The following is a 57671-nucleotide window of genomic DNA, read 5'->3' on the forward strand; positions in this document are numbered from 1 at the left end:
GGGCAAAAGTCTCTTAAAGTCCCCCAATCAGTTCAGGGATGATTAAGCATTTCCCCCTACTTAAAAAGGGGGGCAAAAGTCTCTTAAAGTCCCCCTTATTAAGGGGGATTTAGGGGGATCTCCAACGATTTTGGATTTGTACAAAGATGTGTGTACACCGTAGCCTTTATAAGGGGAGGGTTAGGGTGGGGTAACGCGGATCGTGATGGTAAGCGAACTCAATATCCAGTTTTTACAAGGGTTTCACATTAAGTTGACACCAATGGCAAGATGCCCACCCCACAAAATTGGGTAATTTATTTGTTGGAAGTCTCTTATGCCAATGCATCGAGCTGTTATGTCAATACATCGACTCGTTATGCCAATACATCGACTCGTTATGCCAATACATCGACTCGTTATGCCAATGCATCGACCTGTTATGCCAATACATCGACTCGTTATGCCAATACATCGACCTGTTATGCAATAATTTTGCGATCGCACTCTAATTTACATGCCTTTACCTCAATCAACCTCCGCAGCATCAAACAGTGGTTGTCTGGAGAACGGGAGACTTAACCTGACGTTGACTTTTGATAATCATCTGGATAGGACGATCTGGCCCTGTCACCAAACCACGGCGTTTAGGTCGAATTTCACCATTGTCAACTAGTTCTAATTCCACGCTAGAAAGGATTTTGGCAAGTGCTAACTTCATTTCCAACTGGGCAAAAGCTAGGCCAATACAACGCCTTGCACCACCGCCAAAGGGCAAAAATTCATAAGGAGAAAATTGCCGTTCTAAAAAGCGTTCTGGCTTAAACTGCTTAGGTTCTGGATAAATATCTTCGCGGTGGTGGGTTAAATAAATGGAACCAAGTAGGACTGTCCCCGGTTCTAGTTCGTAACCGCCTAACGAAATTGGTGTTTTTACTACCCTGGGAAAAGTTAGTATAGCTACTGGGCAAATCCGTAATGTTTCTGAGCAAACAGCGTTGAGATAAGGTAACTTTAAAACGGCGCTGGGGTCTGGATTATCACCCAAGCTATCTAATTCTTGCAGTAGCTTTTGGCGCACTGATGGTACTTTGTGAATCCAGTAAAAAGCCCATGCTAAGGCTGTTGCTGTGGTTTCGTGACCGGCGGCTAAAAGAGTCATCAATTCATCGCGCAACTCTTGATCAGTCATGGGTTGATCTGCTTCATCCCTAGCAGCCATGAGTAAGCTAAGAATATCTGTGCGTGAGGAATCTGGTTGTTTTCGACGTTCCCGAATTTCTTCATAGATGAGTTCGTCAGTTTCTTGTTGATGGCGCATCTGCTTTCCCCAGAAATTAATCGGGCCAAAATCCCTTTGTAAAGCTGGGAAATAAAGCAAAGCTACAATTAACCGAGAACTAGCCTTTTCTAAAAGTTCACCCAAAAATTGCTGTAGTTTTTCGGCGCGAGTTCCTTCATGTAGCCCAAACACAGCTTGCATAATCACCCGCATGGTAATAGCTTGGGTAGCAGACCGAATATTAAAGGGTTTGCCTATCTGGTATTGGCTGATAACGTTTTGGGTAACATCGGTAATCACCTGGCTATAGTTTCGCATTCTTTCGCCATGAAAGGGAGGCATTAATAACTGCCGTTGGCGCTGATGTTCTGCGCCGCTAATAGTAATCACAGAATTCTTACCCAGTAAAAATTCAAACGTCCGATTCAGTTCGCCAGGCGCTTCTAATTCCTTGGTATCATTTGTCAAAATTTGCTGTATTGCTTGGGGATTGCTGACAATCACCAAAGGAGAAGAATTTGTGTCTAAGCTGATAGAAAAAGTTTCCCCATAAGTTTTGGCGCAAGCTTCCATAAATGACATCGGATTAGCAATCCAGCGCATCATTTGTAAAAGGACTGGGATTTTCGGCCCATTTGGTAATTTCATAAATTTTTTGCTACTTAAATATCTTTTTGTTACTTAAACTAACTGAAATTTTGGTTGCGTAACCATTTAAAGTACTTATTCTAACGTTGCAAAAAAGCAATAAACTGTTACAGCCTCAAAGATGTAAAATTTTTGTTAAATTCAACGAGCTTCTACAGTTTCATCTCATCGTCATAAGGTACTCAGCATGACTGCAATCTCCCCAAAGGCATCTTCAGTGCTTCCCAATTTTTCTGAAGGAATTCAATATTTTGGTGAAGCGTTACCAGATTTTGAAACTTATGGTGCAACACCTGCTATCGAGTCGGGCAAAGTAGCGATCGCATCTCCCACTGATAAAGCAGCTGTATATCAAACTTTACTCGCTGCCGATGCCTTACGCTACCTGACTTTGCAAGTTACCGCGAGTAAAGCTTCTGGGCATCCCGGCGGATTCGCCAGCCAAGCAGAAGTTTACGCATCTCTTGTCATGCTGGGATACAAGAACATTCTCACGGAAGTGGGACACCACGCCCCCGGATTTTATAGTGCCATGTTCTTGGATCGTTCACTAGAAGACATGGGAATTTTTACAGTCCAACAATTGCGCGATCGCTTCCGAGAAAAGCATGGACTTTTAGGACACCTTTCTGGTTTCATTCCCGGTATTCTCGCACCTGCGGGGCCTTTGGGACAAGGGCAACACTTTGCAATGGCAGCTGCACTGTTACACAAAGATAAGTTGTTCCCCTTTACAGTTGGTGATGGTGGATTGGGTGAGCCTTATATTGTAAGTGCGATCGCACATTTCCATACTGCTTATCCTGCTGTCACCAACTTCTTACCAGTGTTAGTGTGGAACGGTTACAGCCAAGAACATCACAGCATGGTTTCACTCAAAACCAACGAACAGATGCAAGCATATTGGCAAGGTAACGGTTTTGATAAAGTCGTATTAGTTGATGCCAAAGATTTCGACGATCGAGATCAACCAGGGAATTACGTTGATAGCACCGCCTTTTCCTTCGAGAAACGCCTAGCATTTACGCAAGCAGTCCTTTCTGGTGTAGATAAAGCAGCGCGATCGGCATTGGGTGGTAAGCTTACCGTCTTCATTATTAAACAACTCAAAGGTTCAGGAGTCCACGCGCGGGGTGCAAAATCTCACAACTTGTATCCTAAAGATACGCTAGATGCGCCCCATATTATCAGTGCATTGCAAACCCGTGCATTGTCTGCGGAAGCTTGGCAATTAGTCAGAACAAATGCCGAACGCGCAGGTGGTGGCCCAGCAGCGAAAACTGTGGTGACAGAATTTGAATTTCCATTAGCAGATTTAGGCGAATTACCTTTAGAAGAATATGCAGTTGGAGGTGAAGCTAAAGTTTCCACAACCGCAATGGGACGATTAGTCGGAATAGTTGGAAATAAAGATAAAAATTTCCTTGTCACCAACGCTGATGGTAACGAAGCATCTGGAATTGCCAACATCAACCAAGCATTAAAGATTATCCACCCCACAACCGACGATTTATATAATCAAGCACCAAACGGACAAGTTTATGAACCATTGAGTGAAGATGCTTGTGCCGGTTTAGCGGCGGGTTTGGCGTTAATGGGTGCGAGAACTTTGTGGTGTTCTTACGAATCTTTTGCCATCAACGGATTACCAATTTGGCAAACTGTAACCCAATCAATGGCAGAATTGCGCCGTCAAACTCCCTCAACTATTACTTTATTCACAGCAGGGGCATTAGAGCAAGGGCGTAACGGTTGGACTCACCAACGTCCAGAAATTGAAGCTTACTTTGCTTCATTGATGCGAAATGGAAATGTTTTCCCGTTATTTCCGCCTGATGCTAATAGTATTCAAGCTTGTTATGACTGGGCGTTGAAAACTAAGAATAAGGGAATTGTAATTACCGCAAGTAAAACGCCGTTACCAATTCGGACAACTTTAGAACAAACTCGTCAGGCGTTGCGCGATGGTGCGGTGCTACTGCATGAAATCGCTGGTGATAAACAAGTTGTATTTGCTGTAATTGGCGATTTAACATTAATCCCAGTATTTGAAGCTGCGGCTTTTTTAGAAACTGAAGGTATTGGTGTCAAGATAGTTTCTATCATCAATCCTCGGCAATTGTACCGTAGCCATGATACTGCTTGGGATACTTGTTCTGAACCCGAAGGCGGTTTCTTGGATGATGCCAAATTTGCCGAATTATTTGATGGTGATGCGCTAATTGCGGTGACAGGTGGCGCTGCGGCGATGTTAGAACCAATTCTGTTGCGGACTACAGCCAAGCGCGACACCTTCGCATGGAAGCGTGGAGAGACTACAGCCAGTGCTGGCGAGTTGATGGCATTTAATGGATTAACTGCTGAAGCGTTGACGAAACGTGCGATCGCATTAGTGCATTAAAACTGCGTAGGCGTAGCCAGCCGTAGGCATCGTCTTTTATTTTATCGCAAATATACGTATGGTAATGCTGAAAAATTGCGTTTAATGCGTATATTTGCGTTTTTTTATGAGAACTTCTAAGAGGATGTCTGAGAAGTATTACAGCAGTTTTTTATCAAACCCGCCACAAAAATTAATTCTAAAACAAAGCCCAGCATTGATTTTAGTACTTTTATCTGTGGTGCGTTTGATTGCGATTTGCTGTAAATATTTCGCTTGATCCCCCCTAGCCCCCCTTAAAAAGGGGGGAACCGGAATCAAAGTCCCCCTTTTTAAGGGGGATTTAGGGGGATCTACAAGTCTCGAATACAACACCAAAAAGTTTTCAGACATCCTCTAAGGCATTGAGATTAGTTTATAAATAAATGTGGTTAGATTTGCTGAAATTCTTTAACATTAACAGGTTTTCAAGTCACAAAAGCTGCTTTTCAAGTCACAAAAGTTACTTTTCAAGTCACAAATGCTGCTTTTCAAGTCGCAAAAGCTACTTTTCAAGTTGCAAAAGCTAGTTTTCAAGTCACAAAAGCTGGTTTACGAGTCACAAAAGTTAGTTTACGAATCGCAAAAGCTACTTTTCAAGTCACAAAAGCTAGTTTACGAGTTCAAAACTTGATTTATTTACAAGCCAGGACAAAGCGCGATACATTTTATTATGGAAAACATGGCATTGAATGGATTCACTGTGGAGGCTTGACAAAAGGTGCGATCGCTTTAGTGCATTAAGTATAGAGATATTACCCCCATTTGAATATTTGATAAGATGGGGGTATTATGATTGTTTTTACGCAGAGGCTAAGAGAGACACAGAAATAATTGTTTAATAGTTAGCATCATTCTGCTCATTTTTTGGATTAAAGCACAGTCACCTTTATTTTCTTGTAATATTCCCGCTAATGAGTAATGGTGAATTCGGTGCAGTCGATTTAAATTCTAAAAAATCGTCTCCTAATCGCTTAATTTTTATTGTTGCATTACCAGCACAACTTCCAATAGTGATAGTCTCCAATAACTCAATAGAATTTTGGTTTGCACTCCGAAGAACTAATACTCCGTGACAATAACGGCTGCTGTAATCCGTTGTAGCAACTTTTGAGCCGACATTCCCAGTTTGAAATACTATTTCGACGTTGACTTGTGTGGATGAGTTATCTGTAGAATTCTTTTGATTAAGATTACCTATCCAGCTTCCCACATATTTATTTGGAAGTGTACTTGTAGAAGAGGATGAGGAAACTAAAGGCGTTGAAGATCCACTGTTATTTGGTGGCTCTTGAGGTGAAGATGTCGAAGATGATAGAGATTCTTCACGCTCTATATAAAATGTTCTAGTTGTCTTTGGGTCAGTCTGCAAATTTACTAAATAAGTCTCTGAGTTATAACCTTTTTTCTTTAAGATAATCGTTACAGTTTTTCTTGTTGGTATTTCAATTTCAAGATACCCATTAGAATCAGTTTTTTTTGAAGTTGGTGGCCCATCAGAAAGAATTTGAACATCTACATTAGAGATAAGGTTAGGGGCAAGTTTTTCCTGTACAGTGAAGTTAATTTTTTGCAGTTCAGAATCTACAGGTTTAGGAGATTCAGGAAGTAATTTTTGAGCTTCCTTATCAACAAGAGGTTTAAGACCTACATACCCCCCGATACCAGCCACGCCAGAAGCAGTTAGTATTAAAAATAACTTGACCCAACTAAGTAAATTTTTAAATATTTGCACAGCATTACTACAGGTAAAAATTAATTAAATTTTATATACCATAGATTCAATATAGTTATCAATAACAGTGTAAAAATCGTTGCAATCTTCCTCTTCCGTTTTAAAGCAAGTTTTTTTAGAAACCTTTGAAAGTTGAGAGGACACACTAACTGCAAAAGAGATTATTGATAATATAATATATATTCGAGTCTTACTATAAGCGATGCCTACGGCTGGCTACGCCTACGAAATTATAGCTTGTGAACAACAAGATCCGCGACTTATTTGAGAAGTCGAACTTATTTTGAGTGAAAAGCTAAGTTCAGAATTAGAAGGTAAAACTATACAAATTATGATTCTCGAACCAAGCAAATCTACTGAACTAATAGATTCTAAAGAATCAAAGCTTCAGCAATTTTTAGAGCGAGTTAATAACTACTCTTTCCCACTTCCACCAGACTATAAATTTAATCGAGAAGAAATCTATGACCGATAAGATTTTTATCGATACCAATCTCTGGATTTATCTCTATGCCAAAAACCCATCAGAAAAATACCAGTAAGTTGAGGAGGTTATCAAAAATACTTCGTCATTGCTTCTAGTTAGCACTCAGGTTGTGGGTGAATTATTTCATGTTTTAACCAGAAAAAAATTTACTTCAAAACCAGATGCGATGAGAATTATATTAGATATAGTTAATACTTTTTCTAGACAGTCAATTAATACAATAGAAGTGATAGAAGCACTGGAAATAAATGCAAAATATAACTACTATTATTGGGATAGCCTGATTATAGCTACAGCTTTACTAAGTGAATGTTCCATCATTTACTCAGAAGATATGCAACACAATCAGTTAATAGATAAAAAAGTAAGAATCCTCAATCCATTTGTTTGAATCCACCACAAGCTTTGTTAGAAACCTTTGGAAGTTGGGAGGACACACGCACAGCAGAAGAAATTATTGATGATATATATTCAAGTGGGAGTGTAAGCGATGCCTACGCAATGATTGATTATGAACTATTTTACTCGGCAAGATTTTAGTCGTAGTCCATTGTATACATCGTACTGTTGACATTAATTTATCAGGCGCGATCGGGCAATTTCTCTTCTACCAATGGGACGCACTTGTACGCTGTGAAGTGAAACAATTGCCACAGTCTCGCCATCCAATGTGACAAATTCGACCTCATATCCTTTGCCACCCTGATGTACTAAAACAACTGTACCTATATCACCCTCTTCTAAACTATATTCTGGGATATTACTAGTCAGAATAACTCTATCAAGTTCTTGAATCATTATTCTCTCCGTTTCAGTGGGTATGAAGTAACAAACTTAGGAATAGTTTCCTCTATTTCAATAAACCAAGCCGAACGAATCAAAGGGTTTCTACCATCCGGTGAAAGCAGTGTACCTTCTACAGCATATCGAGTTCCAAATGGTGAATCTTCAATCTTTGTAACATCGTTATCAGCAACATGATTTAGTAATGCTTTAGCAAGAGTTTCCCAATCCTCTACTGAAAAACCAAACGCAGTAAAAAATTTTTCCTTGCTGCGTCCATCGGGGTGAGTTGGCGACAACAGATACTCAGTAATTTTTCGCTGTGGCACAACTGCTAGTTCATAATTCGGCAGTTTCAACCCGCCTCTCCTACATTCTTATTTTCTTTAGCATCTCGCATAAACTATAGAAAAATTTAAACTTGAATATTTCCATGAAAATGCCAAAAGCAATGCACTTTAGCGAAAAACATATTTAGAATGATTGACTTTAAGTATTGATTACTTTATCCGCAGCACCAGTTAAGATTTCATCCATCCAAGCATTTATGCTTTTGCCAGCCTTTTTAGCAGCAATAAATATTTTGCGGTGGTGTTCTGGAGTTGTGCGGAATGGAAGTTTACCAGAGAATGGTTTATCAGGCTCCTCTCCTAGTTCTTCACAGAAAGTAAGATAATCATCAATAGAAATCTGAAATTCTTGACGCGCTTCGTCTACAGTTTTTGCCTTAAAGGTAATTACGTCATTAATATCTAGGACTTGGCCAAAAAGTATTCCCGCTTCTACATCTACTTCTAGACTAGCTGTGTATCCTTTATAAGTCATCATATTTCAATTCCTGCCTTAATTAAAAATTCTCTAACAGATTTGACTGCTCCTTTATCTGTCTCATTTTGAGGATGCGGTTCGTGAAAAACAGCTTTCACATCATTTAATTTCACACGAACCCGCGAACCTCTACCTTGAGTAATATCAGCACCAAGAGCTATAAATAAACTTTCAATATCTTTCCAAAGAATATTAGATAGTACAGGATTTGTAAAAATTAACTATAAAATATGACGTTGTTTGTTATTTAGATCCATTTAATCAATACAATTACAACCATCTTACAGTTAAATTGAATATAGCCACAGATTTAATGATATCATATTATGATATCGTTGAAAATATAGGAGCGTAGCGGCTTGTCGTTAGACATCGCTTGTTGTGGAAGAGAGGTGCGACACCGAATAGCCCGTCGTAGACATCGCCTTGTTTAGGCATTCAATCATCAATTTTGTGAGGTTGCCAATACTATTGCTGACTCCTATCACAACCCCAACCAATACCGCAAAGATTGCTCTAAAAGTTCAGCATCAGCATCAGCTAACTTGCCAATCACTTTGACAACTAAGCTTTTATGCACTGTGTATAAACCTCTCTTGACTGCTGTAGCCACGTTTAGCCCTGCGGCTCCTCATTCAGACAAGACAAACTCACCTTCTAGCAATGCTCCAGTTTTGCTCGTCAAGGGTGTAATTAGGATGTCTTGAGAAACGTGTGGCGCACTTACAACAACAGCATATCTAACTTTTGAACTGGACAAATCTGAAAAGGGATACTGAACCAAAATGATGTCATTTTTAGAGTAGTTGGGCATAGACATCATCCTCAGTGTTATCCCAAACTGATGAAAGTGATGTTTGACTGGTTTGAAGCCAAAATTCAGTTTCATCATCAGGAAGCAGCGTCACTAGCACTCTTGTTCCTTCCGGTAATTCTTGTGACTCCAGCAGTTCTATTTTTCCTTGCCGAACAGTAGCCCAAAGCGTTTTTAGCATATCTGTTTTATGAATAGTTATGCTTTAATTTTATGCTTCGAGGGGTTATGAAGAGCGATCGCCTTGCAGAAATCCTCAAAAATAATGCGATCGCTGTTGTGGAAGAGTGGGTGCGATCGCAATCTACACCCCCAAAATCGCCCAAAGTGCGTAGACGCGTTGACGTAGCCTCTCGTAGAGAAGCAGGTTGTCTTTAGACTGTTGTGTAAAAATAGTGCAATATCTAAGCGTTAGGTTCGCGTCTGCCACGATTTTGGATCTCTGCGACCATGAAAAATTGCTGTGACAATCACTCGACTCGAAACAATTCGATAGTACACAGCATAGGGAAATCGTCGTACTATTGCTCGTCGAATATCACGGTAGGCAACTGCATAGGATTCTGGCATCTGGCAAATTAGATTCACCGTCTCGTCTACACAATCCAAAAACTCATCGCCCAGACCAGGTTTCTGGCTTTCGTACCAACTGTACGCTTCATTGAGTTCTTCTTGAACCTCTGGGCGAAATACCAGGACATAATTCATTGGTGTCCCTTAATTGATGCTTTGATTTCCTTCCAAGTCAGCACGTTGTCTGGATTGGAATCGGAATCAGCTATTCGACGATCAAGCTCTTGCTTTTGTGCATCGCTTAAATCAGGGTAAACTTGCTCGGCTGCGATGCTATCCCAAATTGCCTGCACAATACAGATTCTATCTTCAACACTCAGAGTTGCAATTTCGTTCAAAGTAGCTGTGATATCCATGCTGATTAATTTAGAGTAAAAAGTAAGCGACTGGTACACCTCAAATATAACGGAGAAGATTTTGTCCATCAAATTGAACGCTGCAACTGACAATTTAACTGTCTAAAAACTTCATAACTTGCCTGTGAGCGATCGCTGTTGTGTAAGAGTGAGTGCGATCGCCTTGCAGAAAACCTCAAAAACTAAGCGATCGGCAGTTGTCTAAGAGTGACCGATCGCCTTGCAAAAAACCTCAGAAACGATGCGTAGACGCAAAGCGCCTACGCACTTATAGGTAAGTAACTTTTAACTCAGCACTAGCGGCTTTTGTCTATCCACCGCATTGCACTGTTGTGAGGTGGTTATATTCAAACTAATTCGCTAAGTTTCAGCAAGAATTGCATCCCTGATTATTTTAGTATTTACTTGTAAATCTTGCTCTAATTCGTTAGAAATTATTTTCATTTTACCGAACAGATTATCATAACCAGTATTTAATGATAACTCATAATAGCAACTATAAAGTTTATCTATATCAAGAGAGTTATCAATATTATTATTCCTTTCTTTAAGTCTTCTTTTCACTTCTTTTTTAGAAGCACTAATTAAAAATGTCATTGTTGGGCAGGTAATATTCATTCTTTTTATAATACTGATCATAAAATCATTATTTTGAGGATTAGCCAAATCTACGTGAGTGATAAAAGTAGAGTATATAAACCTGTCAATCACATAAGTTCTATTTTTATCACAACTTTTTGCCAAGTAGCTATTTGAACAAAGAAAGAATATAAATCTTTCAAAAATATCAGCATCCCAAAAGTTTCCTATCATGCTTGTGAATGGACTGACTGGTGATTTAACAAATTCAATATTGCTTTCATTTTTTAACTCCTCTTTCAGGTTTTGCCAAAGAGTTGTCTTTCCTGAGCCATCAATTCCCTCAAAAGTTATTAGTTTCATGTTTATAAACCTTATAATGCTACATACCTTTGATTAAATTTAATTTTATCAAATACAATTTGCTCAAAAGCTTTTTCAGTGCCTAGCTCCAAAATTCTATCACTATAGACATAACCTTTACAGTTGTCAGAATTTTGATAAAATCTTCCCAAAGGATCAATCATAATATATGATTCTCTCATATCATCATTATTTTCAGCAAAAACAAGTGTCTCTACTTTTTCCCTATGAGTTTCTATAAAGTACTGATACTGCTCATTGGTAATTCCAATTGTGTTGGGTTGGATCGTTAAAACTTTAAATATTTTCCACTTATCGGGATTAATTTCATTGATTGATGCGCTCATATCCTCTTGCCAATTATGTCTATTGACAACAGTGTTGATTTTCAGTGTGCAGGGTAGTTTCTTAAATTCTTCTAAAAACTGTCTTATGTTATTATCGCATTTGTTTTTTGTAGATCGCCCTATTTGCCGATTAGTTTCTGAATTGAAAGAATCGATGCTTATCCCTATTGTTGACATCTTTTGAAATAAATTACTTATTAAACTCGGTTTTATAAGGCTACCATTTGTGATAATGGATACTTCATAGCCAATCGATAAGGCAGCATCAACGATGTCAATTAAGTTTGCAACGAGAAGAGGCTCCCCCCCAGCAAAATTTAATCTGATAGATTTAAATGATTTTCTAAAATGCCTGAATACATCCTCCAACATTAATTTTACCGAATCAACATTTCGATGTAATTCAGTGTTAAATTTTCCCTCAAGTCCATATTTTGCAAAACAAAACTCACAAGAGTAATTACAAAGTTCTGTTAAGTGATAATTTATAACCAAATTTCTCACATCCATTTTTAGGTACACCTAACGGAGCGGTTAAGTTTTTTAACCTTTACACTTAAAGTGTTCCCATAAATGAATCTGAACTAACGATCTAATTCAACCGTTTCTGCATTTCTTCATCAAAGATGAAGGTTTCGTTAGTATCCTCATAAATTCAGTTATCCACAGCGCCGGCTGTCGCACTCCAACCCGTTGAATTCACCAACCACTTGGAGAGTTCGCGCACACCTTCGTAACTATGATTAAGTAGACCCTTAACATGCGGAAACGTCTAACGGCGAATAGGTGAGATTTAAAAATTTGGTTCCTCTACCTAAAAATTGCTGTAAATTTCAATTATTCAAAAAATAATTATTCATAATTTCTTCTAAACTTAGCTGAGATTGAACAAATTTACAGAAATCGTGCTTGGAGATTTTCAAAACATCTCTTAACTCACTGCATATTCTGTAAACTGCCTCATAAAAGGAGACTGGAACCCTAACACAATGTCTTCCTTGGGAACTCCCGCAACTACCAAATTAGCTGCAATATCATCTTCCGTACCATTCCACTGAAGCCAAATTTTTCCACCCTTAATATCAATATGAATAATACAACTATGTACCCAATCTTGACCTTCCCAGCCTACATGAACTATTTGATAATGGTCACGTTCTGTATCAAAAATTGTCTCAACTTCTATATTTCCGTAAGCTGGTTTTTGCTCACTATATTCCTGTAATATCTGTTGTACAAGCTGGCGATATCGAGTTAATTTATCCATTGAAAAATCACCTCTTGCTCTACATCATAGATAAGCATTTTCACTTGATTTTCTGCTATCATCTCTTTAGGAAAATCAAGTTGAAAAAAAGTTTTGTAAGTTGTTAAAGGTACTGCTAAATACAAAACACGCTCCGGTTGTCGCCGTCGTAATGCACCTCTATAATTAATAAACTGTCCTAATGCTGTATGAAATTCTGAAATAGCAGACGACCTCTCTAAAAAGCTTTTGACTTCGACTGCAATTTTTTGTCCTTCACGTTCTGCTGCGATCAGCTTTTCTGCGGCTAAATCAATAGAAAGATTAACTCCACCCACGCTAATTGTGAGTGGATCATTAGTAATTTGCCAACCATCTTTCTCTAAAGCTGTTTTGACAACTTGATGAAAGACATCTTTAGCAGACATACATATCTATAATTATAGATTTTATTTTCATTTAGCTGCATTCCATACAATTTATCAAAACGGTTTTTTATGTAGAGACGTTCTATAAAACGTCCCTACATTTATGATTAGAGATTATTCAATCCCTTCAATTCGGTCTTCAACTTCTTGGTACAACTCGCGCAGACGATCTAAATTATCGTCGCTAGTCTCCCAATAACCGCGTCCATTCACTTCCAACAAAGTTGATACAATCTTGCGGAAAGAATGGGGGTTGAGGTTCAACAACCGTTTCTGCATTTCTTCATCTTTGATGAAGGTTTCGTTAGTATCTTCGTAAATCCAGTTATCCACAGCGCCGGCTGTCGCACTCCAACCTGTTGTATTCACCAGCCGCTTGGAGAGTTCGCGCACACCTTCGTAACCGTGAGACAGCATCCCCTCGTACCACTTGGGATTTAATAATTTGGTACGCGCATCTAAACGCACGGTTTCTGATAATGTCCGCACTTGGGCGTTAGCTGTGGTTGTATCTGCAATATAAGATGCTGGTTTTTTACCATCACCCCGCAGACTTGCAACTAGCTTGGTGGGATCTGAATCGAAGTAGTGGGAAACGTCCGTCAAGCTAATCTCCGAAGAATCGAGATTTTGGAAAGTTGCATCAGCAGTTTTCAATGTACTTTCAAAAATCCCGCGTGATTCGTCCATAATTCCGGGGTTATCGGAATTGAAGGAGAAGGATTTCCGGTTGAGATACATTTCCTGCAACTCGGCTTCGCTATCCCAAGTGCTGTTTTCTACCGCTAAGTTGATATTTGAGGAGTAGGAACCAGAAGCGTTGGAGAAAACGCGCGTTGCTGCTTGACGCAGATTAATCCCCATTTCCTCAGCTTGTCGCAAAGCGTGTTTGCGAACAAAATTCATTTCTAGGGGTTCATCCGCCTCAGCCGCCATCTTCACGCCTTGATCTAGCAGGTTCATTTGGTTGATGAACAAGTCGCGGAATACGCCAGAACAGTTGATTACCACATCTATTCTGGGTCGTCCCAACTCTTCTAAAGATATCAATTCCAACTTGTTCACCCGTCCCAAGGCATCGGGAACTGGACGCACACCCACCATCCACATAATTTGGGCTAGGGATTCGCCGTAAGTTTTGATGTTATCGGTTCCCCAGAGGACGCAGGCGATGGTTTCTGGCCACTTTCCTTCATTTTCAGCCTTGTTACGTACCAAAAGCCTATCTACGACGATTTTGGCTGATTGGATTGCTGCTGTTGTTGGGATGGATTGCGGGTCGAGTGCATGAATATTCTTACCTGTGGGCAATACATCCGGGTTGCGGATAGGATCGCCACCAGGGCCGGGTAAGATGTACTCACCTTCCAAGCCTCTGAGTAATGCTCCCAGTTCGTTATCGGCACAAACTTGCTGGAGGCAGAATTCCAAATACTCAAATAGAGGTTTTAGGGCGGCGGTGTCAACTTTGGGATAACCTGCTTTATGCAATGCTTCTACCCAAGGTTCCTTTTTGCCCATGTTGAAGAAATTCAACCGGGAAACTAGAGAAACTCGTCCTTCCGCGTCGATTTGCTCTTGGACAAGGGCGGTAACTGCTGCACGGGTTGCCAAGGTGATGTCTTGCAATAACTGGACATCTTCTAAAATGCCTCGGTCATTACTTTGATAAATATCGTCAATATTACGCCCAATGCTATTGGCGATAATTCCCGGTAAGCCTTGAAGTCCTTCTTCCTGACGATCTAGACTAGCAATGTTGACGAGAGTTGCGATCGCTTCTTCTGCACTCGGCGGTTTACCAATGACGTGCAATCCACAAGGCAACAACCGTGACTCGATTTCCATCAACTTGCGGTAGACGTTGCCAACAATATTATCCCGCTCATCGGCACTCATATCTCTGGCATCGGTTTCTGGCAGGTTAATATCCTTATCCAGATTCACGATCCGGCATTTATCCATGATGCTGTTGACAATGGAAACACCGCGTCCACTATCTTTTAAGGTTTGGTAAGAAGCAATTAATTCGCTGAGTTCCTTTAAACCTTTATACAAACCAGCATTTTCTGCCGGCGGTGTCAAGTAAGAAATTGTTTCGGCATAACTGCGGCGTTTGGCAATTGTCGCCTCACTCGGATTATTAGCTGCGTAGTAATACAGGTTGGGAATTGAGCCAATTAAGTTATCTGGGTAACAATCGCCAGACATCCCCATCTGTTTACCTGGCATGAATTCCAAGGAGCCGTGTGTACCAAAGTGCAGTACAGCGTCAGCTTTCCAAACTTGCTCTAGGTAAGTGTAGTAAGCAGCAAAACCGTGGTGAGGACTAGCCGAACGGGAGAACAACAGCCGCATCGGGTCGCCTTCGTAACCAAAGGTGGGTTGTACGCCGATGAAAATGTTACCGAATTGCTTACCATAAATCAGCAAGTTTTGCCCGTCGCTGTTAAGGTGTCCGGGAGGTGGCCCCCAGTTTTCCTCTAAGCGGTGAGAGTAAGGGGTCAGCGCCTCATACTCAGGAACCGACATTTTGTAAGCAACATTCAGTTCTGGGCTGTTGTACTGCGCTTGGGCATCGTGGATGACTTCTTGCAGCAACGCTTCGGCTGATTCTGGCAATTCTGGTAAGTCGTAGCCGTTATTTTTGAGGGCTTTCATCACCTCGTAGATGGAACCGAATACATCCAAGTAAGCGGCGGTTCCGACGTTGCCTTTATCTGGTGGGAAACTGAAAACGGTGATAGCGACTTTTTTATCCAGCTTCGGTTTGCGGCGGAGGTTAGCCCATTTTAAGGCGCGTTCGGCGACAGCTTCAACCCGATCGCGCAGTGCGATCGCTTTCCCTGTAGTTCCATCTCTACCCGATAATATAATCGGCTCAATTGCCCCATCCAATTCAGGAATCGCAATTTGCAAAGCTACTTGAATTGGATGTAACCCTAAATCGCTATCCATCCACTCTTCTGTGGTTTGGAATACTAAAGGTAACGCCACCATATAAGGACGGTTTAAGCGTTTGAGTGCCTCAATTGCCTTGGGGTGGTCTTGTCTGGCTGGGCCACCCACTAAAGCAAAACCAGTCAGCGATACCACTGCATCTACTAACTGTATTTTGGTAATTGGTTCGTAGAAGTAAGCCTCAACAGGCTTGGAGAAATCCAAACCACCAGCAAACACAGGTAATACCCGTGCGCCCATTGCTTCCAACTCCTGCACCATTGCTACATAATGGGCATCATCCCCTGTAACTAGGTGAGTGCGTTGCAATACTAACCCGACACAAGGAGCTAGGGGATCTTTGAGATCGCTAGAAATATCCTTACGAGCTGTATACCAATTGAGGTATTCTCTGACATCCTCAAACATACTGGGAGCCAAAGGATGCCAAATCCCTAAATCGGGATAAACCACCGGCTGTTCGTATGTAGAAGGTGCAAAATCTTGTTTATCTAAACCTTTAAATACATATTTATCAGCTAGCATCAGCAAGAAGTTTTCCAGATTTTCTGGAGAACCACCTAGCCAATACTGAAAACTGAGCATGAAATTTCGGGCATCCTGTGCTTTTTCCATCGGTAAAAACTTCAGCACTTGCGGCAGCGTTCGCAAAAGCTTCAGCATTCCATCTTGGAATCCCGCACCGGATTTTTCTTTGCGTTTCCGCATAAATTGGGCGATCGCACTTTTTGACTGACCCAATTGTGCTAGAGAAAAGCTGCCCATTTTACTTAGGCGCATTACTTCTGGCATGGAGGGAAAGACAACGGAAACATCCAAGCGATCGCGGTGTGGTTCTACTGCTGCTACTACTTTCTGTGCTAAGTCTTCGATGAAAATGAGGGAAGCGATGAAGATATTCGCATTCTCAATTTCTCGTTTAAACTCCTCGTAATTTTCAGGGTCGCGGAGTTCCTCAATCAAGTACCCACTGATTTCAATCGCCAAGTTGGGGTTGTTCGCGTTAATCGTGCGAACCGCTTGCGACAAAGCACTCTGGTACTGGGACTCAAGCACGACATAGACCACCTTGATTAAACTACGTCCGCGTAAGTTATCAGGCGCAATGTGTCTAATGGTGGACTTGACGTGTGTGAACATGCTTCTACGGCTCCTTTGATGCGTGTTCTCTGAAGGAAGTTCCTAGCGGCATCATCAGCCACAGGTAACTTGTGATCTTTAGGCAATATCTGTTTTTTATCAGAAAACGCTTACCCAGTAGGCATTTTATCGTCTATCTGACACAAATCGATATAAAAAACGAAATATTTCTTTGTAATTGTTGACTTTAAATGAAAGTATTGGCTCACCTATCTGTAACTTTTTTGTAATATTTTTTTATAACTAAATAGCTGCTTAGTGTTTTATTGCAAAACAAAATTTGTCTATACTGACTAAATATTTTTTAGGTTAGTATAGACAGACTTTAATCCGCTTAGTTCCGATTTTTACTAAGTATTTAAGAGGTAGGTTTCTTTCCAATACAGTTCGGTTAAGACAAGAGACGCGATAAATCTGATGAAAAGTTAGAAAATTGGAGAAATATTTCTGAATGGCTTGATGATGCAGGGTATAAAAATCAGTTAATACAGGTTCCAGGTTTAGATTTATCACCTGATAAAGCAGTAGTTAATGTAAATAATATAAATATTGAAATTAATTAAATAGTATTTTTGATTAGTATGAAAATTTCAACTTCTCAAGATTTAGATTCTCTGGAAAATGAATTAAATAATTTAGACAACTATAAAAGCAATTAGTATTTATCTTCTGCTTAAATCAAACCATGCTTGATAAGCAAATGGGATAAATTTATTTTTGGGAAGATGCAAATTAAAAAATTTTAGCTTAGGATACAGCTTTTATTAGCTTTGAAGCCATCCTATTTTAACCACAAACAGTAAGATAAAAATATCTAACCTTCCCGTACCATCCAAACCAACATTCCCAATAAGATTTCCACTGGGGGAACAGGGTAATCGTTTAAATCAATACTCAGTGTTTGCCTTTGTAATTTCAAAAATCGCCAAGCCGTACCACTGCTGACACTGCCATAAATTGTTTTAATTGGTATATTATTGGTTTCATTGAATTTTTGTGCGGCAATCATTTCTGCTGCACATTGCCCTAAACCTGGTTTTAAATCACCTTTTTTTGCTTCAATAATTACGATGACAGGAGCTTCGATAAATATTTGTTCGGGTGAGCGGCTAATTAAAAAATCACACACTCCACTTAAGCCTAAATCCGGTGCAACGGTAAAATCTTCACCCGAAAAAAAGCTGACTTTGCGTTCAAGAATTTTCCGAACTTCTACGAGAATAGGACTAATAATTAACTCTGAACGAGCTTTTTCTGAACCAGTCGCTGTTGCTAGTGGTAGTCCTTCGGTTAATGCTTCTTTGAGATAAAGACTAGGATCTATAGACTGCGTTTCGGGTAAAAACCGTCCATTTTCAACCGTAGTTAAGTTAAAGTCGCGTTTGACTTTTGAGAGTGAAAAGTCGCTATAAGACATTATAAATAGGTGTTTTGTTGGCAATGGGAGCAACAAGAGCGATCGCAATTCCTTCATTGAGCATATTTACTGCAATAATTGCTTTCTGTGCAAGCCCTTCTTGCAGATGTTATCGAACATAGTCTGGAATTATATCAGTGATTTTGTGCCTCTAAAAATTAGGAACGAATTAGGTAATATTTGCCTCTTGACTAATGACCCCCAAATCTTGACCATTAACTAATGACTCAAGTAGATATTCTCATCCTATCAAATGGCCCCGGTGAGGTAACAACCTGGGTACGCCCAGTAGTAAAGGCGTTGCGGCATAAATTCGGCGATGACCGAAATCAAGTCAGGATCAGTGTAGTCTTATCGCCTTGCTCAAATGCTAGTGGTAAAGAAGCTGCGATCGCACTTTCTTATCCAGAAGTAGATAGAGTACAAGGAGCAGAGCATTTTTGGCAATTTTTGCTCTGGGGTAAAACCTTTGATAATTGGGACTGGAGAAGTCGCGGTGTAGTTGTTTTTCTCGGTGGCGATCAAATTTTCCCGGTAGTCATAGGCAGAAATCTGGGATATCGGACAGTTGTTTACGCCGAATGGGAAGCGCGGTGGCATAAGTGGATCGATCGCTTTGGGGTGATGAAACCCAAAGTTGCTGCTGATGTCCCCCAAAAATATGCTCACAAATTCACCGTTGTAGGTGATTTGATGCTAGAAGCTAGTAGTCAAGAGTCATTAGTCATTAGTCATTTGTCCTTAGCAAACGAGAAAGGACTAATGACTAATCACACAGACGCGTCAACAGTTTCCCACAAGGTAGGACAAGACACAGAATTGATTGGTTTACTTCCTGGATCAAAAGCAGCAAAATTAGCTCAAGGAGTGCCATTATCTTTAGCGATCGCTGAATACATCCACACTAAAAGGCCCCAAACTAAATTTGTGATTCCTGTAGCCCCAACTTTAGATTTACAAACTTTAGCTAGTTTTGCCGATCCTCAAAGTAACTCTATTGCTGAAATTTTTGGCTTCAGTGGTGCTGAATTAATTCTTCCAAAGGACGCTACAGACAAAGCATTACTCAAAACAGCAACAGGTTTAACTGTGGAATTGTGCCAAGAAAACCCTGCACATCATTTATTATCCCAGTGCTGTATATGCTTGACTACAGTGGGTGCAAACACTGCCGAACTCGGTGCTTTAGCAGTACCAATGATTGTTTTGCTGCCAACGCAGCAACTTGATGCCATGCGTTCTTGGGATGGTTTACCTGGGTTATTGGCAAATCTGCCAGGGCTAGGTACGGCATTTGCCAACGCGATCAATTGGTTATTCCTAACATTTGTAAGGCGTAAAGGTTTATTAGCATGGCCAAATATCTGGGCGCAAGAAGAGATAGTGCCAGAACTTATGGGTAAACTCCAACCGCCAGAAATTGGGGAAATGGTTTTAGACTTATTAGCCCATCCAGAAAAATTGGATAATATCCGCACTAAACTCCGTAATATCCGTGGCGAAAGCGGTGCAGCCCAAAAGATCGCACAGATTGTTAGTGAAGAAATTGGGTAACAATTACAGACCATTTGATCGTAAATAGACCCTTAATATAGGGGCGATTTATGAATTGCACCTACGAGAAATGTGGTTTTTCAATTTACTTAATCTGAAGATTCTCCATCCCTACGCCCAAGTTCATAAATGCCAGCGCCCATACAAGCTAATATTCCTGTACTAATCCCCCAACTCTCACCTAAACTGATTTCCAGACCCCAGTTACATAAAGCGCCAACTACCAAAAAAGGTACGATGCTGAACAAAGAAGCGTAGAAAGCGTTTTGGGATTCTCTGGCTTTACGAGTCTTTTCAAATTCTGTTTGGCTGGTATAAAGCGATCGCTCGGCAAAGTTAAACCAACGGTTGAGTTGTTCGATTACCCATTCATTAACTGAGGAAAAACCTAGATATAGCGCCAATGACCACAAACTCGCTCCAGCGATCGCGATCGTGTTTAACTCAAAGCGGAAAGGTAAAATTTCAGTCAGCATTGCTTATGAGAGTCCTGCAAAGGGTTAACATTTAGCTGTCAGTAGATGCTAAACAAACCTCTTGTGCAATTTTAAGCATAAAGGTTAACAAGATTTCAACTATAGGATTACTATTTTATTTTTGAACAAAATTAGTTATTGTAGGCGAGCCAGTGCGTTGCGGTGAATCCAGCGCTGTAGGCGACTGATGAACCCGAACGAAGGTTCCCGACGCTCGTTCGCGTACCGTCTCCCTTTGGGAGAAGACTCGCTCTAAGCGAAGCCATGCCGTTGGCGCAGCCTCTCTAAGAGTTGGCTTTACGCTGCGCTATCCGTTGTAGCAACTGGCGTTGTATTAGAACGGAGTTCGTAACGCACCAAACCCTCGATAATAGTGCGTTACCTGCCGCTAACACATCCTACTAGTGCGGCATATCCCCTATCCCCCCTGCCTCAATCCAAAGGAAAATAACCAATTAATACAACGACTTAATCCACTGCCATTCTTGTGTCAAACCCTCTCTTAGAGAGACTTTTGGCTGATATCCAAGAATTTTCTGCGCTTTAGATACATCAGCAGCAGTGTGGCGGGCATCTCCCATCGCTTTTTCTATGTGGTTTCTTTTGATTGGTTTGCCAACGATTTCTTCAATAGTATCTAAGACTTCTGCTAAAACCACTCTGCTACCACCACCGATATTCAAGATTTCTCCCACTGCTTCGGGTGCGGTGGCGGCAGCTAAATTGGCTGCGATGACATCACCAACAAACGTAAACTCCCGCGTTTGCTGTCCATCGCCGTAAATCGGAATCGCCTCATCCTGCAAAATCGATTTAAAAAATTTATGAAATGCCATATCTGGGCGCTGCTTAGGGCCATAAACTGTGAAATATCGCAATGATACAGATGGCACCCCAAAGTTTTTATGATACAGTCTGCACAAAGTTTCAGCCGCTAGCTTAGTAATACCGTAAGGAGAAACAGGTTGAGGGCAAATTCCCTCATGAGTGGGTAATGTTTCTGCATCACCATATACACTTGACGAAGAAGCAAAGACTAATCTTTTTAGGTTTTTAGCATCTTTGGCTGCTTCTAGCAAAACTTGTGTAGCATTAATATTGCGTTCTGTGTAACCACGAAAAGCTTTTCCCCAACTCGCTCTGACACCTGCTTGTGCCGCTTGATGGTAAACTACATCAACATCTTTTAAGAGTTCTTGCCAATCTAAAAATTGAATATCTGCTTCGATTAATGTAAAGCCAGGTGAAGAATGTAAATGTGCAATATTTTTATGCTTTAACATCGGATCGTAGTAATCATTGAATTCATCAATCCCGATCACTTCTTCCCCTTGCTGTAGCAATATGTCTACAAGCTGAGAACCAATAAAGCCAGCAGATCCAGTAACGATAATTTTAGCCATGTTGCCTATTTTTTGATACTTTCATAAATTTCTATATTCACAGGTTAGTACTTATAATCAACGATCGTCATTACTTTAGCTTGATTTTTAATCAATTATTGTACTGTTTTAAACATCAGTATTACTTAAATAAATATACTTAAGATTTAAGTAATATTAGTATATTTATTTAGTTTTTGCTGTTAATAAATCTACTAGTTGACAAGCTTAAATTCTAGCAACAGGATGGGCTTAAAACCGATATAGATAATCCTTTCTGCCCTCCCCCTGCTTCTTTTAGTCATGAGGGGGCTTGCACAAGTGTGATAATTGGTGAAAAAATTGATCCGCGAGAGCCGAATAGGGAATTCTCGTTTCGCAAGGGACGCACGAGGAAATCAGTGAAAGTTTTAGTCGTAGGTAATGGAGGGCGCGAACACGCTCTGGCATGGAAACTGTTGCAATCTAAGCAAATCGAGCAAGTTGTCTGTGTACCAGGGAATGGAGGGACAGCAAGTATGGAACGTTGCCAGAACTTGCCCCTAGCAGTAGATGATTTTGAGGGCATGAGCCGATATGCTCTCGAAAATGGTATCACTCTGGTAATAGTTGGACCAGAAGTACCTTTGGCAAAGGGAATCACAGATTACCTCCAAGATAAAGGATTGATGGTATTTGGGCCAGTCAGAGCCGGAGCGCAAATTGAAGCGAGTAAAGCTTGGGCAAAAGCCCTGATGCAAGAAGCAGGAATTCCGACGGCGCAGGCTGCGGTATTTACGGAGGCAGCAGCAGCAAAATCTTATCTAAGAGCTAAGGGAGCGCCAATAGTTGTTAAAGCTGATGGCTTGGCGGCTGGTAAGGGTGTAACGGTGGCTGAAACAGTTGCACGGGCAGAAAGTGCCGTTGATGCAATTTTTCAGGGGCAATTTGGCAGTGCTGGAGAATTTGTTGTTATTGAAGAATGTTTAATTGGGCAAGAGGTATCAGTTTTAGCGTTAACTGATGGGTTAACAATTCGACCCTTGCTGCCAGCCCAAGACCATAAGCGGATTGGTGACGGCGATACGGGCGAAAATACTGGCGGGATGGGAGCATACAGCCCAGCACCCATCGCTACGCCAGAATTGATGGCACGTATTCAAACAGAAGTGTTAGAAAGAGCGATCGCCACCTTACGAGCCAAAAGGATTGACTACCGAGGTGTACTCTATGCTGGGTTAATGATTGCACCCAATGGCGACTTGAAGGTTTTGGAATTTAACTGTCGCTTTGGCGATCCAGAAACCCAGGTGATTTTGCCACTGTTAGAAACACCCTTAGAAGAATTGATTCTAGCCTGTGTGCAGCAACGATTAAGTGAATTGCCGCCCATTGCTTGGAAAGGTGGAGCATCTGCCACTGTCGTTGCAGCTTCAGGTGGTTATCCAGGAGTTTATAAGAAAGGTCAGGTGATTACTGGCATTGACAACGCAGAGGCAACAGGAGCAACTGTATTTCATGCAGGTACAAAGTTGAACCAGCAACAAGAAATAGTGACAGACGGGGGTCGAGTATTAAATGTAACTGGAATCGGAGAAAATTTTGAGCAAGCGATCGCCCAAGCCTACGCCGCAATCAAATATATTCAGTTTGATGGGATATATTACCGAAGAGATATTGGGCATAGAGTTAGGAGTTAAGAGTTGCGAGTGCTGAATTTGAGGAAATAGCTAATACCCCATTCCCATTCCCCATTCCCATTCCCCATTCCCATTCCCCATTCCCCATTTCCAATGCCCCATTCCCCCTTCCCCTAACATATTTGTCGAATTAACTGTTAATTTTTAAGTTGTTGGGCTTTATAACAAAGACTACTAACAACTTTATTTAAGATGCTAAGTCTGTTAAAAACAATTCGAGATGCGATCGCAAGTTGGTGGTCTGAGTTCACACTCCAGACAAAACTACTGGCTGTGGCCACATTGGTGGTTTCATTGGTAATGAGTGGTCTGACCTTCTGGGCTGTGAATACAATTCAGCAGGATGCACGGATGAATGACACCCGCTTCGGGCGTGATTTGGGGCTGCTACTTGCTGCCAATGTTGCCCCCCTCGTGGCTGACAATAATCTCAGTGAGGTTGCCCAATTTTCTCAACGCTTCTACAGCAGCACCTCTAGCGTGCGTTACATGCTTTACGCTGATGAAAATGGGGAAATCTTTTTTGGCATACCTTTTTGGGAAGCGGAGGTAAAAAACTCCCTTACCATTAAACGGCGAATACAACTACCAGAAGATTACCCTGGTGATGGGGAAAAGCCAATGGTGCGGCAACACATGACCCCAGATGGTGTTGTTACCGATGTATTTATTCCTCTAATCGTTAATCAAAAATACTTAGGTGTATTAGCGATCGGATTCAATCCCAATCAGACTGCGATCATTTCCACCAATTTTACCCGCGATGTCACCATTGCTGTTTTTATCACCATTTGGGTAATGGTGATTTTGGCAGGAGTAATTAACGCCTTGACCATTACTAAGCCAATCAAAGAACTACTGGTGGGGGTAAAACAAATTACTACCGGGAATTTCAAGCAGCGCATTAATTTACCTTTGGGGGGCGAACTGGGGGAGTTAATTTTAAGCTTTAATGAAATGGCAGAGCGATTACAGCGTTATGAAGAACAGAATATTGAGGAATTGACCGCAGAAAAAGCCAAGCTAGAAACCCTAGTTTCCACGATCGCAGATGGTGCTGTGTTAATTGACAACAACATGCAGGTGATATTAGTCAACCCCACAGCGCGGCGAATTTTTGGCTGGGAAACTACTGATGTGGTAGGCTGCAATCTGTTGCATCACTTACCGACAGATGTACAAATGGAAATCACTGGCCCTTTGTACGAAATGGCAGCCGGGGAATGCGAAAGCGCCGAATTCCGAATTTTTATTAACCAACCCACCCCACGGACGATCCGTATTCTCTTAACTACAGTACTCAATGTGCAAAGGGAAAGCATCAAAGGCATTGCGATTACTGTCCAAGATATAACCCGTGAGGTGGAATTAAACGATGCAAAAAGCCAATTTATCAGCAACGTTTCTCACGAACTGAGAACGCCATTATTTAACATCAAAACTTATATTGAAACCCTGCACGACTACGGTGAAGACTTAGCTTTACAAGAACGGCAAGAGTTTCTGCAAACAGTAAATAATGAAACCGATCGCCTAACCCGCCTAGTTAACGATGTTTTAGATCTGTCAAAACTTGAATCTGGTCGCCAGTATAACTTTGATGGGATAGATTTAGCCCAAGCGATCGAGCAAACATTGCGTACTTACCAACTCAATGCAAAAGATAAAGGTGTTGAACTTCTTCAGGAAGTTGCTCCTAATTTGCCCTTGGTAATGGGTAATTACGATTTGTTAGTACAAGTGTTTGGCAACCTGATTGGTAATGCCCTCAAATTCACCAAAGCCGATGGTAAAGTGGCAATCCGCGCCTACCAACTAGATTTTAAGCCCAATCACACCCAATCTTCTCCAGTGCGGATTGAAATTTCCGATACTGGAATTGGCATCGCCACAGAGGATCAACACTCGATTTTTGAACGCTTCTTTCGTGTAGAAAACCGAGTTCACACCCTAGAAGGTACAGGTTTAGGATTATCGATTGTCAGAAATATTATCGACAGACATCGTAGTAAAGTCCATCTCGTGAGTGAAGTCGGCATTGGGACAACTTTTTGGTTTGATTTAACCGCCTTTGAGGAAAAAGCGCCACTGATACAAGTTGAACCTATTACTGAAGCATCCAAAATCACCACAGCTTGAAGAATTGGGCATGGGGCATTGGGTATTAGTTATTTGTTAATATTTCTACCCCATCTCCCAACAAAAAACAAATCAAGAACCTAATATCACGAACAAAAAACAGACTAATAATAAACCAAATAACAACAGTAAAGCCTGATTGCGTTTTACCCAACTTTTCACAGTTACTGCAAAACTGTTAGTGTAACGCTGCTGTTGCAAATCTAACTTTGTCTCTTCAATATTTTGGTAGAGGGTACAGTCTTTGGCGTAGGGACGCTGAGGAAAATTGCAAGTATCATCAGCGTGATAGGTGCAGGTGTCGCACAGATACCCGTCCCCAGTGGCGCGGTGCAATGGAATACCGGGATGACCGTAAGCTTTAAGTGTTGTCCGGCAATAGGGACAATTAATAACTTGACTATCAACGAGTTGATGGCAGTGGGGACAAGATACAGTAGCCAAAACCTTTAGCGCAAATAGGTAAACACTTTGATTCTAGCCATTTACAAGGATAATGGGTAAATACATAAGTATCTTGTTAATTTTGAGTATAGCTATCTCTCAAAATTGCTTATTTTACCAGTAAAAGTACTAAGTTTTTGTCGGTAATTTAGATTTTTAAGTGATTTCTATCACTCAAAATGATTAAGGTTATGGCATAATCTAGCAAATATGAGGTTTTGTCCCAAGTCCAATAATTATTTAGAGGTAGAAAAATATTGCCTTTTAATCCTGAGCTATGCCGTAACGAAAGCGAAGTTGAAAGCAAACTCATAGTGCAATATTTGCTACCGCAGCTAGGCTATACTCCTGACACCTGGCATCAAGAGGTTGCCGTTGGTAGCATCCGCTTAGATTTTTTAGCATTTGCGGCACAGGTGATTCCCTTTGTCTTAGATGCCAACTCACCCTTGAGTATCGTCATGGAGGCAAAGCATCCCAAACAAAACTTAAATAATCATGTCCCCCGACTCAGGCATTATTTAACCAGCTTGAATGTCAGGTATGGATTATTGACTAATGGGAAAGAGATTAGAATTTATCAAAAATTACAGACTGACATTCAGTTAGTATTTCAGTGTTCTGGGAAAGAAGTTGAGACGAAACTAGAAAATATTAAAAATTTAATTGGTAGAGAGAGTCTGAAAGAAGGAAAGTTAGTAGATAAACCAGAAGTTCAAATAGAAAATAATTCCAATTTTGAAACAAAGAGGAAACATTCAATGAAAACGATTGCAATCTACCACAATAAAGGCGGCGTTGGTAAGACTACTGTTGCAGTCAATCTTGCAGCAGCATTAAGTAAAAAAGGTAAAAGGGTACTGTTAATTGATATAGATTCCCAGGCAAATACTACTTTTGCTACAGGATTAATTAAATTCCAATTTGATGAAGATGATGATTTGCGAGATTCTAATATCTATCATTTATTAGAATCAGGTGATTTTTATTTAATACCTGATATTACTCGAAAATCACATTATTTTAACAATCCTGAATTAGATGTTATTCCTGCACATATTAATTTAATAGAAGGACAGTATAAACTTAATCAAATTGATGCCAGTAAGACTAGGTTAGTTACAAAATTAAAAAAAGTAGAGGAAGAATATGATATTGTTATTATTGATACACCTCCATCCAGAGATTTATATGCGAAAGTTGCGCTTGTCGCTGCTGATTACCTGATAATTCCTTCAGATTTAAAACCATTTGCAAATCAAGGATTATTAAGTGTCAAAAACTTTATTATAGAAGTTAATGAGTTTAGGGAAATGATAGGAAAATCAAACATTATATTAATGGGTATCCTCGCTTCAAAAATATCTACTAATTCTAAATTTTTACAATATACTTTTCCCAAGCAAAGGAGCGTTATTTCAGAACGTTACAATCTACCTTTGATGGAAGCAGTAATTTATGATAGAACCGTGCTATCCGAATGTATGAATCAGACTATAACAGTTGGAGATTTAGAATATCCTGATCCCAAATCTGTTGTGAAATATGCAGAAGAAGTAAAATCAGATGCTCAAAAATCTGCTATGGAATTTGAAATTTTAGCAGATGAAGTGTTAATAGGAATAGGGTTGAAGAAATGATAAATTTCTCTTTAGTAGATGTAAAAAGTATTACTTCTAATGAACCTCGTTCAAATTTTTCAGAGGCTGATTTGGGAAACCTTGCAGACATAATTGTAGAAACTGGAGGAATTATCAGACCATTAGTTGTAAAAGTGACAGGAGTAGAGAGCTATACGGTAGTTGATGGACATTTTGAATATTATGCTGCTGTCATGGCGCGAGAAAAAAATCCTCGGCAAGCTGAAATGGTTAATGCCTTTATCATCTCTCCAAAATTAGAGGATTTAGTAGTAAAGCAAGTTGCATCTCTCAAAGGAATTGATTCTTCTATTGAACAACTAAGATCACAACCTGAAACAACAAAATTAGAACCACGTCTGGCAAATTTAGAACTACGTCTTGAGAAGCAATTCAATGAATTTAAGTCAGAATTTATACAAGAAAGACAGAGAGTAGAAAATCAGTTCAAGCAACTTGAAAACCTTATTCCCCAAAAGGGTGAACAGAATAATCCACTTAGTTTATTGAACTCTTTGGATAAAGATGAATTATCTATAAAGTTACAACGCTCTAGAATTCCTGGGGCAGAAAAACTTGCCAAAGCTATAGAAGATGCTCGACATAAGAAGCCAAAGCAAAAATTTGAACATTACCGTGATGTAGTAAAATCTGTTAAAAACTTGGGTGACAAAACAATTTTGACTATTATTGATGAGTGGTCAAGAAGTTAGTAATTAAGTAAAATAAGTTAATGCAACTAGCAGATCCCCGACTTCTTTAAGAAGTCGGGGATCTTGTTTCTCACGAAAAATTCAGTACAAGGAAAATACTCCAGAGAATTTGTTAGTTGCAAGGTAGAGGTAGCCTAACCGCGCACCTGTCGCAGTGCCTTAAATGCCTTACTTCGCAACCCAACTGGTAACAGAGATAAACCTAAACCAGTCCAAGCTTTAGGAGTTGAAAAAGACTGTCCTGCCAAAACTAGCTCTCTACCTTTTTGCGTTTCACCCTTTTCAATTAAACGCAAACCTAATAATAACTGCGTTTCAGTTAAACGATTTTTTCTGATTGTCTCTATTTTTTCAGAATCAAATTTATAACTTTCTAAATACCGCATTTTATCAAAAAAGTAAGGAATGGCTCGATTGATACCTTGCTGCTCTGCATGAGTGCGATATTCCATCAATAATTCTGGTAAATAATAACCCTTTTTCCCGGCCAAAGCTAGACGCACAAATAAATCATTATCCTCACAATTTTGCAGGTTTGGCTGCATATATCCTAATTCTTGCAAGGTTGTACGGCGAAATAATGTTGCCCCAACTTGAAAGCTTTGGTGAATAAATACAACTTCCAATAAATTATCTACAATACCTGCTGGTAAATTTTTCCTACCCCAGCGATGAGAATTTTCTTGAGTTTTTGCCTCATTACGCACATTATTAATATCAATTATCCAATGATCTGTACCAACAAAATCAATACTAGAGTCTTGAGTAAGAATAGCTGCGGTACTTGCAAGAAAATCGGGTGTTAGCCGATCGTCATCATCAAATTTAATAAAATATTCACCACTGGCAGCATCAAAACCAGAGCGCATATTATTACTTTTACCAATATTTTGGAGATGACGGATATATTTTATTCGTTCATCTGTGTACTGTGACATCAATTCAGGCGTACCATCACTAGAACCGTCATCACAAACAATTAGCTCAAAGTCTTGCTCAGACTGATTGAGTACGCTATCTATAGCATAAGGAAGAAGATGAGCGCGGTTAAAAGTAGGAACACAAACAGTAATTTTAGGCATTTTATATACTAATCACTGGAGAATATAGAGATTTATATGAATTGCTATAGGAATCATATTTGATTATTGAAAAAATATAAGTATCTGTAGGATGTGTTAGACGAAACGTCGTAACGCACCAGAAGCTTGGGATGGTGCATTACGCTACGCTAACGCACCCTACGTATATTTCAAAAATCAAATACTAGTCCTATATAGCGGTTCTCCTTTATGTGAGGTATACCCCTAAGGGCAGGGCATTGCCGTGCCCCTACACCTCGCAGTATTAATCTATATTTAGCGGAGAGTTCTTTGAATCTTATTCATTGTTTTGCTGAAAAACTTATTGGTTTTGGCAATTATACTCAGTGGTTTTAGTTGTTTTGGTCTTTGTTCTGGGTGCTTGAGAAAACGATAGTGTAAAAACTCATTTGCATAACAGATATTAACATCTTGTCCTTGACATAACTGGGCAAAATCACGAGAAGAATAGCTCATATAATGAATGCGATGAATCGGCTTTAAACCTTCTTGATTGTAAAGAACATTATTAATATTGATAAAGGGATCTGCATTAGCACAGTTGCCTGTTCTATCTTCTCCATTGGGACTAAGTGTAAAGTTAAAGAGTGGGCGATCGCAGCGCAAGGTCATATAGTTAAACAAAAAAGCATCATCCCACCATCCATTTCCATTAATCCATTCAACTTCTTTCTGGGTAATTAGTTGCTCCTTCATTATTTCAATTTCTTGTACAGATAATAATCCTTTTTTTGAACCAAAAAAGCTAGAACAATGCAGCTTAGGACGTATATCTGCTTCTGTATAAAGTCCAGTTTTTTCTAAAAGTGGAATATTTAACGCTGCAACACTTTTGTCCTTAATGTGTTCCCAATCATCAAAAACAAAATCGTATTTTTCCAGCCGATCGATTACATTATTGAGTGGCTTCATTGCCAAACTATCACCGTCATAAAATACGAATTTATCAAAAATCCCCTCAAAGGCAACAAACTTTCTTTGCAAATGACTTTTGTACCAACTAGGACGTAATAATTTCGTCTCTTTTTCTCTAGGATGGGCAGCCCAAACCTGATGAGCAAATTCTTCCCAGCGTTGAATTATGTCCCAATTATCAAAGAGGGTTACATTCTTGCGAGTATTAACTTCTTGCCTAACTAAATCTAGTCGCTCGTTATATGGAATAATACAAATAGGAATATCTGCGCTAACATTCACCTCAATGCTGTTTAGCAAAGCTACTAATTGGTCAAAGACTACATCATTAGCAAGGGTGTAAATACCGAAAGAATCCATTTTGATAAATCCTTTTTATCTTTAGTTACTGAGTAACGCAGACAATGTTATTGTTATTGACTGAGATATTATTCCCAAATAACCAGTAATATACACATTTTTACGCTTTGTGCTGAGGGCAAGGAGCAAGCGATTTTGGTTGGTTTAGATGGATACTAACATTCCGCCACTATAATCTTCTCTACGAGACACTGCGCGAATGATAATAAAGCGCCTGCTGCGATCGCTCTTTACCAAAATCAGCAATGCTATAGCAATCCTGAATCAAACGCGCAGAAAATACTGAAGAGAAGATAAGTTAAGTACTATTTGCGACTATAGAGGGGTTTTGGCAATGTGGATGCGTTAGCGAAGCTCACCGTTGGCGAACCCTCTCCAAGAGTTGATATCGCTAACAGAGTTTATCGAAAATAGCCTAGACTTGCTTGCGTGAGGCCAAACGAGCGATGCCTTCGGCAAGGCTTCGCCAACGCAGTCAAGATGTTACTCTCAAGATACAAGCATGAGGCAATTATGCCAATACTAGGCGTTTCATCTGGTTTTATTAGTAAGTGTAAAAAGATATTTTTTCTTCATGGACTTGAGGGTTTAAAGTTAGCACATAAAGGAAGTGTTGGAATTTTTAACCAACAGCAACGTCTAGATATAATCGAATGGCTCTTAACAAAACTAGAGTTTAGACTAAAAGCGATATGAGAGAACGCGAACCAATCCCCTTTTCCACATCCCGTGAAAAGTCAGAACTAGTCTAGCGTCTCAGTGAAATCTATAAATTATCCTATTGTAATTTCAGAAGCAATCTGAATTTGATCGCTTAAAACCGCTTCAATATCTTCTTCGCTAGTGAGTGGATTAGCGATTACTGCACGCAGAGCAATAATCGGAATTTCCTGATCAAAACAGATAGTAGTTTTTGTTGTCCGCGAGATAAAAGTTCTACCGCTTTGGCGCTGGTTTTTCTGGATATTTTCATTAATTTGATTAATTAGTTGATTATCGATTTCGGTCAAATTATTTTTAACTACAAGCTCTCTCAATGACTCTGGAATGTAACGATATATCAGTAGATTAGTATCAGGTTTAGCTAACAACTCAAATTCGGGCATAGTACAAATCCTATTTGCCATATATTGAGTTTTCCGAATTCCTTCATCAATCAAAAATTCATATCCCTTAAGTCCAATCAGATTTAGCCCAGCATGTAAGAATAAAGCCATACCTGGTCGAGAACCTTCTAAAGCACGTTTACCTAAATCAAATGACCCTTTACGCATGGTGTAGCTTGCTTCCTTTTCGATTGCTTTCGCCAGATCAGGATCGCGGAAAAAAACCATCCCAATGCCCATCGGCAGATACATTTGTTTATGTCCATCAATGGTTACTGAATCAGCCCGTTCGATACCAGCAAGTTTATGTCGATGTTGTTCAGAAAAAATGAGTGGCCCACCCCAGGCAGCATCTACATGAAAATGAACTTTAGCTGCTTGTGCAATCTCTGCAATCTCCGCGATCGAATCTACTCCACCTGAATCTGTGGTGCCAGCAACGCCTATAATACCAATAATCAGCAATTTCTGAGCATGACATTCTGCAACAGCTTCGCGTAGTGCTTGTATGTCAACTTGATTATTAGAGTTAGTAGGGATTCTGATCAAACCTTGTATACCAATGCCCATTAAATCCGCAGCTTTATCAAAAGAGAAATGCATCAACTCAGAGCCAATAATTACTGCTCCTTTGTAGCCGTAGAAATCTAGGGCTGCTGTTAAGCCTTCTTTTTCTATGCCACCAAAACCATCTTTTGCTCCCAAAGAAGTATTTCTGGCACACCAGAGGGCTGTAATGTTAGCAGTTGTACCACCAGAAAGCAAGATTCCTAAAGTACTCTGACTGTTTTGAATATGTTGAGCATAGAAATTATCAGAAAAGTTGTAAATCAGTCGATGCATCATTGCTAAAGCCTCTCGTTCACAGAAGCTTAGGGATTTAGCTGTCTCTATTTTAACTGCATTTTGATTCATTGCCGTCATCAGTTTGGCAATAGGAAATACAAAGCTGGGAAGTGCAGAGGTCATATGACCAATAAATCGAGGCGAAGATGTGTGTATTGAATGATCAATAACATTGTTAGTTAAGTATTTGAGATAGCTTTGAAAATTAGCAGGTTTAGTAGGTATTTTGCTATTAGAAAACCTACCTAATAAAGAATCTATTTCAATATCAGTGTTTATATCACTTGTGGTTAAGAAGTTTTGGGATATGTTATCAACTAAACCATCTATATCGTGAAGATTTGCTTTGCCAGATGAAGTAAATACTTCTATTATTTGTTCTTCAATTTCATATTGCAAAGATTGCTCATTTTCCAAAAAGTAATTTTGTTTTTGGATATTTTGTTTGCTTATTGTCATTGTTTGACTTAGATTATTTTGGCTTTTTATGGCATTTTTTAGTGAAGGCTGTCATTTATTTTTTGAACGCTCAATGACTAATTGAGAAACTTGCTACAGCTGATTCACTTTATTGAAATTAAGTGTCTTTTGGCTTTGTTAGTACTCGATGTTGTTGGCTGGCTTGTTTTCGGCGATATATGCTTGCCTACTTTCAGGTCGATGAGAATATTCTGCAAGATATCCTGGTGTGTAAAAGTTAATTGCAAAATAGGATCATCGGTGACATTCTACTACATAATTATTGGTTCGGAATGGAAGTACTTTAAATTTAGATAAGCTAATCGCCATTCATCTTTTTAGATTTATTCTTTTGTAGTAATTGTTTCAGGACTGGTTTGATGCAACTTAAATGCTTATTAGCTTATGTCAATTAGATAGATGTGTTCGCACACTAAATTAAGTTGGCGAGTAACTCTGGCGATCGCTCTTGTTTTTGACGATGAGCAAGCATTATCATCTTCAACGAAGCTGGAGGAAAATTAGCACCACGACGTTGTGGTTTTACTGGTTCTTGTGAAGCTATAGATAGTTGATAGTGTGACAATATTGTTGCCAATACCAGCTTCATTTCAAACATAGCTAAAGCTTCACCAGGACAGCGACGAGTACCTCCACCAAAAGGTAGAAATTCATAAGCAGAGAATTGTTTTTCTAAGAAGCGTTCGGGCTTAAATTCCTGAGGTTGTGGATACAAGTCTTCGCGTTGATGCGTTGAATAAATACCAACTCTTAACAATGTACCTGGACTTAACTCATAGCCCATTACTTCAATTGGAGATTCCACTAGCCTTGGTAATGTAACTAGCTGAGTTGGGTAAAGTCGTAGCGCTTCATTACAGACAGCATTTAAGTAAGGCAATTGAACAATGATCATCGGATCTGGAGATTCACCAAGGCTATCTAGTTCTTGGAGCAATTTCTCATGGACTGTAGGCAGATTATGAGTCCAGTATAATAACCAAGAAATTCCCGTGGCTGCCGCATCTCGACCACCGAGTAGTAATGTGAGGAATAGATCCCGCATATCTTGATTTGTTAGCTGTTCACCCGTTTCATCACGAGCCAATATAAGTTCTGAAAGCAGGTTAGTGGGAAGCATATCTGATTTTTGGCGACGTTCGTTAATTTCTCCATAAACCAAATCATCCAATTGTCGTTGGAGACTAAGAAAGTATCCCCACGGACTCCATCGACCTAAATCCCGTTGTAATGAGGGTAAAGATGCAAAGATTTCCCATAAAGGAGTTCTGGCGAAATTTAGCAAAGCTGGAATTGTTTGTGTAAATTGTTGGTAACGTTCTCCTTCATGCAAACCAGACCAAACTTTTATCAGTACTTCTAGGGTAATAGTTTGAATGGTAGGGAATAGTAAAAAAGATTGACCAATAGCTTGCTTTTTGATGACTGTTTTTGTTAGTTCACAAATTTGCTGTCCGTAGGAATGGATACGCGCACCATGAAAGGCAGGCATTATCAGTTTCCGTCGATGTTGGTGGCGCATTCCATCAAGCAGGAGTAATCCATTGTTCCCTATTAAGGGAGCTACAATTTGTTGTAACTTGCCAGGAGCTGTAATCTCCTTCGTTTTGGTAAAAATCTGCTTAATTCCCTCTGGGTTGCTCACTAAAACTGTCGGTGTATTACCAAAATTTATGGTGCAGATATCGCCATAATCCTTGGCAAGAGTATCCATATAGCCTAAAGGATCAGAGGCGAATTTAATATTGTTTAATAAAGCTGAAGTTTTCGGCCCTTGAGGTAGTTTCATCGCTATTCTGATTCCCAATCCCTATGATTTACTTTGGCTACGAGTCCTAAACCACTCTTCTGCTTTATCCATACTATAGAAAAGTTCGCAATCACATCCAAACAAACGCTTTCCCGCTCCTTTCAAGATTATTCGTTTTAGCAGGGATTCTATACTAGGAGAAGTAACCATAGCTATACCCAAACAATATTTTTCAAGTTCTTTCTTATGTACACGCAGCCACTGACTCTCCATTTTTTCGGCGACTTTTGATTTTCGAGGTTTACCACCCAGGTATTGAAAAGCAAAGCCTATGCGCTCTTGATGATTGATGAGATTTGTAAAGCGAGCCAGATAATTCTGAGTATCTTGTTCAGTCACTTCCTCACCAATTTGGATTACACAATATGACTGTTCTAAGTTTTCGATGATATTGACCATAGAGTTTTTCTCTTTTATCTTACTGTTGATGGCAATCTAATACTCATAGCAAAATATTAGATGATAAAGGTATTCTCAGGTTAATGATTGACGTTATTAGCAAACTTTATTGGTAATGAATTGCTTGCTATTGCTTCCTGAGCGCTGACCCAGCAAAACCATTTTCAAGCCACTGGCAGGAGGAAAGTTAAGAGTATCGCGCTTGGGTCGTTCTGGTTGCTGAGTCGCTAGTTCTAATTGGTATCCTAAAAGAATCTTTGCTAATACTAGTTTCATTTCAAATATGACCAAAGTAGCACCCATACAGTAACGCTCACCAACACCAAAGGGTAAAAATTCGTAGGGAGAGAATTGTTTTTCTAGAAATCGCTCTGGTCTAAATTGCTTGGGATATGGGTATAAATCCTCTCTTTGATGAGTCAGATAAATATTGCCAATTACGACTGTACCAGGACTCAATTCATAGCCCATCAACTCGACTGTTGATTCTACCCGTCGAGGAAAAGTAAATACCTGAGTCGGGTAGAGTCTCAGGGCTTCATTGCAGACAGCACTGAGGTAAGGTAATCGGACGATACTCATAATATCTGGCGACTCTCCCAGACTATCGAGTTCTTGGAGCAATTTCTCACGAACTGCGGGCAGATGATGAGTCCAGTACAAAGACCAGCTAATTGCTGTTGCGGCTGCATCGCGTCCAGCAAACAGAGGTGCAAGAATGAGGTCGTGTATCTCTTCATTACTCAGAGGTTCATTTGCTTCATCCTTGGCTGAAACTAGTAATGAGAGGAGATTGTTGCTAGTAAAATTTTCTTGTTGGCGGCATCTATCAATTTCAGTATAAAGCAATTCCTGTAATCGCTGCTTGATCCGGAGAAAGTATCCCCAAGGACTCCATGAACCAAAATCACGTCGCAGAAACGGTATAGATGCAGATAACTCCCAGAAGGGATACTGTGGACAATTCAGCAAAGAGTGCAGTTCCTTCTCTATTTTTTCGTATTGTTCCCCTTCACGCAAGCCCAACACAGCTGACAAAATTACCTTCAAGGTAAAAATTTTCATTGTGTTGTACGCCGAGAAGGGTTTGCCAATTACCTGTTTACTCATAACCTCATCTGTTAGGTCATAAATATGTTGTCCATAAGCTTGTATTCGCGTACCATGAAAGGCGGGCAACATGATCTGACGTCGATTTTTGTGTTTTAAGCCATCGAGTTGAAGTATTCCTTTTTCTCCTGATGTATGAGCCGCATTTCTGTTTAACTCTCCTGGGGATGCAATATTTTTATTGCTGTAAATCTCTTTAATTCCCTCTGGATGACTAACAAAGACTGTGGGTGCATCAAAAATAAATGACGAGGTGAAGATGTCACCATAAAGTTTACTTGTAGCTTCTAGATACCCAAGAGGGTCAGACATCAATCGAAGAATCTGTAATATAGGAGGAATTTTTGGCCCTTGAGGTGGTTTCATGACTATTATGATTTGGTGATTGGTTTTAGATAAAATCTGGTTAATATTGGATGTATCTTTAACAAGATGTCAAATTTACAAAGAAGAACCAAGCATTCTAGTCATACTAATTATTCTTGTTGAATATTCGTTTGATTGAGATTTAAGTAAAAAATCATAGGAAAAATTGAATATAATTTTTATTTAAATGCAAGTGGCGATCGCTGTTTAATTTCGTTACTGACAAAGACTTGATTAATTAACACGATATCGAGGAGAGTAATCCCGATGCCGATGGCAAACACTCCCTTGTAGCTAACTATCTGCGCTAGCAAACCACTGATAGATGAAGCACCGATGGTACCAAAATAAATGAATGAAGTTTGCACAGTAAAATCTGTGCCAGCAGTTGCTAACTGGCTCTTATCCATGATGATAGTAAATAAAGTAGTACCTGCTGCACCAAGAGTTATTTGCACGCTGATAGCTACTAGGTAAAGTATCGGTAAATTGGTGATGCCAAAGGCTGGTAAAAAGTAAGCAGTCATTGCGATCGCATAAAGCAAGCCAAATAAAATCAGCGATCGCTTCCTTCCTAAAGGTACAATCAAAAAACCAGCAGCGATCGCACCAATGATTCCCGCACCATGACTCACAACTCCCATTAACCAACCGATATCTGCCAAAGATAGCCCAATATCCACCAATAATGGACGAAACATGGTGTTTGCCATATTGCCACCAGCCAAATACAGCGACAAAATCAGCAACCAACTCCATGTTCTGCGATCGCGGTAGGGGTTGATTAGAGTCCTAAAATAACTCTTAACGATCCCCGAAGTCTGCAATTCTTTCACATCCGGTATTTGTTGCTCTTGATGACGCAGTACAGGAATCAGTGCTAACACCACTATTCCCGCCAAAATCAACAGACTCGTTCTCCATCCCCAGTAATTGAGCAAGATCAGCATTCCACCACTGCCAATGATTGCACCAAGATAGTGGCCTGAAGTTTGTATTGCATTCCCTAAACCTCGCTCTTGTGGTTCCAATAATCCCACAGCCAAGGCATCTGTAGCGATATCTTGACTAGAACAAAACAGACACATTAGTAATACACAAACTAACAAACCAGTAAAGTTTGTCTCAATATCAAAAAAGGCACAAACAACCGTCAGAGTAGCAACTAAGAGTTGAAAGCAGATAATCCAAAATCGGTAATGTCCCCAACGAGTAAAGCCATAACGATCGATCAAAGGAGACCACAAAAATTTCAGAATCAACGGTAGAGCTATCAGTGAGAGTAAACCGATGGCATCAAGATTCACTCCCTGTTGACGCAGGAAGACTGGCAAAGCTTGCAAAAGAAACATAATCGGAATGTACTGTGATATGTACAAACTGGCCAGTAATCCTAGCTTATTCAGACTTTGAGTGTTCTTCATTGGAGTGAGATGTATGGTAATGGCTAGAAAAACTGTTGCATAAGATTCTTTTTAGTACACTCTCTTTTTTGGAACCCGGTGTAGGAGGATGACATTTTTATCACCCAGTATAAAAATCTCCTTCGCCTATTTTCAAGACAGGAAAGTAGATATCTGGCGAACAAAGTCTGATGACAGCCAAAATTTAAATTTAGTCAACCTTAAGTAAGTATCATACAGCTTAAGTGAGTTTATTGATAGTCTTTCTCAATTCTTTACTCAATTCTTGAATATGCGTGTCATTAAACATCGAAAAATGGTTGCCAGGAACCTCAATCACCTCAATTTGTTGGACAGAACATTTGCCCCAACCTAACAACGGGTCATCACTGTACAACTCTGGACTTTGAAAATCGTGTGGAATTGTCTCTTTAGCTTTAAACAGAGTAATTTTATTAGCATAGACTTGCGGGACATAATCTCGCATAGCTTGGGCATGATTCCTGAAAAGTCTGTAACTACAAAAGTGTTGCTGCATTTCTGAGTCACTGATGATCTGAAGTCGTTTTAACAAGAGCTTGAATTGTTCATCTGGTGACAGTGGTAGGACTTGTTCATAGGAGATTGCCAAATCTATACCAAATAAGTATTTTATCGACTCGGCTGCACGAACTATGTATTTGGCATCATCATCATCTGCTGGTTGGATTGGACTGTCTGGGTCTGGTATTATGGCATCAAACACGGCAAGTAAACTTATTGTCTGGCCTTGCCTTTGTAGTTGTTGCGCCATCTCGAAGGCAACGATCGCACCGTAACACCAACCCCCTAAAAGATAAGGCCCGAATGGCTGTACGGTACGAATTGCTTCTAAATAAGCACTAGCTGTCTGTTCTATAGAAATAACTTCCGGCGGCTGCTGGACAGGGTTTTGTTCCAGAGCGTAAAATGGCTGTTCTGCATCCAGTCCACTGGCTAAGTTTGGATAGGTGATGATAGTACCTCCAGCTGGATGTACGCAAAAGAAAGGATTTTTGCTACCTGAAGACCGAATTGTGACTAGAGGAGAACCGGAACCTGAGCCAAATTGTTGTCGGATAGTCTTAGCTAACTGCTCAATTGTTGCACCTTGGAAAAGGGCAGACAAAGAAAGTTTTTGCCCAAAACGCTCGTTAACTTGAGCCATTAAACGTGCTGCTAACAGCGAATGACCACCCAAGTCAAAAAAGTTGGCTGTGACACCGATCGGATTTATCTGGAGGAGATTTTCCCAAATCTGCGCCAGAGTAAATTCCCAATGATCGCGGGGAGCAACAAAGGATGCAGTAGAGTTGGGTTGAACATCATCTAGGGATAAAAGCGATCGCCTATCCACTTTCCCACTCGGTGTTAGCGGGAGTGCATCTAAAATCGCTAAGGCTGACGGGATCATGTAATCTGGCAAGTTCTCTTTCAGGTAACTTTGCAGCGAGGGGATTAAGTTTTGTTCGGTTGTCACTATATATGCCACAAGATAGTCACCACCTTGAGTATGATTGCGGACAATGACAGCCGCTTGTTGAACAGCAGGATGTTGAGCGATCGCCGCTTCAATTTCCCCTAGTTCAATCCGAAAACCCCTAATTTTTACTTGATTGTCACTGCGTCCTAAATACTCAAGTTCACCATTATTTAAATAACGTACTAAATCACCAGTTTTGTAGAGCTTATTTCCTGGTATAAAGGGGTGATCGATAAACCGTTCTTGGTTGAGTTCTGGACGCTGCCAATAACCTCTTGATAAAGGAACTCCACTAATATATAGTTCACCGAAAACTCCTACTGGAGTAGGCTGTAAATGACGATCTAACACATAAACCTGTGTATTATTTATCGGACGACCAATGAAAACGCTAGTTGCTTTCTCTGGTAATAAACTTGTGTCACAGCAAATGACATTGGCAGAAACTTCAGATAAACCATAAAAGTTGAGTAGTTTTGCCGACGGCATCAATTCATAGAAAGTTTGTGTTAAGGAAAGAGGCGCTGCTTCTCCACTTGTAGTCCAAATTTTGAGGTGCGAAAGATTTTTAGTTTGCTCACTGTAACTTTCTAAAAATAGCCGCAGCAATGATGGCACAAGTATAATGCGCGTCACTTTATATTGAGCAAGGGTTTCTAGAAAAAGGCGAGTATCCTTGACAATCGCATCAGGGATAATTACTGCTGGCAGCCCTTGGATTAAAGGGCTGAAAATCTCCCAGAGAGAATCTGCAAAACTAATGGCGGTCTTATGACAAGCAATTTCATCAGCTGCAGGTGGGTAAGTTTCCCATAGCCAGTTCAAACCATTGACTGTACCTCTATGAGTGCCAAGGACACCTTTGGGAGTTCCCGTAGAACCTGAAGTATAGAGTATGTATGCTAGATGATCTGGTGTTGTATTGCTAACAGGATTTTCAACAGATTCTTGTGCCAGAATATCTTGATGAACATCTAGACAAACAGTTCTAGCCGGTGTTATGGCAGATTTAGTCAGATTTTCTAATATTTTTTGTTGGGTTATTAATAGATTTGCTTGGCAATCAGCAAGCATGAAAGCTAGACGATTACTAGGGTAATTTGGGTCAAGCGGAACGTAAGCACCACCAGCTTTAAAAATAGCTAGAATTGCAATAACGAATTCGATGGAACGTTCTAGAAAAATGGCGACGCGGGTTTCTGTAGTGACTCCTAACTTTTGTAAGTAATGTGCAAGTTGGTTGGCTCTTTGGTTTAGCTGTTCAAAGGTTATCTGTTCTGATTGATCGATTAACGCCAAAGCATGAGGTGATTGTTTAACTTGCTGTTCAAATAATTCATGCAGAGTCGCTTGAGGATAATTTTTTATAGTATTATTCCACCTGATTAATATTTGCTCTTGTTCATTAGCAGTTAATAAAGGTAGTTCAGAAATACGCTGATTTGGTTCGAGAACAATGTTTTCTAATAAAGTTTGAAAATTGGCGACTAATCGGGCAATAGTTGCCGAGTCAAATAAATCAGTATTGTACTCTAAAAATCCACTTAATTCCTGCTCATATTCGGCTATTGACAACAGTATATCAAGCATTGCTGTGCCATTATCTACATCCAAAGGACTCAAGGTTAAACCAGAAACCTCGTGTGCTGGCATTGGGATATTTTGCAGGACAAACATCACCTGAAACAGGGGATTGATTCTTAAATCTCGCTTTGGTCGTAATTCCTCCACCAGTTTCTCGAAAGGTAAATCTTGATGGCCATAAGCACCAAGAGTCACTTCGCGTACCCGACTTAAAAGTTCACGAAAGTTAGGCTTATTACTTAAGTCGGTACGTATAATCAATGTATTGACAAAAAAGCCAAGCATTCCTTCAAATTCAGGACGATTGCGGTTAGCAATTGGCGTACCGATGAGGATATCTTCTTGTTGTGTATAGCGGTAAAGTAATGTGTTAAAAGCTGCCAGCAGAGTCATGAATAAAGAAGCTTCTTCTTGTTTGCTAAATTTGTTGAGTGCTGCTGTTAATTTTTTAGAAAGTTTAAAGTAGTGTTTTTTACCTACAAAAGTAGCGACATTAGGTCGTGGATGATCCGTTGGCAGCCGAAGTACAGGTAATTCTCCCCCTAGTTGTTGCTTCCAGTAACTTAGTTGCGTTTTCAACAGTTCACCTTGCAAGCGATCGCGCTGCCAAACTGCAAAGTCCCCATACTGAATCGGAAGTTCCGGTAACGGTGAGGGTAAGCCTTTAGTAAATGCAGCATATAGCGTTGCTAATTCCTGTACAAATACACCAATAGACCAGCCATCTGAAACAGTGTGGTGCATATTCAACAGGAAAATATGCTCTTGTTCATTGACTCGCAGTAAAGTTGCTCTGACAAGTGGTACTTTAGTTAAATCAAAAGGTTTTTGAGTTTCTTCAACTGCTAGTCGCTGAAGTTCCACTTCCCAATTTTTGCCAGATAAATGCTCAAGACTTATAAGAGGTAAATCCCAGGATAACTCAGCTATAATTACCTGCACTGGCTCCCGATCTATTTCGACAAAAATCGTGCGCCATGCTTCATGTCGCCTGATAATTTCGTTGAGACTTTGTTGGAAAGCTGTGATATTCAGTTTACCTTTTAAATGAATAGCACCTACTATATTGTAAAAATAACTACCATCATAGAGTTGGTCAATAAACCATAATCGTTGCTGGGGAAAAGATAATGGAGCAGAGTCTGAATTAGAGCGTTTAGGAATAGTCTGTACTTTAAATTCTCCTGCCTTCAATTTTTGTAGCAGGGCTTGTTTAGCAGATGATAAATTAGAGTATTGCTTATCCATATTTTGATTCTCTGAATTTTGATTTTCTGAAGTTTTGATCTAAGAGGGTGTTTGAAAAGTGGTTAGCTGTGATTTTAATCGAATTATTACCCCCCTTAATCCCCCCTTATAAAGGGGGGAAACAAGAAAATTCGGTTCCCTCCCCTTTATAAGGGGAGGGTTAGGGTGGGGTAAAAAATATTTGACACATCAATCATGACTTTTCAAACATCCTCTAAATAAACCTGAGTTAAAACTTTTCTCTGAATGACGCTCAATTAATTAGCTAAAAGAGATTTTATTTCTTCTTCAGATAATTCTGTAATTTTTTCGAGGAGAAGTTGGTCTAACATTTCTGCTTGTTGAGCTACAGTGGCAGCTTGAAATAAAATTTTTTCCATTGATAACTCTACAGGAAAAGTTGTTTGCAAACGTGAAAATATTCTCGTGGCAATTAAAGAATCTCCTCCCAATTCAAAGAAATCATCATTAATACCAATTTCTTTTACACCAAGAACTTCTTGCCACATTTCGGCAATTTGAATTTCTAACTCGCTATTTGGTGCAACATAAGGATTACCAAGGTTTAATCGAGAGTAGCGTTGACTAGAAGATGTTTTGTCAGTTTCAGTAATATCTGGTTTTTGATCATCGAGGGCAGAGAAGGATCGTGGTTTGCTATCAATCCAATAACGCTGACGCTCAAAGGGATAAGTGGGTAGAGGCAGACGACTACGCTTTTCGTGGGCATAAAAACCCGACCAATCTATCTCTATGCCAGCCATCCAAAGTCGCCCCAATGTATTTAATAAAAAGGCAACATCTGAGTGTTGTTCTTTAGGGTGACGCAAGGAAGAAAGCACAAGCTGTTTTGCATTAGGCTCTAAATGCCGTTTGGTCAACGTACTTAGCGATCGCCCTGGGCCAACTTCTATTAAAATGCTTTCAGACTGTTGCAACAATTCGGAAACTCCCAAAGAAAACCTCACGGGTTGCCGCAGATGCTGCGCCCAGTAATCGGGATTGGTAGCTTCATCGGCAGTAATCCACGTACCAGTCAGGTTAGAGATGTAAGGAATTTGCGGGGGATGAAGCTGTACCTGTTGCAAACACTGTGTAAATTTTTGTACAACTGGCTCCATCATCACTGAATGGAAGGCATGAGAGGTAAAAAGAGGCTGAGTATCTATGCCTTGTGCTGCCAATTGCTGTTGTAGTGCTTCAATTGCCGATGTGGAACCGGAAACAACGCAGGACGACAAACTGTTGACAGCAGCTAGAGAAAGTTGTTGACCTAACAGTGGTTGTACTTGTTGCTCTGTTAGGGGGACTGCCAACATACTTCCACTTGGCATCTGTTGCATCAATTCACCTCTGATGGCGACTACAGCCAAAGCATCTTCTAGGGAAAATACACCTGCGATCGCCGCAGCGACATATTCCCCGATACTGTGACCAATCATTGCTACAGGGCGGATTCCCCATGACATCCATAACTGCGCTAGAGCATACTCAATTACAAATAGGGCAGGTTGAGCAAGTGCAGTTTGTTGTAGTTGCTGTGTGGCAAGTTCTATTCGGGCAACGCTAGGGTAAAGAATATGACGGAGGTCAACTCCTAAGTGAGGTAAGAGAATCTCTGCACACTTGTCTATTTGCTCTCTGAATGTTGGCTCAAATTCATAGAGTTCACGCCCCATATTCACGTATTGCGAACCTTGCCCAGAAAACATGAAGGCGATCGGGTGCAGGATGGGCTTTTGGTAGTGAGTCAATACTCGTTGTGAGCTTTCTGCCAGCGCTGATACAGCATCTTTCATGTCTTGGCAGACTACGAAGCGATGATGATCGAAAGTCCGACGACCTAGTTGAAGGGTATAGGCCACATCAGCTAAATCTAAGTGAGGATATTGCTGGATGTGGCTTTTCAAATTTTCAGTTGCCACTTCTAGGGCTGAGTTGGTTTTGGCTGAAATGACTAACAACTGCCAAGGCCGAGACTTTTCCGACAGCTTTTGTACTGGTGCTTCTTCCAGAACGACATGAGCATTAGTACCGCCAAAGCCAAAGGAACTAACACCAGCCCGGCGCGGTGTACCATTGGTTTTCCACTCAGAAAGTTTGGTATTGACGTAGAAAGGACTGTCCTCGAAGCCGATTTTCGGATTGGGTGTTTTAAAGTGTAGGTTAGGCGGAATAACTTGATGTTTGAGTGCCAAAACGGTTTTAATTAGACCTGCTACACCCGAAGCTGTATTTAAATGACCAACATTTGTCTTAACTGAACCAATGGCACAAAAACCCCTTTTTTGAGTACTAGCATTAAATACTTTCTTCAAGGCACTAATTTCTATAGGATCGCCCAAGATAGTACCAGTTCCGTGGGTTTCGATATAGCTAATTGTTTCTGGGTTAAGATTAGCGATCGCCTGAGCCTCAGCAATGACTTTCGCTTGTCCACTACTACTAGGAGCGGTAAAGCCTACTTTTGCTGAACCATCATTATTTATAGCTGAACCTTTGATCACAGCATAAATACAGTCTCCCTCTGCTAGAGCATCTTCTAGTCTTTTGAGTACAACAATACCGACTCCATTGCCCATAATTGTCCCTTGAGCATTAGCATCAAAAGCGCGGCAGTGACCATCAGGAGAAGCCATCCCTTCTTTTATATACAAATAACCTAGTTGCTGCGGAACTTGGATCGAAACCCCGCCCGCCAGTGCCATATCACACTCATAGTTCAATAATCCTCGACAGGCAATGTGAACTGCTACTAATGAGGTAGAGCAAGTTGTACTAACGTTGAGACTCGGCCCTTTAAGATTTAACTTGTAGGAAACTCGTGTAGGTATATAGTCTTTGTCATTACTAGCAGGAAATTGCCTACTCAAAGATTCCAGGGTGTAAAAATTGGTTAATAACAAGTTCTCTATTAGGTATGTACTGAGGCTTCCTCCTGCATAAACACCTATCCATCCTTTGTAGGCTTCAGAATCATAGCCTGCATTTTCTAGGGCTTCCCAAGCACACTCCAAAAAAATACGTTGTTGTGGATCTGTCGCCTCAGCTTCTTTAGGTGAGAAACCGAAAAAGGAAGCATCAAACATTTCAATATCAGAAATTGGTGCGCCAGCTTTCACATAGCTAGGATTATTTACTAAAGCTTCGTCTACACCCAAAGCCAGCAATTCCTCATCACTGAAAAAGGAAATACACTCCCGTCCAGCGCACAAATTTTGCCAATACTCATCGACATTTTTAGCTCCTGGAAAACGACCAGCCATGCCGATAATAGCTATGCCTTTGGGGTTATTCACGGGCTTTTCTCCTTTTTTCAATCAGTTGTGCGTCTTGGGCGATCGCTTTTTGCAGCTTTTCGGCACGTTCATTAATTGGTTGAGATACCGATTCTTGAGTCTGGTCTTTGCTGAGATATTGAGCTAAGGCAGTAATTGTTGAATACTCGAAGGCATCATTAATTGAGAAGTTGATGTTTAATCTTTTTTGGAGTTTGCTACGAACTTGGACTATCAAAAGAGAATCTCCACCCAAATCAAAGAAATTGTCATAGCGTCCAACTTCATTAATACCCAGAACCTCTTGCCAAACTTTAGCGATCGCCTGTTCAATTTCATTTTTAGGTGCTACATATTCATTTTTCAGCTTAGGTCGTGAATATGTCTGTTGAACTGGTTGAGGTAAATTAGCTTTCTCGAAAATCTCGATTAAATTTTCTTGATTATAAGTATTATGTCGCTCGCGCCAACTCAGAAAATCATTAGTCCATATTAAAACCTGTGGCAGTGTACTTCCTAATATTCTGCTAAAAATCTCAATAGTTTCTGATGGTGATAACCCATCTTCTCTAAAAAAGTCTGTGTTAAGTTTGTTATTTAGTGGAAGCAAGTCAACACTATTCGAGTCAGGAGTTGCCAGAAAAGCCGCAGTTTTTCTGGCTGTTAGTTCTACTTTGCTTTCTTTATACACAAGTGTTTTTAAAGAGTCTCTTTCCTGTAAAGAAACTACAATCTTACCGATATGTTTCCCTCCAGCCATATATTCAAAAGCATCAGCTACCTTTGTAATGGGAAACACTCGATGGGGAAGATTCGGGAAATTTCCTTCCTCGAAGAATTCTACAACTTCCTTACACCAATCAATGTGTTTAAAGTCTTCCATATCTGGATGGATAGCAAAGAAGCTTAAATTTTTCTCAAAAGGTCTTAGTCCTAATTGAGTATTATTCAAGATATCCTTTTGACCAATTTCTAAAAAGCGTCCATTGCGTGCCAAAATAGCAAGACTCTTAGGGATGAATTCTCCACCTAATGAATTCAAAACTACGTTTACTCCCTTACCATCAGTCAGTCGCATGACTTCATCAGCAAAAGCAACAGACCTGGAATCCATAACGTGCTTAATACCCTTTGAGCGCAGAAATTCCCGTTTTTCTGCGTTACCTGCTGTGGCAAAGATTTCTGCGCCAACCCACTGGGCAATCTCGACGGCTGCCATTCCCACACCACCAGCAGCAGAATGAATCAAAATACTTTCACCCTTGCACAGTCTGCCCACTTTCATCAAAGAATAGTAAGCTGTCCCAAAAGCAACGGGAATTGTTGCTGCTTCTTCTAAAGTGAGATGTTTTGGTTTGAGTGCCACTAAATTAGCAGTAGTTGTCATAAATCGGCTCAAACTAGAACTGCCAATGGCAATTACTTCATCTCCAATTTCAAAACCATTAACTCCTTCTCCAAGAGAGACTATTTTGCCAGCACATTCAAGACCGAACTCGTAAACAAAATTAGTTGGAGTTGGAAACAAACCCATCGCTACCAATACTTCTTGGAAGTTAAGACCAACCGCAGCTACTTCAATTTCAACTTCGCTAGGTTTTGGTTTTTTACGAGTGGTAGGTTGAAACTTCAAAGTTTCTAAAACCCCAGGAGAGAAAATTCTTAACTGAAAATTCTCACTTTCTGAGATAGCTGGGATGATTTCTCTAGAGACTTGAGATTGCTCAATTTCTGGATTAATTTTCTTCAGGGTATATTCTTCAATTTCAACAAGTTCATTTCCTTCAATATCTAAGATAGAGATATTAAAGCTGAGAGTATCTTGTTCTGAATTATTCTTCTCTACCAATCTGGCATAACTATATACTCTAGACGCAATTGAATTATGAATTGTCAGTCTTTTGTATGAGAATGGGAGGTAATGATTTTTATTTGATAATTGCCTGCTTAAAAAACCAGTAGCTGCATCTAATAGCGCTGGATGCAACTTATAATTATTCAGGTCATCTATAAAACTTCTTGACAATTCTAAGAGTGCTAATCCCTGATTATTCCCGAAGTTTATTTGCTGTAAGTTTTGCCATCTTAATCCAAATTCTAGATTTTTTGATTGAGTTTGATAATTTAGCTCAGAAACAATTATTTCCTGTTGATGGCAGTTATCTAAAATTTCGGAGATTGCATATTTTTTAGGTGATTCTGGCTGAGTCCAAACGATTTCTCCTCTGGCGTGTTCTGTCCATTGCTCTATGGTTGATTCTACTCGGCTAATAATTACGAATTCAAAGCCATATTCTTGCTTATTTAAGAGAGTACGAACTTCCTTTTCTGTGTGTTCTTCTACTACTAATGGTTTGAAAAAAGTAACTTCCCGCAGTTCTATTGTTCTATTTTGAGTGTGGTTTTCGCAAGCAGCTACGGCCAACTCTAGATAAGCTGTTCCCGGAAGTGTAGCTTTGCCCATAAGCTTGTGTTCATTAAGAACCCAGTGCTTAATAGAACTCAAGTGAGAAATATATATCTCTTGGTTTGAGTCTTTAATTAAACAGCTATCTATCAGAGGGTGGCTAACTGCTTTTGATTGAGCTTGGAAAATCTTTTGGATATGTTTTGTCCCTTCAAAACCCATCCCACCTTCTTGCCAACCATACAAGTTTATAGAAACAGTAAATTGTTTATCTATGGAGGTTTTGTAATGGGCAAAACTATCAATAAAATTATTAGCACCAGTATATGCTACCTGACCAGGTAATGGTGCGATCGCAGCCATTGAAGAACAAAGAATTAAGAAATCTAACTCAGCATCTTTGAAGAGGATATCGAGAACTAGTGTACCCTTAACTTTCGCTTCCAAAACACTTTTTATCTGGTCTATAGTTTTTCGCTGAATTGAGCTATCACCCAGAATTCCTGCGGTGTGGATTACACCATTAATTTGTCCAAATTGCCCTTGAGCTTGAGCAATTAATTCTTGCATTTGTTGGAGGTTAGCAACATCAGCACTAGCTACTAAAACCTCAGAGCCTAATTTTTCTAGTTCCTGTACTTTGCGAATCTTGCGACTAATGTCGTCATTGTCATCGTGAGTTGCTAGCCATTCAGTCCAATCTTGTCGAAGAGGAAAAGCTGAACGCCCTATTAGTATCAGTTTAGCTTGAAAAGTTTTGGCTAGATGTGGTGCAAGCAATTCTAGTCCCAGATATCCGAGTCCACCACTAATCAAGTAAACTCCACCTTGTTTTAAGCGTGGTATTTCTTTGACATCTTTATCTAAACGGACAGACTCAAAAGTTTGTACCCAACGATGAACACCACGATGGGCAATAATTTCATCAGAAGTATTAGCACTAGTTTCGTTGAGCAGTTGCTCTATAAGTTTTTCTTCTTTCCAACTACCTGAAGCTGGGAGAACAATATCAATACTACGGCAACGGATATTAGGATACTCACGCGGAATCACCTTAACGGCTCCGAGTAAAGTTGCCTTTTCTGGGTTGAGCATTTCTTCTCCAGTTAATGCTTGCATCCCATTAGAAATCACCACGATTTCCAACTCATTTGTGAGATTTTGCTTGCCTATTGCCTGGACAAGAAGTATTAGACTATATAAACCTTGTTCTTGAGCTTTTTCATAGTTATCAAGTCTTGAATCTGAGTAACTTGGCGGTGTAATACTCCATAAATGGGCAATTCTTTTTGGAATTAAACCTAGTGTGCGAAGTTCATTGAGTAAAGCGTCGTAATCATCCCGATTTTGCGGATTGATAGTATACAGATGTTGTCCAGCTTCGCTATTTTTATTAAATCGTTTCCCAAGTTTGATAGTAACTACATCTTGTCCTACTAATGCCAGTTGCTTGACTAATTCGCTACCTATGCCACACTCATCAACAAACACTAACGAGCATCCCAACTGAGCAACCCCTAACTGAGAAGTTTTAGGCAGAGGTGAACGTTTCCACGAAGGAATGTAGAACCAATCGGCAATGTCTAGCTTTTTGTCTAATGAGAATTGAGCTTGTTGTTTGAGAGTTGTGGTAAATGCAGGCGGTACAGTTTTATTCTCTAAAGTTGCAGCCTGAGCTACTATTACATGATGTCCAAAAACTTCAGTTGCGGAAAAAGCTTCTACTTCGATAAATCCATGAGAACTTAGTGCTTCTTGCCACTGTTGTTTAGATAAAAATGGATTCCCCTGGTTGCGTTGTTCATCTTCTGGAGGATTCATCAAAAGACCCCAGGTAATATCGAAGTCGAAGCGAGGTTCAGTACATTCCCAAAGCAAGAGTATACCCCCAGGAGCTAACAAAGAGCGCACATACTCTAAAGTTGCTTCCATGTTTTTGGTAACGTGTAGTACGTTCGCTGCTATTACGACATCAAAGCTATGAGCCGAATAACCTTGTTCTTGAGGAGGCTTTTGAATATCGAATAAACGATAGTCAATAAATGGATAATCACTAAATTTCTTTTTAGCCGCTTTCAAGAACAAACCACCCACATCAGTAAAGGTGTAATTGGTTTGTTTGGCAGGTAATAAGGGTAACAATTCGCTGGTGGCTAAACCCATTCCCCCACCTACTTCTAAAACTCTTAAATTAACTGCTGACGGCAAGGACTTAACTACTTGCTCCAGACTTGCCCGCATAATGTTGTTGTAGTAAGCAATCCAGCGAGGGTAAATATTTAGCTTTTGTGCTTGGTTTTCATCATATATCAAAGTATTAAAAAACTCTAGGGGTGGTTTTTTTCCAGTCAGTATATCAACTAAATTTTCACCACAAAGCTGGACTAAATCTACCTGTTGAGGTGTATTTGTACATTGCGTTTTGACTGTTGCTAACACTGTGTCAAAAGATTCTGATGAAAATGGCAGTAACTTAGTAAAAATTCCTGCATTTTGTTGCAAGTGACCTTGCTCTACTAAGATTTGTAACCACCTAGCAAACAACTGCCGATAGCGAGGAATAACTTGGCATTTCTCGAACAATTCCTCAAAAGTATATTTGTCGTTAGGATTGCTAAAAGTACCATTATGCCTAAGAGTTTTATTGATGTATGCAATACATAAACGATCCAGCCATTGTCTACTTTCCAGACAGGTTTGCCGATCAAATTCCAAAATACCGCTACTTGCTTGGTGCTGACCAGCCTGCACTACAGTTTTCCAAAGCTGTGTAGATGATGAAGAGGGGTTTTCTGGCTCAATCCAGTAGCGCTGGCGCTCAAAGGGATATGTAGGTAAGGGAAGGCGACAGCGTTGTTCATGGGCATAAAATCCTGACCAATCTACTTGTACCCCATTCAGCCAAAGATCACCTAATGTGTTTAACAATAACTCTAAGTCAGATTGAGGCGCTCGCGGATGGTGTAATGAAGTTAATACCACCTGTTCCGAATCTTTATTTGGATGTTGCTTAGTTAATTTACTCAACGTCCAACCAGGGCCAACCTCTAATAAAATTTGAGCGGGTTCTAGCAATAACTTTTCTAAACCTTCAGCAAAGCGTACAGTTTTCCGCAGATGTTCTGCCCAGTAATCGGGATTGGTAGCTTCATCAGCAGTAATCCACGTACCAGTCAGGTTAGAGATGTAAGGAATTTGTGGGGGCTGAAGCTGTACCTGTTGCAAGGAATGTGTAAATTTTTGCACAATTGGCTCCATCATCGCTGAATGGAAAGCATGAGAAGTGAAAAGAGGCTGAGTATCTATGCCTTGTGCCGCTAATTGCTGTTGTACTGTTTCAATTGCCGATGTGGAGCCGGAAACGACGCAGGACGACAAACTGTTGACAGCAGCTAAGGAAAGTTCTTGACCTAATAGTGGTTGTACTTGTTGCTCTGTTAGGGGTACTGCCAACATACTCCCACTTGGCATCTGTTGCATCAATTCACCTCTGATGGCGACTACAGCCAAAGCATCTTCTAGGGAAAATACACCTGCGATCGCAGCAGCGACATATTCCCCGATACTGTGACCAATCATTGCTACAGGGCGGATTCCCCATGACATCCATAACTGCGCTAGGGCATACTCAATCACAAATAGGGCAGGTTGAGCAAGTGCAGTTTGTTGTAATTGCTCTGTGGCTTGTTCTATTTCTTCGGAATTGGGGTAAAGGATGTGACGGAGGTCAACTCCTAAGTGAGGTAAGAGAATCTCTGCACACTTGTCTATATGCTCTCTGAATGTTGGCTCAAATTCATAGAGTTCTCGCCCCATATTCACGTATTGCGAACCTTGCCCAGAAAACATAAAGGTTATTGAGCGATCGCCTGATTCATGAAATTTGCTAGGCTGCACCTCACTCAGTAAGGGCTGTGTCTGTGCAATATCCTGACAAACAAACATCCGTCTATAGTTGAAAGCCTTACGACCTTTGCTTAAGGTGTAAGCAACATCAGCTAGGTTAAGTTCGGGGTGTTGCTGCAAATGTGCAGACAAATTGGCGATCGCTAACTCCAGCGCTGAACTAGTTTTCGCTGAAATGCTTAACAACTGGTAAGGACGGGATTTTCCAGATGGCTGTTGTGGTGGGGCTTCTTCCAACACCACATGAGCATTCGTGCCTCCAATGCCAAAAGAACTGACACCAGCACGACGGGGTGTACTTTTAGTTTGCCACTCAGAAAGTTTGGTATTGACGTAAAAGGGGCTGTTAGCAAAGTCTATTTTGGGATTAGGGCTTTCAAAGTGTAAGCTTGGGGGGATTTGCTGGTGTTTGAGTGCCAAAACGGTTTTAATCAGACCTGCGACACCAGCCGCCGCATCTAAATGACCGACATTAGTTTTAACGGAACCAATCGCGCAAAATCCCTTGTTTTGGGTATTAGTAGAAAAAGCTTGTGTGAGTGCAGTAATTTCAATCGGATCTCCCAAAGGCGTACCGGTTCCATGTGCCTCCATATAGGTGATTGTTTCTGGAGCAATTCCAGCTACGGTTTGAGCCTCTAAGATCACTGCTGTCTGACCATCTACACTGGGCGCTGTATAACCAACTTTCACCGCACCGTCATTATTTATGGCAGAACCTTTAATCACCGCATGAATAAAATCGCCATCTGCAAGAGCATCTTCTAATCTTTTTAAGACAACAAGACCAACACCGCTACCACTAATCGTCCCTGCTGCTTTGATATCAAAGGCTCGGCAATGTCCATCGGGTGATAAAATCATCCCCTCTTGATACAGATAGCCAGTTTTTTGTGGCACTCTAACTGCAACACCACCAGCCAAGGCGATATCACACTCACCATTTAGCAAGCTTTGGCTAGCTAAGTGTACGGCGACTAATGAAGTAGAACAAGCAGTTTGAACAGTAATACTCGGCCCTTTAAGGTTTAATTGGTAAGAGACGCGAGTAGATAAAAAATCTTTATCATTGCCAATCAGCAGTCTATATTTGTAATCATCTATCGGGTTAGATGTATCAAACTTTTTATAAAGGTTATTAAGTAAATAAGTATTAATACCACAACCAGCATAGACACCAATCGAACCCTTGTAAGTTTGAGGGTCATAACCTGCATTTTCAATCGCTTCCCAAGCTTGTTCTAAGAAAAGCCGATGTTGCGGATCGATCATTTCAGCTTCTCTAGCGCTGATGTCAAAAAAGAAAGCATCAAACATATCTATGTCTGATAGCACACTATTAGCTTTGACGTAGTTGGTGTTATTCAATAACTCAGGATCTACACCAGAGGAAACTAGTTCTTGAGAGTTAAAAAAGGAAATACACTCTACACCTTCTTGGAGATTATGCCAAAATTCTGCAATATTTTTGGCTTTAGGAAAACGACAAGATATGCCAATAATGGCAATTTCTGAATCATTATCTAAATTAGGCAAAGGCTGTTCATTCATGATTATTAAAAAACTGGATGAGTATTTTAAAGCAAGAATTTTTACGTGAGTTCGACAAGTCTTATTTGACCTCTCCCCCAACCCCTCTCCGACGCGGAGAGGGGAGCAAAAAGCTTAATTTTTCGTTGCTCCTTACTTTCCGTTTCGGAGAGGGAGAGGTTCATCGAACTCACGTAATTTTAAGGATTATTTGCTCGATGTTTTTGCCTGAGTTGTCTTTTTTGGATTGTCATAGCTTTGCGAGAGTTGCGATTCTCAGATTTTTCGTATGCTTGCTGAGAATAACCGGACTCATTATTATTTTCAGTTAAATATTCAGCTAAAGATTTGATAGTTGGATATTTAAATAATTCTACAATAGGTATTTCTTTATCAAAAATTTCATTTAATTCTACTTGTAATTTGACAATGAGTAATGAATGTCCTCCTAGATGAAAGAAATTATCCTCAACTCCCACCTTTTCTATTTGCAACAATTGTTGCCAAATATTAGTAATAAGTCGCTGTACTTTAGTTTGGGGTCTGATATATGGTGTTTCTAACTGACGATTTTCTGGCACAGGCAAAGCACGATGGTCAATTTTACCGTTGGGCGTTAGTGGCATTCTTTCTAAGAATACGAAAGCTGACGGCATCATATATTCAGGTAGCTTTTCTTGGAGAAAGTTTCGGAGTTCACTTATGGTTACAACTTTCTCCTGATTGAAGATTTCGCTTGTTTTTTGATCGGCTACAACGTAAGCTAATAAACGCTTGTCGCCAAGCTTATCTTCTTTAGCTAAGACCAGAGTTTCTTTGATTTTTGGATGAGTAACAAGTACGGCTTCAATTTCTCCGAGTTCAATGCGATAGCCGCGAATCTTGATTTGATGATCGATACGACCGAGAAACTCAATGTTACCATCTGCTAGGTAGCGGGCGCGATCGCCAGTTTTGTAAAGACGATCTCCTAATTTATCGCTAAAGGGATTACGAATAAATTTATCTGCTGTCAACTCTGGACGATTCAGGTAGCCGCGAGCAATACCGACACCGCCAATGTGTAATTCCCCAGCGACACCCACAGGAAGGCGTTGCAGATATTCGTCTAGGATGTAAACTTGAGTATTCGCAATTGGGCGACCGATAGGCAGTTGACTAATATCTGGCGTAGATTCAGCTATGGTGGAGCAGACAGTTGATTCGGTTGGGCCGTAAGCGTTAAAGAAACGGCGACCATTAGACCATTGTACTACTAAATCCGATCCACAAGCCTCACCCGCAACTATGATAATTTGCAAAGCCGGTAGTTCTTTATTGGGTAGAACAGCTAATGCTGACGGAGCGAGTGTTACGTGTGTAATCGCCTGCTCATCCAACAGTTTAAGTAAAGCTGACCCTAGCAGCAACTCCTCTGGAGTTCCCAAAACAATCCTCGCTCCAGAACCCAGAGCCATGAAAATTTCCCAGACAGCAGCATCAAAGCTAAAAGATGCGAATTGCAGAATACGGCTGTTTGGCTGCACATCAAAGCTATCAATTTGTGCTTGCGCTAGATTGCACAATCCCTGGTGGGCAATTAAAACTCCTTTGGGTTTTCCTGTAGAACCTGAAGTATAAATCAGATATGCTAAATTCTCAGGTTTAACCCCACTAAGTAAATTCTCTTCACTTTCACGAGAAATTTCTGTATCTAAGTAAACTACAGATGCTTCATGCTCAGGTAGGTTTGCTGCTAATTTCTCTGTAGTTAATAGCACCTTCACCTGTGAATCTGACAACATGTAGGCTAGGCGCTCTTGGGGATAAGCTGAGTCTAGGGGTACATAAGCACCACCAGCTTTCAGAATGCCCAACAGTCCTACGATCATCTCTAGCGAGCGTTCAACACAGATACCCACTAGTACTTCTGGGCCAACCCCTAGCCTTTGCAAGTGATGTGCTAACCCATTAGCGCGGCTATTTAGTTCTCGATAGGTTAGTTGCTCGTCTTTAAACACCACTGCTACAGCATTTGGGTTTTTTTGTACCCACTGTTCAAACACCTGATGAATAGACAAATTTTTGGGATAATTTACTTGAGTCTGATTCCACTGTAAAAGCTGCTGTTTTTCTGGGATGGTTAACAGTGGCAAATCATGCAAGTGTTGATCGGGATTGAGGACGATCGCTGTTAATAAAGTTTGGAAATGATTTGCCATTCTAGCGATCGTACTGGGTGCAAATAAATCGGTGTTGTACTCCCAAGCGCCGATTAATTTCCCATCTGTCTCTCTCACCGCCAGAGTTAAATCAAACTTGGCTGTACTTGTATCGGTTTCCCAAAGACTGGTTTTCAAGCCTAACACCTCTAAAGCCGACAGTGCTGATGTTAATTCATTTTGCAGGAGAAACACCACTTGAAATATAGGCGAATGGCTCAAGTCTCGATGTGGTTGTAGTTCCTTGACGAGTTGTTCAAAGGGCAAATCTTGGTAAGTCTGCGCCTCTAATACCATTTGGCGGACTCGACTTAACAGTTCTCGAAAAGTGGGATTACCAGAAAAATCTGTTTGCATTGCGATCGTGTTGGCAAAAAATCCCACGATGCCTTCTGTATTCTTGTCTCGGTTCCGATTGGCAATGGGTGAACCAATCACAATCTTCTCAACCGAAGTATAGCGGTACAGCAGTGTTTTGAAGGCTGCTAGTAAAGTAATAAAGAGAGTGAGATTTTCCTGTTTATTCAAATCCTTTAGGGCTTGAGTTAGGTTAGCGCCCAGAGAAAAGTATTGCCTAGCACCGCGAAAGCTTTGCACTGATGGCCGAGGATAATCTGTTGGTAACTGTAGTACAGGTGGATAATTACTTAACTGCTGTTTCCAATAAGTCAGTTGAGACTCTAGCACTTTTCCCTGTAACCACTGCCGTTGCCAAATAGCAAAATCTCCATACTCAAGAGGTACTTCGGAGAGTGCAGCAGGTTTACCTTGAGAAAAAGCTGCATATAATGCTGCCAATTCCCGAAACATCACACCCAACGACCAACCATCAATAATAATGTGGTGCATGGTGAGTAACAACACATAATCGTGTTTCCCTAGCTGTACAAGCATCCATCGCAGCAGAGGGCCTTGAACAAAGTTGAAGGAGGGTAAGCGGTGTTCGGCTGACAAGCGCAGAATTTCCAGTTTCTGTGCAGCTTGGGGTAACTCACTCAAGTTGACTACAGATAGAGGTACATCCATAGAAGCGGCGATAACTTGTACTGGTTGTCCCACAACTGTATCAAAGGTAGTACGCAATGACTCATGGCGGCTTACAAGTTCTCGTAAACACTGTTCTAATATGCCTATGTCAAGCACACCCTGAAGTTGGATAGCTCCATGTTCATTGTAGAAAGCGCTATCGGGGTTTAACTTATGGAGAAACCAAAGACGTTCTTGAGCAAAAGATAAAGGAACAGGGGAAATTGTCGCTCGTCGAGGTACAACATTTAATTTTTGGTCAGATTGAACTTTACCTTGCAAGCGTTTTGCTAACAGTGTTTGTTTTGCTGGTGAAAGTTGAGACTTTATTTTTAAAATATCTTGCTCTAAAGACATGAATATTATTTTCCATTACTGAATAATTAAGGCTCTCAAATGAGCATTCATCTTAATCGATAATTTCTAGTTTGATATATTCTGGCAAAGGCTGAATTTGGTTAAGCTGATGCTCTAAAATTACTATTTCACCCTGCTTTTCAGTTTCTTTAAAACCTGCAAATTTATAGGCGATATACATCATACGATTGCGATTATTAGAAAGAAATTCAGCACACAGACGCACTTGGTTTTCTTGAGCTAGCTTCATGATGTAGTTAAGCAGAACTGAACCAACGCCTCTGGACATGACGCGACAAGACATTAATAAAAGTTTGATTGTC

At 40.3% G+C, this 57671-nt stretch carries 42 protein-coding genes and 1 pseudogene (1 of these 43 running past the window's edge); 10 read left to right on the top strand and 33 right to left on the bottom strand.

Annotated elements, in window-relative coordinates; genetic code table 11:
• Positions 1 to 270: 270 nt before the first annotated feature.
• Positions 271 to 561 carry a hypothetical protein gene (locus V7K38_RS14815; protein ID WP_334858844.1) on the top strand — a complete coding sequence of 97 codons (291 nt, stop codon included), beginning with the start codon at positions 271 to 273 and terminating at the stop codon, positions 559 to 561.
• Here V7K38_RS14815 and V7K38_RS14820 read toward each other — a convergent pair.
• Positions 527 to 1909: a cytochrome P450 gene (locus tag V7K38_RS14820; RefSeq protein ID WP_334858845.1), complete on the bottom strand. Its 1383-nt coding sequence runs from the start codon at positions 1907 to 1909 to the stop codon at positions 527 to 529. The two genes, V7K38_RS14815 and V7K38_RS14820, sit on opposite strands and share 35 nt — an antisense overlap.
• 187 nt (positions 1910 to 2096) lie before the next feature.
• Here V7K38_RS14820 and V7K38_RS14825 point away from each other — a divergent pair, with 187 nt between their 5' ends.
• Positions 2097 to 4310 carry a phosphoketolase gene (locus tag V7K38_RS14825; RefSeq protein WP_334858846.1) on the top strand — a complete coding sequence of 738 codons (2214 nt, stop codon included), beginning with the start codon at positions 2097 to 2099 and terminating at the stop codon, positions 4308 to 4310.
• 138 nt (positions 4311 to 4448) lie between these two features.
• Here V7K38_RS14825 and V7K38_RS14830 read toward each other — a convergent pair whose 3' ends face one another.
• Positions 4449 to 4682, bottom strand: coding sequence for a hypothetical protein (locus tag V7K38_RS14830; protein ID WP_334858847.1), 234 nt, complete (start codon positions 4680 to 4682; stop codon positions 4449 to 4451).
• Between the two features lie 535 nt (positions 4683 to 5217).
• The gene (locus tag V7K38_RS14835) at positions 5218 to 6063 is read right to left on the bottom strand and encodes a hypothetical protein (RefSeq protein ID WP_334858849.1); all 846 of its coding nucleotides are present in this window, start codon (positions 6061 to 6063) and stop codon (positions 5218 to 5220) included.
• Positions 6064 to 6346: 283 nt separating this feature from the next.
• Here V7K38_RS14835 and V7K38_RS14840 point away from each other — a divergent pair, with 283 nt between their 5' ends.
• Together V7K38_RS14840 and V7K38_RS14845 are read left to right on the top strand one after the other, a co-directional pair.
• A complete protein-coding gene (locus V7K38_RS14840; protein ID WP_334858851.1) occupies positions 6347 to 6538 on the top strand; it encodes a hypothetical protein in 192 nt (63 codons plus the stop codon).
• A 97-nt stretch (positions 6539 to 6635) separates the two neighbouring features.
• Entirely contained in the window at positions 6636 to 6941 is a 306-nt protein-coding gene (locus tag V7K38_RS14845; protein WP_334858852.1) for a PIN domain-containing protein, read from the top strand.
• Between the two features lie 182 nt (positions 6942 to 7123).
• Here the strand turns inward: V7K38_RS14845 and V7K38_RS14850 are convergent, their stop codons facing one another.
• The 6 genes from V7K38_RS14850 to V7K38_RS14875 all read right to left on the bottom strand — a co-directional run bounded on the left by V7K38_RS14850 (position 7124) and on the right by V7K38_RS14875 (position 9156).
• Positions 7124 to 7348, bottom strand: a complete 225-nt coding sequence (locus V7K38_RS14850) for a DUF4926 domain-containing protein (protein ID WP_334858853.1) — start codon at positions 7346 to 7348, stop codon at positions 7124 to 7126.
• Positions 7348 to 7692: a DUF6883 domain-containing protein gene (locus tag V7K38_RS14855; protein ID WP_334858854.1), complete on the bottom strand. Its 345-nt coding sequence runs from the start codon at positions 7690 to 7692 to the stop codon at positions 7348 to 7350. The genes V7K38_RS14850 and V7K38_RS14855 overlap by 1 nt, the downstream gene beginning before the upstream one ends.
• A gap of 130 nt (positions 7693 to 7822) precedes the next feature.
• Positions 7823 to 8158: a type II toxin-antitoxin system HicB family antitoxin gene (locus V7K38_RS14860; protein ID WP_334858925.1), complete on the bottom strand. Its 336-nt coding sequence runs from the start codon at positions 8156 to 8158 to the stop codon at positions 7823 to 7825.
• Entirely contained in the window at positions 8158 to 8379 is a 222-nt protein-coding gene (locus V7K38_RS14865) for a type II toxin-antitoxin system HicA family toxin (protein WP_334858927.1), read from the bottom strand. The genes V7K38_RS14860 and V7K38_RS14865 overlap by 1 nt, the downstream gene beginning before the upstream one ends.
• Positions 8380 to 8792: 413 nt before the next feature.
• Positions 8793 to 8975, bottom strand: coding sequence for a hypothetical protein (locus V7K38_RS14870; protein ID WP_334858855.1), 183 nt, complete (start codon positions 8973 to 8975; stop codon positions 8793 to 8795).
• A complete protein-coding gene (locus tag V7K38_RS14875) occupies positions 8959 to 9156 on the bottom strand; it encodes a hypothetical protein (RefSeq protein WP_334858856.1) in 198 nt (65 codons plus the stop codon). The genes V7K38_RS14870 and V7K38_RS14875 overlap by 17 nt, the downstream gene beginning before the upstream one ends.
• Positions 9157 to 9188: 32 nt before the next feature.
• Here V7K38_RS14875 and V7K38_RS14880 point away from each other — a divergent pair, with 32 nt between their 5' ends.
• Positions 9189 to 9353: a hypothetical protein gene (locus V7K38_RS14880; protein ID WP_334858858.1), complete on the top strand. Its 165-nt coding sequence runs from the start codon at positions 9189 to 9191 to the stop codon at positions 9351 to 9353.
• 33 nt (positions 9354 to 9386) lie between these two features.
• Here V7K38_RS14880 and V7K38_RS14885 read toward each other — a convergent pair whose 3' ends face one another.
• The 8 genes from V7K38_RS14885 to V7K38_RS14920 form a co-directional block, all read right to left on the bottom strand.
• Positions 9387 to 9683 (bottom strand): type II toxin-antitoxin system RelE/ParE family toxin, encoded by a 297-nt coding sequence (locus V7K38_RS14885; protein ID WP_334858860.1) that lies wholly within the window; start codon positions 9681 to 9683, stop codon positions 9387 to 9389.
• Positions 9680 to 9904: an addiction module protein gene (locus V7K38_RS14890; RefSeq protein ID WP_334858862.1), complete on the bottom strand. Its 225-nt coding sequence runs from the start codon at positions 9902 to 9904 to the stop codon at positions 9680 to 9682. Before V7K38_RS14890 ends, V7K38_RS14885 begins: the two co-directional genes overlap by 4 nt.
• Before the next feature lie 360 nt (positions 9905 to 10264).
• Positions 10265 to 10846 carry a deoxynucleoside kinase gene (locus tag V7K38_RS14895; RefSeq protein ID WP_334858863.1) on the bottom strand — a complete coding sequence of 194 codons (582 nt, stop codon included), beginning with the start codon at positions 10844 to 10846 and terminating at the stop codon, positions 10265 to 10267.
• Between the two features lie 11 nt (positions 10847 to 10857).
• Positions 10858 to 11703, bottom strand: coding sequence for a viperin family antiviral radical SAM protein (locus tag V7K38_RS14900; RefSeq protein WP_334858865.1), 846 nt, complete (start codon positions 11701 to 11703; stop codon positions 10858 to 10860).
• Positions 11704 to 12124: 421 nt separating this feature from the next.
• The gene (locus V7K38_RS14905) at positions 12125 to 12460 is read right to left on the bottom strand and encodes a XisI protein (RefSeq protein ID WP_334858866.1); all 336 of its coding nucleotides are present in this window, start codon (positions 12458 to 12460) and stop codon (positions 12125 to 12127) included.
• Positions 12448 to 12867: a XisH family protein gene (locus tag V7K38_RS14910; protein ID WP_334858867.1), complete on the bottom strand. Its 420-nt coding sequence runs from the start codon at positions 12865 to 12867 to the stop codon at positions 12448 to 12450. The genes V7K38_RS14905 and V7K38_RS14910 overlap by 13 nt, the downstream gene beginning before the upstream one ends.
• Positions 12868 to 12981: 114 nt before the next feature.
• On the bottom strand, positions 12982 to 16968 hold the full coding sequence (locus V7K38_RS14915; RefSeq protein WP_334858869.1) for a magnesium chelatase subunit H: 3987 nt from the start codon (positions 16966 to 16968) through the stop codon (positions 12982 to 12984).
• 814 nt (positions 16969 to 17782) lie between these two features.
• Entirely contained in the window at positions 17783 to 18385 is a 603-nt protein-coding gene (locus V7K38_RS14920) for a hypothetical protein (RefSeq protein ID WP_334858870.1), read from the bottom strand.
• A 222-nt stretch (positions 18386 to 18607) separates the two neighbouring features.
• On the opposite strand from V7K38_RS14920, the gene V7K38_RS14925 reads away from it, so the two are divergent.
• On the top strand, positions 18608 to 19939 hold the full coding sequence (locus V7K38_RS14925; protein ID WP_334858872.1) for a lipid-A-disaccharide synthase: 1332 nt from the start codon (positions 18608 to 18610) through the stop codon (positions 19937 to 19939).
• An 89-nt stretch (positions 19940 to 20028) separates the two neighbouring features.
• Here the strand turns inward: V7K38_RS14925 and V7K38_RS14930 are convergent, their stop codons facing one another.
• Positions 20029 to 20415 (bottom strand): hypothetical protein, encoded by a 387-nt coding sequence (locus tag V7K38_RS14930; RefSeq protein WP_334858873.1) that lies wholly within the window; start codon positions 20413 to 20415, stop codon positions 20029 to 20031.
• Between the two features lie 455 nt (positions 20416 to 20870).
• Positions 20871 to 21818, bottom strand: a complete 948-nt coding sequence (locus V7K38_RS14935; RefSeq protein WP_334858874.1) for an NAD-dependent epimerase/dehydratase family protein — start codon at positions 21816 to 21818, stop codon at positions 20871 to 20873.
• A 380-nt stretch (positions 21819 to 22198) separates the two neighbouring features.
• On the opposite strand from V7K38_RS14935, the gene purD reads away from it, so the two are divergent.
• Both purD and nblS read left to right on the top strand, forming a co-directional pair.
• Positions 22199 to 23476 (top strand): phosphoribosylamine--glycine ligase, encoded by a 1278-nt coding sequence (purD, locus tag V7K38_RS14940; protein WP_334858876.1) that lies wholly within the window; start codon positions 22199 to 22201, stop codon positions 23474 to 23476.
• A 192-nt stretch (positions 23477 to 23668) separates the two neighbouring features.
• Positions 23669 to 25615, top strand: a complete 1947-nt coding sequence (gene nblS, locus V7K38_RS14945; RefSeq protein WP_334858878.1) for a two-component system sensor histidine kinase NblS — start codon at positions 23669 to 23671, stop codon at positions 25613 to 25615.
• Between the two features lie 72 nt (positions 25616 to 25687).
• Here the strand turns inward: nblS and V7K38_RS14950 are convergent, their stop codons facing one another.
• Positions 25688 to 26059 carry a zinc ribbon domain-containing protein gene (locus tag V7K38_RS14950; protein WP_334858879.1) on the bottom strand — a complete coding sequence of 124 codons (372 nt, stop codon included), beginning with the start codon at positions 26057 to 26059 and terminating at the stop codon, positions 25688 to 25690.
• A gap of 257 nt (positions 26060 to 26316) precedes the next feature.
• On the opposite strand from V7K38_RS14950, the gene V7K38_RS14955 reads away from it, so the two are divergent.
• A complete protein-coding gene (locus tag V7K38_RS14955; RefSeq protein ID WP_334858881.1) occupies positions 26317 to 27699 on the top strand; it encodes an AAA family ATPase in 1383 nt (460 codons plus the stop codon).
• Complete coding sequence (locus tag V7K38_RS14960) at positions 27696 to 28412, top strand: ParB N-terminal domain-containing protein (RefSeq protein ID WP_334858882.1); 717 nt, start codon at positions 27696 to 27698, stop codon at positions 28410 to 28412. Before V7K38_RS14955 ends, V7K38_RS14960 begins: the two co-directional genes overlap by 4 nt.
• Positions 28413 to 28546: 134 nt before the next feature.
• Here V7K38_RS14960 and V7K38_RS14965 read toward each other — a convergent pair whose 3' ends face one another.
• The 13 genes and pseudogenes from V7K38_RS14965 to V7K38_RS15030 form a co-directional block, all read right to left on the bottom strand.
• The gene (locus V7K38_RS14965; RefSeq protein ID WP_334858884.1) at positions 28547 to 29494 is read right to left on the bottom strand and encodes a glycosyltransferase family 2 protein; all 948 of its coding nucleotides are present in this window, start codon (positions 29492 to 29494) and stop codon (positions 28547 to 28549) included.
• 276 nt (positions 29495 to 29770) lie between these two features.
• A complete protein-coding gene (locus V7K38_RS14970) occupies positions 29771 to 30790 on the bottom strand; it encodes an Npun_R2821/Npun_R2822 family protein (protein WP_334858886.1) in 1020 nt (339 codons plus the stop codon).
• A gap of 773 nt (positions 30791 to 31563) precedes the next feature.
• Positions 31564 to 33201 carry a pyridoxal-dependent aspartate 1-decarboxylase PanP gene (gene panP, locus V7K38_RS14980; RefSeq protein ID WP_334858888.1) on the bottom strand — a complete coding sequence of 546 codons (1638 nt, stop codon included), beginning with the start codon at positions 33199 to 33201 and terminating at the stop codon, positions 31564 to 31566.
• A 433-nt stretch (positions 33202 to 33634) separates the two neighbouring features.
• Positions 33635 to 35011, bottom strand: coding sequence for a cytochrome P450 (locus tag V7K38_RS14985; protein WP_334858890.1), 1377 nt, complete (start codon positions 35009 to 35011; stop codon positions 33635 to 33637).
• A gap of 21 nt (positions 35012 to 35032) precedes the next feature.
• Positions 35033 to 35431 carry a hypothetical protein gene (locus tag V7K38_RS14990; RefSeq protein ID WP_334858892.1) on the bottom strand — a complete coding sequence of 133 codons (399 nt, stop codon included), beginning with the start codon at positions 35429 to 35431 and terminating at the stop codon, positions 35033 to 35035.
• A 96-nt stretch (positions 35432 to 35527) separates the two neighbouring features.
• Positions 35528 to 36907: a cytochrome P450 gene (locus V7K38_RS14995; RefSeq protein WP_334858893.1), complete on the bottom strand. Its 1380-nt coding sequence runs from the start codon at positions 36905 to 36907 to the stop codon at positions 35528 to 35530.
• Between the two features lie 179 nt (positions 36908 to 37086).
• Positions 37087 to 38331 carry an MFS transporter gene (locus V7K38_RS15000; RefSeq protein WP_334858895.1) on the bottom strand — a complete coding sequence of 415 codons (1245 nt, stop codon included), beginning with the start codon at positions 38329 to 38331 and terminating at the stop codon, positions 37087 to 37089.
• 220 nt (positions 38332 to 38551) lie between these two features.
• A complete protein-coding gene (locus tag V7K38_RS15005) occupies positions 38552 to 42643 on the bottom strand; it encodes an amino acid adenylation domain-containing protein (protein ID WP_334858896.1) in 4092 nt (1363 codons plus the stop codon).
• 257 nt (positions 42644 to 42900) lie between these two features.
• The gene (locus tag V7K38_RS15010) at positions 42901 to 45963 is read right to left on the bottom strand and encodes a beta-ketoacyl synthase N-terminal-like domain-containing protein (protein WP_442940773.1); all 3063 of its coding nucleotides are present in this window, start codon (positions 45961 to 45963) and stop codon (positions 42901 to 42903) included.
• The gene (locus tag V7K38_RS15015) at positions 45935 to 50059 is read right to left on the bottom strand and encodes an SDR family oxidoreductase (protein ID WP_442940774.1); all 4125 of its coding nucleotides are present in this window, start codon (positions 50057 to 50059) and stop codon (positions 45935 to 45937) included. The genes V7K38_RS15010 and V7K38_RS15015 overlap by 29 nt, the downstream gene beginning before the upstream one ends.
• Before the next feature lie 12 nt (positions 50060 to 50071).
• Positions 50072 to 53785 (bottom strand): annotated as a pseudogene (locus V7K38_RS15020) (beta-ketoacyl synthase N-terminal-like domain-containing protein); the annotation flags it as partial.
• A 179-nt stretch (positions 53786 to 53964) separates the two neighbouring features.
• Positions 53965 to 57348, bottom strand: a complete 3384-nt coding sequence (locus tag V7K38_RS15025; protein WP_334858898.1) for a non-ribosomal peptide synthetase — start codon at positions 57346 to 57348, stop codon at positions 53965 to 53967.
• Between the two features lie 52 nt (positions 57349 to 57400).
• Positions 57401 to 57671, bottom strand: the 3' end of a protein-coding gene (locus V7K38_RS15030) for an HAD-IIIC family phosphatase (protein ID WP_334858899.1). The gene runs 800 nt beyond the window's last position; only the last 271 of its 1071 coding nucleotides appear in the window; the start codon falls outside the window, past its right edge; it ends in the stop codon at positions 57401 to 57403.

The organism is Nostoc sp. (assembly GCF_036917465.1).
In the GTDB taxonomy this organism is placed as follows: Bacteria; Cyanobacteriota; Cyanobacteriia; order Cyanobacteriales; family Nostocaceae; genus Nostoc.

What these genes read in the sequence shown, in the direction of transcription:
- V7K38_RS14815 (WP_334858844.1), top strand. Translation starts at nt 271, where the DNA reads ATGCCCACCCCACAAAATTGGGTAATTTATTTGTTGGAAGTCTCTTAT.
- V7K38_RS14820 (WP_334858845.1), bottom strand. Translation starts at nt 1,909, where the DNA reads ATGAAATTACCAAATGGGCCGAAAATCCCAGTCCTTTTACAAATGATG.
- V7K38_RS14825 (WP_334858846.1), top strand. Translation starts at nt 2,097, where the DNA reads ATGACTGCAATCTCCCCAAAGGCATCTTCAGTGCTTCCCAATTTTTCT.
- V7K38_RS14830 (WP_334858847.1), bottom strand. Translation starts at nt 4,682, where the DNA reads ATGTCTGAAAACTTTTTGGTGTTGTATTCGAGACTTGTAGATCCCCCT.
- V7K38_RS14850 (WP_334858853.1), bottom strand. Translation starts at nt 7,348, where the DNA reads ATGATTCAAGAACTTGATAGAGTTATTCTGACTAGTAATATCCCAGAA.
- V7K38_RS14860 (WP_334858925.1), bottom strand. Translation starts at nt 8,158, where the DNA reads ATGACTTATAAAGGATACACAGCTAGTCTAGAAGTAGATGTAGAAGCG.
- V7K38_RS14870 (WP_334858855.1), bottom strand. Translation starts at nt 8,975, where the DNA reads ATGCCCAACTACTCTAAAAATGACATCATTTTGGTTCAGTATCCCTTT.
- V7K38_RS14875 (WP_334858856.1), bottom strand. Translation starts at nt 9,156, where the DNA reads ATGCTAAAAACGCTTTGGGCTACTGTTCGGCAAGGAAAAATAGAACTG.
- V7K38_RS14880 (WP_334858858.1), top strand. Translation starts at nt 9,189, where the DNA reads ATGCTTCGAGGGGTTATGAAGAGCGATCGCCTTGCAGAAATCCTCAAA.
- V7K38_RS14885 (WP_334858860.1), bottom strand. Translation starts at nt 9,683, where the DNA reads ATGAATTATGTCCTGGTATTTCGCCCAGAGGTTCAAGAAGAACTCAAT.
- V7K38_RS14890 (WP_334858862.1), bottom strand. Translation starts at nt 9,904, where the DNA reads ATGGATATCACAGCTACTTTGAACGAAATTGCAACTCTGAGTGTTGAA.
- V7K38_RS14895 (WP_334858863.1), bottom strand. Translation starts at nt 10,846, where the DNA reads ATGAAACTAATAACTTTTGAGGGAATTGATGGCTCAGGAAAGACAACT.
- V7K38_RS14900 (WP_334858865.1), bottom strand. Translation starts at nt 11,703, where the DNA reads ATGGATGTGAGAAATTTGGTTATAAATTATCACTTAACAGAACTTTGT.
- V7K38_RS14905 (WP_334858866.1), bottom strand. Translation starts at nt 12,460, where the DNA reads ATGGATAAATTAACTCGATATCGCCAGCTTGTACAACAGATATTACAG.
- V7K38_RS14910 (WP_334858867.1), bottom strand. Translation starts at nt 12,867, where the DNA reads ATGTCTGCTAAAGATGTCTTTCATCAAGTTGTCAAAACAGCTTTAGAG.
- V7K38_RS14915 (WP_334858869.1), bottom strand. Translation starts at nt 16,968, where the DNA reads ATGTTCACACACGTCAAGTCCACCATTAGACACATTGCGCCTGATAAC.
- V7K38_RS14920 (WP_334858870.1), bottom strand. Translation starts at nt 18,385, where the DNA reads ATGTCTTATAGCGACTTTTCACTCTCAAAAGTCAAACGCGACTTTAAC.
- V7K38_RS14925 (WP_334858872.1), top strand. Translation starts at nt 18,608, where the DNA reads ATGACTCAAGTAGATATTCTCATCCTATCAAATGGCCCCGGTGAGGTA.
- V7K38_RS14930 (WP_334858873.1), bottom strand. Translation starts at nt 20,415, where the DNA reads ATGCTGACTGAAATTTTACCTTTCCGCTTTGAGTTAAACACGATCGCG.
- V7K38_RS14935 (WP_334858874.1), bottom strand. Translation starts at nt 21,818, where the DNA reads ATGGCTAAAATTATCGTTACTGGATCTGCTGGCTTTATTGGTTCTCAG.
- nblS (WP_334858878.1), top strand. Translation starts at nt 23,669, where the DNA reads ATGCTAAGTCTGTTAAAAACAATTCGAGATGCGATCGCAAGTTGGTGG.
- V7K38_RS14960 (WP_334858882.1), top strand. Translation starts at nt 27,696, where the DNA reads ATGATAAATTTCTCTTTAGTAGATGTAAAAAGTATTACTTCTAATGAA.
- V7K38_RS14965 (WP_334858884.1), bottom strand. Translation starts at nt 29,494, where the DNA reads ATGCCTAAAATTACTGTTTGTGTTCCTACTTTTAACCGCGCTCATCTT.
- V7K38_RS14970 (WP_334858886.1), bottom strand. Translation starts at nt 30,790, where the DNA reads ATGGATTCTTTCGGTATTTACACCCTTGCTAATGATGTAGTCTTTGAC.
- panP (WP_334858888.1), bottom strand. Translation starts at nt 33,201, where the DNA reads ATGACAATAAGCAAACAAAATATCCAAAAACAAAATTACTTTTTGGAA.
- V7K38_RS14985 (WP_334858890.1), bottom strand. Translation starts at nt 35,011, where the DNA reads ATGAAACTACCTCAAGGGCCGAAAACTTCAGCTTTATTAAACAATATT.
- V7K38_RS14990 (WP_334858892.1), bottom strand. Translation starts at nt 35,431, where the DNA reads ATGGTCAATATCATCGAAAACTTAGAACAGTCATATTGTGTAATCCAA.
- V7K38_RS14995 (WP_334858893.1), bottom strand. Translation starts at nt 36,907, where the DNA reads ATGAAACCACCTCAAGGGCCAAAAATTCCTCCTATATTACAGATTCTT.
- V7K38_RS15000 (WP_334858895.1), bottom strand. Translation starts at nt 38,331, where the DNA reads ATGAAGAACACTCAAAGTCTGAATAAGCTAGGATTACTGGCCAGTTTG.
- V7K38_RS15005 (WP_334858896.1), bottom strand. Translation starts at nt 42,643, where the DNA reads ATGGATAAGCAATACTCTAATTTATCATCTGCTAAACAAGCCCTGCTA.
- V7K38_RS15025 (WP_334858898.1), bottom strand. Translation starts at nt 57,348, where the DNA reads ATGTCTTTAGAGCAAGATATTTTAAAAATAAAGTCTCAACTTTCACCA.